This window comes from Butyrivibrio sp. XPD2002, from assembly GCF_000423945.1.
Taxonomy (GTDB): Bacteria; Bacillota; Clostridia; order Lachnospirales; family Lachnospiraceae; genus Butyrivibrio.
In genome coordinates, this window is record NZ_AUIY01000028.1 from 1 (window position 1) to 53,620 (window position 53,620).

Below are 53,620 nucleotides of genomic sequence, written 5' to 3' on the forward strand. Positions count from 1 at the left end.
CATAAAAATCATTATGAATGAGTTGAGGCAAAAAACAACCCCACCCCTCATGATTGAGGGGCAGGGGAGTTGAGGTGCCGTAGGCACTTTTTTATTGCACAAATGTCTAAGTTGAAAAAACTTATCATCATAGTTTGTCAGAACCTGTTGAAAAGAAAATACTGATATGATAACCTTTGGACAGTTAGCAATAGCTAACATAGTTGTAACAGCAAAGGAGGAAAAATCAGTATGAGTAAAGTAGCAGTTGTATATTGGAGCGGTACAGGAAATACAGCAACCATGGCAAACGCAGTTGCTGATGGAGCAAAGGGAGCAGGTGCTGAGGTTACAGTTCTTAACCCGTCAGAGTTCAGTGCAGACAAGGTTTCAAGCTTTGACAGCATTGCCTTTGGATGTCCTGCAATGGGAGCTGAGGTTTTGGAGGAAACAGAGTTTGATCCCATGTTTTCAGCCGTAGAAGGCTCTCTTTCAGGAAAGAAGATTGGATTGTTCGGTTCATTCGGATGGGGAGACGGCCAGTGGATGAGAGACTGGGAGGATCGCTGTAAGGGTGACGGAGCAGTTCTTGCCACAGACAGTGTAATGGCCAATAATGCTCCGGATGATTCAGCTCTTGAGGAATGCAGATCTCTGGGAATGGCACTTGCATAAAGGTATAGACAGTATTAGAGGAAAAATATAATAACATGAATAATGTGTAGCGAGCTGGTCATGGTGACCAGCTCGTTTCGGCATATATACGAAAATGTTGATAAAGACCCTATAGGAAGGGAAAACTTGACTACGCCGTACGGCTTATTATAGAATGAAATGAGAAAAATAAAGCCGAACGGCGTATTTTTGTATTTGAATGTTTATATTTGTTCGTACGGCTTATTTTGGGCGGAGGCGTATATGATAATAAACAATGCGGCTGATTTTGGTAAAGCATTGAAAAATCGTAGAAAAGAACTTGGCTATACCCAGCGATATATTTCTGAATTTACCGGATTCAGTATCAGTTTTATTTCGGATTTGGAAAATGGCAAGAGCACGGCTGAACTGGGAAAAGCTATTTATCTTGCCAATATGCTGGGACTTGATATTGCTGCTAATGCGAGGGGAAATAAATGAGACATTATAATGTATATCTTGAAATAGACGGGAGTCAGGTAAAAGTAGGAGAAATAGAAGGTAATTCTTCTGAAGATGCCAGCTTTTCATATTCAAAAGAATATGTAGCGAGGACAGATTCAAGGGCTATTTCTGTATCATTACCAATACAGGAGGAGCCTTTTTCTCCTGAACGTACCAAAATCTTTTTTGACGGACTTCTGCCAGAAGGATTTATGAGAAAGAGCATAGCTACTAATATGCACTTTGATGAGAATGATTATCTGTCGATTCTTTATAACCTTGGGAAGGAATGCCTTGGCGCAATAAGAATAGATGAGTCTGATGAGGAGCAGGAATCCGGGTATGAAGCTATAACTTCTATGCAAGTAGAGGAGCTGGCAGCTGAAGGAACAACCAAATCCACGGAGATAGTAATAAAAACGCACTTATCGCTGACAGGGGCTTCAGGAAAAGTTGGACTATATTATGATGAAAAAGAGGGAAGATGGTATCTGCCCTGCGGACTTGCACCAAGTACACATATAGTTAAGCAAAGTCATATTAGGCTTGATGGGATAGTTACAAACGAGCAATTGTCTATGTTAACAGCTCATAAATGCGGAATAGATATTCCGGAGAGCTTTATTATTAATGTCGGCCAGGGTACTGATTCACAGGTTCTTTTTGCTACAAAAAGATATGACAGGATTATTGATGAAACATCACAGTTGATTGGAAATTTGAAGCGTCCTTTCAGGGTGCATCAGGAAGATTTTGCTCAGGCCATGGGAGTGGCAGCCTTTGAAAAATATGAAACAGACGGTCAGAACTACGCTGAGAAAATGTTTGAAATAATCCGAAATTATGCAAGAAGGCCGTTGGAAGATCAATTGCGTCTTTGGGATAGAATAGTGTTTAACTTTGTGCTTGGCAATACGGATGCACATATTAAAAACTATTCGCTTCTGTATGACCCACATATGGAAGGAATATCACTTGCTCCGGCGTACGATATGATAAGCACGGTGATTTATGAGAGTGCGACGAAAGATATGTCTTTTAACATCGGTGGAATAAGAAATCTAGATAGCATTGATGAAGATAGCTTTAAGTCACTTGCTGCAAAAGTTGGAATTGGTGAGAAAATCGCTATGAGTAATTATCATAAGGTTCTCGACCGATTTGAAAATGCGGTGAAGGAATCCGCTGAAGAATTGAAGGAGATGGGCTTTGTCAATGCAGGAGACATTGCAGAAAGAATTCTTCTGGCACGAAAAAAAGCACTGTAAGTTATCACAGAATTACACCTGTATTTCTCGTATATTATCAAAACTAATGTCTGTTGTGACAACAGTAAGATACCGGGCGTCCTTCTTTATATTGGAGATCAGCCCGGTCTTCTTTATGTAAGCACCATAATCGTAATAGGTTATGGTGACCATGTCACCAACCTTTAGAAGAGATAGCTGATAGTCGAGGAAGTCCAAGGCTTCTTCAGACAAAATGATCTTTTCTACTTCTATACGTTCCTTTTCCCTTAATGCGGACTCAAAGCCCTTAAGTGCTGCAAAGGGCATGAACTGGCTTGCTCTGTCTGCTCTTGGCATATATTCCTCCTATATTATTGAACCTGCTTTATGGCCGCCGATCTGTGCGTTTCGTTCTATTGCATTTCCTGCATCAAGAAGATCCATGCCCTTAAGAATGGCGTTTTTACCATAGCGGGCTTTAATCTCATTTACTGACTGTGTGATCTTGCGGTCTTTTTCCATTATCTCCGGGTCAACAAAAAAGCTGTACTGCTCAAAACATTCATCAAGAACAGAATTGGCGCTAATACCGACCCTGCGGATAGGGACATTTCGCAAGGTGCTCCTTAAATAAAGCTTCGTATAGGCATCCATAAGAATCCTGTAGGAGTTGGTCGTGACCTGGAGATTCGTACTTGCGCCCGTGGATGGGAAGGTTTCTGCACTGTAACCCACATAAAGTGAGAGATTGCTGCTAACAACATGGGCTGCGACCATATCAAGGGACAACTCATCTGCCATTTCCTTCACGATGATAAGTGCTTCATCAAAATTGTAATCACGCATCAGTACCTGTCCGCAGGAGAGGGATTTTGAGCGTGAGCGGTAGTTCTTGATTTCCTGCATGGTGCAGGGCTCCCGTCCCCAGGCGTGGTCAATCAGGTATTCGGCAAGGACGCCGAAATTTTTATATAGCAGTTTTTCAGGAAAAATCGCAATATCTCCCTGGGTATACATGCCAAGGGAGTTGAGCCTTCTCTGGGTGCCGGGACCAATTCGCCAAAAATCTGTCAGGGGTCTGTGTGTCCACAGTTTTTGCTTAAAAGATTCCTCATCAAGCTCAGCTATAAAGTCGGGAGAGTGTTTAGCCAGGATATCAAGGGCTACCTTCGCCAGATAAAGGTTAGTGCCAATGCCGCAGGTAGCCCGCAGTCCCAGTTTATCCCTTATGTCGCCCATGATCCTAAGTGCAAGGTCGTGGGCTGATAAGGAGTACATACCAAGATAGTTCGTTACATCGAGAAAAGACTCATCAATTGAATAAACATGAATATCTTCCTTAGCGACGTAGCTTAGGTATATACCGTAAATATCGGCAGATATGTCTACATAGCGCTTCATTCTGGGCGGAGCGACTATGTAATCAAGGTGCTTGGGTATCTCATATATTCTGCAGCGGTTCTTGATTCCAAGGGCTTTCATAGCGGGTGTTATTGCAAGGCATATAGTGCCTTTGCTGCGTTCCTTGTCAGCAACAGCGAGAAGGGCTGTCATGGGGTCTAGTCCTCTGTCCACGCATTCCACACTGGCATAGAAGCTCTTTAGATCGATTATCATAAACTGGTTAATCATAAGGCAGCTCCTAGAGTAATGATTAGAACCGACGTTCCGAACATACATTTGGGCAGAGATTATAATACACCAAGAGAACATATGTTTCAATAGAACATATTATTAAATTTTTGTGAGAGCATATATGAGGAGTATTGATTTTTAATTTAAAAAGGTGTACTATACAATTATGAATTGCGCACAATCAAATAGAGATAAATATATAAGTCAAGGAGGAATCAGCAATGATCTATGATTACGAGGTAACTACCGGAACCGGAGAAGAGCTTAGCCTTTCAGATTATAAAGGAAAAGTGATTCTTGTTGTTAATACTGCTACTGGATGTGGTTTCACACCTCAGTATAAGCCCATCGAAGATTTATATCAGAGCTATCATGACAAGGGATTGGAGATACTTGATATTCCCTGCAACCAGTTTGGCGGACAGGTACCCGGAACAGATGAAGAGATCCATGAGTTCTGCACTTTGCACTACAATACTACATTCCCTCAGATGAAGAAGGCTGACGTTAACGGAGAGAATGAGCTTCCGCTTTATACATATCTTAAGTCTCAGAAGGGATTTGAAGGCTTCCAGGATCATCAGTACAGAGAGGTTCTTGAAAAGATGTTTGCAGAAGCAGATCCTGAATGGGATAAAAAGCCTGACATCAAGTGGAACTTTACAAAGTTTGTGATCGACAGAGAAGGAAATGTTGTTGCAAGATTCGAGCCTACAGCTGATGTGGCTGACGTTGAGGCTTGCATCAAGGCATTGCTTTAATTGATGCAGAGAATGGAGGAATACAATGGCTACACTCGTAACATTTTTTAGTGCAGGAGGCAAAACTGCCAATGTTGCAAAGGAGTTTGCAAGTAGAATAGGTGCTGATGTTTTTGAAATTGTTCCTCAGGAACCATACACATCAGCTGACATTAAGTGGACAAATCCGGTTGCAAGATGCAACAGGGAGCAGATAGCAGGGAAAGAAGTACCGGTAAACGGGAAAATAGAGGATTTCGATAAATATGACACCGTATATATCGGATTCCCTATATGGTATGGTCAGGCTCCAAGAGTCATTCATACATTTGGTAAAGGCTATGACTGGTCTGGCAAGGCAGTACATGCTTTTGCTACATCAGGAGGAAGCGGAATAGGAAAAACTGCTGAGAAGCTTAAGCCTTCATTAGCAGGAGTAGCTTCTTTGGATGCAAAGCTTGTTCATAGTGCAGACGAATTGTAAATTGTAATAGTAAGTGCCGGATTCCTGTTATGGGAATCCGGTATTTTCATGGAGGATGCATCCCCACTCCCGATATGCTATAATCCCTAATCGAGAGGACATTTTACGAAAAGTTTTAAGGGGAAATCAAAATGAGGAAAAGTTTCAAAGAACTACTCGTCATCACAGCCATGCTGTGTCTTTTTTTGCTACCGGGATTAACTGGTATCAAAGCTCATGCTGCTACAGGTGTTCTGTATAATGGCCGAACATTCAATAAGACAATTAAATCTTTTGTGGATGCTAATAGCACGCATAATACCAGAGACTATACCATTAAGAAGATAATTTTTGCCAAGGCACCTTCAAAACCTGCTAAGAGCCTTATTCCGGAAAATATAGGCGATGGTGTAACTGTATATTATGACTCGGCTGAACAGACAGTTTATGTCTGCAGTAACTCAAAAATAAAGTTCAACAGTGATTGTGATTCTATGTTCATTGATTTCTATAATGTTGAGGAAATCAATTTTGGTAGTAATGTGATTGATACCAGTGAAATGAAAGATGCAAGTTATATGTTCAGATGCTGTAGCAGTCTGGTAAATCTGGATCTTAGTCAGTTCAGAACTCCTAATCTTGTAAACATGTGCCAGATGTTCCATTGCTGCTTCAAATTAAAGAAAATCAACGTCAGCACCTTTGACACCTCTAATGTTACTGATATGCAGAGTGTTTTCATGAGTGATTCTGCTCTGGAATCGCTTGATCTTAGAAATTGGAATACCTCCAAGGTCAATAGAATGTTCCAGATGTTTGAGGGATTAAGAGGTCTTAAAACTCTTGATCTTTCAAATTTCGATACAAGAAATGTAACAGATATGTATCGCATGTTTAATGGCTGCCGTAATCTTAAGACTCTCAATATCAGCAGCTTCAGGACTCCCAAGTTAATAAATGTCCAGGAGATGTTCACTGGCTGTAGAAGCCTGGAATATCTTAATCTTAGTGGTTTCGATTTATCAAAAGTGGCTGATGCTGACGCTGGAGCATTCCTTGGAAGCTGCATCAGTCTTAAGTATGTTGACGCACCTTGCAAGATTTCGAAGAATTTTGACTACGCAGCTAATTCACCTTATGTGAAAAACTGTGGCATAGGTAAGGTTGCCATAGATGATAACAAAGATGGTAAGGCAGACTCATCCGCTACTTACAGCTATTTCATCAAAGCAAATAAGAGCCACAGATACATGTTCCTTGATGCCATAGAAAGGGAAAAAGAGAAAAAGGATCCCGTGGATCCGATAAAGCCGCCTGTACCGGTTCCTTCAGATCCTACTACTCCTGAAAAGAAGGATGGTGATGTCACACCAGTTTCATCAGAGGAATCTGCCGCTAATCAATCAGGATATGATCTTCCCGCAAATGTCATTATAGATGGGGTTACTTATCATATTGATATTAACGGTCAGGCAACAGTAACTAATATCGCATCTGTAAGAAAAGCTAAAATTAACACTGTTACATATAAAAACGTTGAGTTCCCTGTTACAAGCATTTCGGCAAATGCCGCTAAGGGTAACAGGAAGCTTTCAACTCTTACAGTTGGAAATAACGTTACCAAAATCGGGAAAAAGGCATTTTATAAGTGCAAGAAGCTTAAGAAGGTCACCATAAAGGCTAATAAGAAGCTTAAGGTTGAAAAGAACGCGTTTAAGAAGATTAATAAGGACGGAACGATCAAGGTTAAGTCCCTTAAGGGAAATGCTAAAAAGAAGGTTGTGAAGTCAATTAAGAAGCAGACAGATGCTGTAGTTAAGTAATTTAATCCGTTATTTCTTTACTATGTGACCTCCTTACCGGATAAGAATCCGGTAAGGAGGTTTTTTATACACTTTTATCTTACCATATCCTTTAATGAATCTTAGTGACTAATATAAGCTTCTTACAGCTTTTGCAGAAGTCTATTTTGTAATCTAGGCAATCAGAGCCCTTTTTCTGTATAATTAGAAAATAAGATTAAATAACAATGGGTATTGATATTGAGCCGGACATGATGGATATCTATACGACAAATGCTGATGTGAACTATGATTCTGTTACCGGAACCTTTGCTATTCCGGATAGATATAATATGGCAGGAGATTACCACAAATGGTATCCATACAGGCTGGAATTATCTGCAGTCGTACATATTCAGCATTGAAGCCAGCGGAAATCCTGCAACGATAGGAGCTTATCATGGTACATTGAATCGCGCTAATGGCTTTTTCCATGAGAGTTACGGGTATGAAGGCTCGATCACTGCAACGATAATGGCGACAGCGTCAATCCTCTGGCTGGTTTGCAGGCTGAATAAAAATGGTTGGAAATATAAAAACTAAACGGAAAGGGTCAAAATGGAATTTAAAAAGATTGCATTAATCGGAGCAGGAGCGGTCGGAAGCTATATATTGTGGGGACTTTCACATAAGGACGAGTTAGATCTTTCTGTTGTCGCATCGGGAAAGCGAAAAGAAAGAATTGAGACAGAAGGCTTATGTATTAACGACAAGCTTTATAAGCCTGTGGTGAAGACACCGCAAGAAGCTTTCGGAGCAGATCTTGTTATTGTGGCAGTAAAATATAATGCCCTGCCAACGGCTGTTCTGGATATAAAGGAAATCGTAGATGAGCATACCGTAGTAATAAGTCTTATGAACGGTGTTGATAGCGAAGATGTGATAGCTTCTGAAATTGGCGAGGAACATATAGTTCCGGCACTTATAAAAGTCGCTTCAGAAAGAAAACAGAACAGGATATATTTTGATCCGGAATCCACGATTGGAGTGGTCTATGGAGAAAAAGATGGAAAGAGCTCGGAAAGAACACTAGCGCTAGAGCAGCTTTTTGAAGGAACCGGGCTCCATTACAGAGAGACAGATGTTATATTATCGGAAATATGGAGCAAGTTCAGATTAAACGTGGGTAATAACCTACTTCAGGCAATGCTGAGTGTGGGCGTAGGTGCGTATGGCGATAGTGAACACATCGCTGCGATCAGAGAAGGCCTTGTAAAAGAGCTTGATGAGATTGCAAAAGCGAAGGGTATAGACATATCTTTGGCAGATCCATCATCGACCAGAGGAAGCAAAGTCTTTAAGCGTGCAAGATACTCAACTCTTCAGGATCTTGATGCGAAAAGGCACACAGAGATTGATATGTTTTCAGGTGCGTTAATTCGAATGGGCAAGCAATATGGCATCTCTACACCGTATAATGAATTCACATTTCATATGATAAAGGCTTTAGAAGAAAAGAATGACGGAAAATTTGATTACAGTTGATATAAATATCAAATGAGCTGATATGTAATTTCAAACTAAAACTATAAGCTCTGGATTCTTACAATGAATCCAGGGCTTTTTTTGCGAATATAGGGATATTAGGTACATTGTTGTTGAAGGTCCGTATTATTCCCACATAAAAAAGACAAAAATGGAATAATATAAAGATTAATGAGGGAATCCGGGTTCTTGTCACGTAGAACCCGGATTTTTTGTGTTTGAAGAAAAGTTTTTATTCTTATGAGGGAGTCAAGAGAGCTGTTTCTCTCTTAATGATTTAAGGATACAGGCAAAATCGTAAAAGAAAGTGACTGGTCTGTGTAAAATCTGTGAATCATTTTGATGACAGCGATTATCTGAATATCTAAAAAGTCTATTAAATATGAGCATTGGTTCATCTTCTTGAAAATAGGAGATGTAAAATATAGTTGGTGTTTAATACACGATTGAAAATGAGGAGCGATATGAAGGGACAAGATAATGGGAAGTATTACCAGGTATCTACTTTACAGGCTCTGGCATTAGGATTTTCGAAGTCTGTTATTACAGTAGAAGAACTACTACAGCATGGAGATATGGGGCTTGGAACATTTGAAGATGTGGATGGCGAAATGATTGTCTTGGACGGAAGGTGTTACCGGGCTAAGAATAATGGAGATGTGGTTTTTGCAGAGGATGATCGGGGTGTTCCATTTGCTTCTGTATGTTGTTTTCATGCGCAGAGAATTGAGACTCTTGGGGAAATGAGCTCAATAGAACAGCTCAAATCATGGTTGACCCTTAAGATAGAAGAAGATTTTGGGCTTAATTCCATGTATGCCGTTCGGATTGATGGTGAGTTTTCCATGGTGGACGCAAGGTCGGAATCAGGGACAAAGGCACATCATGTGACACTTAAGGATGCTCTGAGCGTTACGCAGAAAGCTTTTAGGTTTGAGAATATCAAGGGTTCGCTTGTGTGCGTGTACTATCCTGACTATATGGATGGAATAAATGCTGCAGGATGGCATTTGCATTTCCTTTCAGACGATAAAAAACATGGCGGACATGTATTTGATATCGCCCTAAAACAAGGAAATGCGTCTATATGCAGGATTACAAGCGTAGAGGTTCGAATACCGGACACACCTGCATTTGATACCTATGCACTTAAGGGCGTATCAAAGGATGAGATAAAAAGTGTGGAACAGGGGACTTCCAGAACACAAGAATGAATCTGGGCGAGGCTCCAATTTCATTTTTTTAAGTAGATAGTGTAATACATAGCACCAACACAGACAGCGCCACCAATTATATTCCCGATTGTTACCGGAATAAGATTTGTTACAAAGAATCCAAACAGACTAAGTCCATCCGCAGGAAGTCCGTAAACAGCTGATGTCAGCATTCCTGCAGGAATGAAGTACATGTTGGCGATGCAGTGCTCAAAGCCGCAAATGATGAATAGCATTACAGGAAGCCACAGAGCAAGGACTTTTCCGGCAATTTCGTCAGCTGAGAAAGAACACCATACAGCCAGACAAACAAGTACGTTACAGAGAATACCTCTAAGCAGACCGTCACTGAAAGATATATTTGCCTTGGTAACAGCAGTTGAAATAACTGACTCTGCAAGAGCATTATTGGCAAATGAGTAAATATGGGAAGTGGAAGCTATAAGTGCGATAAGGAATCCGCCGACCATATTTCCAAAATAGACAAGCACCCAGTTCTTAAGCATTCCAGAAAGCTTAGCTTTTCCGGACAGAACAGGAATAAAGATGAGGCAATTACCTGTAAAGAGCTCAGCGCCTCCAACAAGAACCATAAAAAGACCTATTGGGAAAACAACACTGCTGATCATGCGTGCACTAGATGGGTCAGCTGCCGTGCAGCTTGCTATCTGACTTCCGAGACCGCCAAGAGCTATATAGACGCCAGCAAGGATTCCCAAAAGGAACGTCTTGAGAGCAGGGAGTTCTGTCTTACCCTTTCCTACAGATTCGTATGTTGCTGCTATTTCAGCGGGTGATTTCATGTTATTGACCTTCTTTCATACTAGAGAATAATTGCCACAATAATAGAATACAGTAAAATAAGTAGTTCTTGTGGCAGCAAATGCGATTTTATAAAAAAAATTTATTATTTGCAAGGGATTCCCCATTTTGATATAGCCATTTTTTAAAATTAGTACCTATTCCAAGCCAATGGAAGCAATTAAGTTTATACATTTTTAACAAAAGAAATAAACGTAAAAGTGGTAAAATTATAATACCGATGAAATGTATAAGGAGAATAATTTATGGCTGTCGTATTTACACTATTGTCGATGCTGATGACCTGTGCCTGCGATCTTTTTGAAAAGAAATCCGTATCCTCCAAGACAGAAGAAGTAATAAAGACCTTGGTCTGGTATGGAATCTTTAATGCACTTTTGCTGGTTGCAGTGCTATTATTCGGTCTGGATGAAACCTCGCTGCTTCCGCATCAGCTTATTCTCAAAAAACCTATTATAATAATTTCTCCGATACTGAATTACGTTTGTTTGTTTTTTGCCCTGGTAGCTTACAAGTATGTGGGAGTTTCTGTCAGAAATTCTTTCGTAAATATCGATGGTATTTTTTTTGTTATCCTTTTGGTGATGTATCACCTGATAACCGGAAACGCCGATTTTGCTACCAGATTGTTCAAGCCATTAACGATCATCGGTCTTATACTTGTTTTCAGCGCAGGCATGATCTATCCCCACTTAAAAGGACCTGTGGAAGAAGGCAGGAATAAGGATTCGGAATCAGAAGAAAAGTCAAGGGGAATACTTATTTTAGGCATCATTATAGCTGTCATTGCAGCGTTTTTTGATGGTTCCGAATCTATGGTAACAAGTGTTCTTATTGGAGATGAAATAGTAGATTCCCTTGATTATATCGCTGTAGCTTCCCTGTTACAGGTTATCTTTACTTTCTTTTTATGGATATATCTTTGGATTAAAAACAAAAAGCCGCATAATCCTTTCCGGAAATCGGAAAAAAACCGTTTCCTCGGAGAGTTTTGCTTACTTGCAAGCGATCTTTTCTACGTTTTCGCGTTGTCGAGAGATGCCCTTTTAGGAATTATTTTATGGAATGCATTTCCGGTCCTTGATATTGTGGGAGCACGTATCTTTATGAAGGAAAAGCTGAGCTGCATACAGTATCTGGTTTTGGGAATGCTGATTGTAGGAGCTGTGTTTGTCGGGTTGTCTTAAGAGGAAAATAATATGGAGAAGCGTCTAAGACATATTGGTAAACGTATCATACAGACCGTGGTCATAGCAGCATTGGCAGTTCTGGTAGATTATCTTGCCGTAGTATGGTCAAATGATGAGTCTATCTGGCTGGGTGAAGCCGTGGAAGTTGTCGGATCAATAATGTGTAGCCCGGCAGTGGGAGGCTTCGCAACAGTTATTTGCGTCCTGGTAACAGATTTTATAGAATACCATAGCTTTGAATATAGCTTTATGTGTATTTTTGAAGGAGCATCTATGGCTCTGATCGGTGTAATTTACCGTGCTCTGGTAAAGGACGAGGATAATTTCGGAATTCGCGAGATTGTAATTTTTAATTTCGTCCAGGTACTGGTAAACACTATTGTCTTATACCTTGCAACACCACCTACTGCTATAATGGTTTTCGGATTTATCATCGGGGACTGGTCAAAGGAACTTCTTGTGGAAGAGATGGGGATACTGGGAGATAATACTTTTTCTGCCATCATTTCCATAGCACTTATCGGAACGTTTCTGCTGGCAATATGCATTTCCTTCAGGAAGAAACTTAAGGAATATGGGAATGCTTCCGATGTAGTAAAGTCCGTCTTTAAATCTACCTTTATCAATAAAGAATATAGAACACGTGCCTTTGAATATACATTTGGTATATTTTTTGCGATTGCACTTACCATGACGGACGGAGTGGTTTCTGGACACGTTTTGGGAGAAAAAGCGCTGGCCGCAACTTCAATCATGGTTCCCCTTATATCCTTAAGCACCTTCATTTCCAATATCATCACCTCCGGATGTTCCAACCTCTGTGCTATAGCCAAGGGAGATGGTGATTATGAAAGAGGAAGGAAGCTCTTTTCTCTCGGTCTTATGACAACGATTTTTCTGGGAGTTATTCAGATTCCTGTCTACTTTTTCACTGAGAATCTGTATTTTGCATACTTTACATCTTCGCCGGAGATTGAAGCTTTTGCCAGAGAGTATTATCACTTTTATATTTTTGTTCCTCCATTAATGGGCCTGGCCACATTTTTTGACGAGATAGCTGCATCTGACGGGGATGATGGGCTTTCCTATGCCGGATATCTTGTCTCCTTTGCCGTTAATGTGGGAATGTCTATTGCTTTATCAAATATAATTGGGATGTCAGGTCTTTCGATTGCTACTGTGTTAAGCTACGTGGCTTATATCATTGTGGTTTCGGTTCATTTCTTTAAGAAAAGCAATACCTACAAGTTCTGTTTCCACTTTTCGTTCCGCGATCTTTTTGTATTTGCAGAGCGTTCACTTAAAAGTAATGTCAAAGGACTTTGTATGGCCTTGGCATCAGCATCATTTACCAAAGCAATCTTATTATTCTGGGGAAGCAGCTACCTCATTGTAAATACAGTGCTTTGTGCCATGTTGGAGATATACGAAATAATCAATGGTCCTTCTGAGGCGGCAGAGTATCTTTTTGCCACATATGCGGGTGAAAAAAATAGTGATGGTCTGAAGACACTTTTTAAAGAAGCGCTGACGGTCACCCTGATAGGTGGCATGGTACTTTCTCTTTTCTTACTGGTGGCACCAAATACAGTGCTTCTACTCTATGGAGTGGAGGAATCTCCGCTTAGAGCTGAACTTATCAAATGTATCCGATTCTCTGCCGTGGGAGTTATCGCTGCGGCTGTTGGAGGCTTCTTAAGCGATTACTACGGAAATATCGGAAATCCGATGTGGTCTTGTTTAATGATGGTTTTCCGAACAGCCTTATTTCCGATTTTGTTTTGTGTCACCTTTAGTCTTAATGGCGGAATCATTTTCATGGGCAAAGGAATGTTGCTTTCCCAGGTTGTTGCTGTAGCTATTTTCTATGGATTTGTTTTTATTGTTAAGGGCGGTGACAGCATACCTTATTTACTGGATGATCCGGATTTTGAAAAGGTAAAAATGAATTCCTTTGATTATACCCCTGCGGAATATGAACGGATATTGGGCTGGATCAACGATAACCTTAAAGAGCAGGGAATAGAAGAAACAAAGATAGCGGAAGTTAAGGAATTAGCCAGTTCATTGTTTAAGATAACAGAGGAAAAGAGCGGTAAAAAGAAAGTGCTTGGTGAATGTGTACTCAGGTTCCTGGGAGATCCGGAGGTCATAATCAAGGACAACGGGGAGCTGTTTAAGCCTGATATTACTGATGATCGTCATATATATAATGTGCTTATGTCATGTAACAGCAATAAAATCTGTGTATAGTTTTTCATTGCTTCTCGATTGACTTTATATGCTAAAAATGCTTTAATGATTTAAACTGATAAAGAGGAAAAGGATTAAGACAATGAGTGAAGAGAAAAAAATCCCGTATAAAATTTATTTAAGCGAAGACGAGATTCCCAAGCAGTGGTATAACGTAAGAGCTGATATGAAGAATAAACCGGCTCCGCTGCTTAATCCCGCAACCTTAGAGCCCATGGGCTTTGAGGATCTGAGACCTGTTTTTTGTGACGAGCTCATTAAGCAGGAACTCGATGATACAACTCCATATATTGATATTCCGCAGGAGGTTCAGGATTTTTACAGAATGTACAGACCTGCACCGCTGGTAAGAGCATATTGTCTTGAAAAGGCTCTTGGAACACCTGCAAAGATTTATTACAAGTTTGAAGGTAACAATACAAGCGGAAGCCATAAGCTCAATTCCGCTATTGTTCAGGCATATTATGCAAAGAAGCAGGGCCTTAAGGGTGTTACAACCGAGACCGGAGCAGGTCAGTGGGGAACAGCTCTTTCTATGGCATCTGCATATCTTGGAATCGACTGCAAGGTCTATATGGTTAAGGTTTCTTACGAGCAGAAGCCCTTCAGACGTGAGGTTATGCGCACATACGGCGCAAGCGTAACTCCTTCTCCTTCCATGGAAACCGAGATAGGAAAAAAGATAAATGCAGAGCATCCCGGAACAACAGGTTCACTCGGATGCGCAATTTCAGAGGCTGTTGAGGTAGCTACAAAGACAGAGGGCTACAGATATGTTCTTGGAAGCGTGCTTAACCAGGTTCTTCTCCATCAGACTGTTATCGGTCTTGAGGCAAAGGCAGCGCTTGATAAGTATGGAGTAACACCTGATATCATTATCGGCTGCGCAGGTGGTGGATCAAACCTTGGCGGACTTATTTCTCCTTTCATGGGGGAGAAGCTCCGCGGTGAAAAGGATTACAGGATCATAGCTGTAGAGCCTGCAAGCTGTCCCAGCTTCACAAGAGGAAGGTTTGCATACGACTTCTGCGATACCGGAATGGTTTGTCCTCTTGCAAAGATGTACACTCTCGGCAGCAACTTCATTCCTTCAGCTAACCATGCCGGAGGACTTAGATATCACGGCATGAGCCCGATTCTGTCACAGCTTTATCATGATGGATACATGGAGGCAGTTACAGCAGAGCAGACTGCAGTATTCGATGCTGCTCAGAAATTCGCAAGAGTAGAGGGTATCCTTCCTGCACCTGAGAGCTCACACGCTATCAAGGTCGCTATTGATGAGGCACTTAAGTGTAAGGAGACAGGAGAGGAGAAGACAATTCTCTTTGGCCTTACAGGAACCGGATACTTCGATATGGTTGCATATCAGAAGTTCAATGATGGCGACATGACTGATTTCATCCCTACAGATGAGGAGCTTGAAAAGAGCTTCGCTACACTTCCGAAGGTTGAATAAACAGAGTCTTAGTAAAAAATGCGAGAATTTTATAAAAATGTCTCATTATGATAGAATACGGAGGAATTTCTAAATTGAATTCCTCCGTTTTTTTGATAATATATAGGTAAAAGTTGTGCACAATATAAAAGTACACAACAACGGAATGATATTTAATGCTGAGAAGCATAGAAAAGAGGGCAATGGCATGGAGACGATTTTAGGATTACTGATCCCTTTTGCTGGAACTGCACTTGGTTCAGCTGGCGTTTTCTTTATGAAAAAGGAACTTAGTGGCAAGGTTCAGCGCGCACTCACCGGATTTGCCAGTGGGGTAATGGTGGCAGCGTCGATATGGAGTCTTATTGTTCCTGCGCTGGATCAGTCGGAGCATATGGGAAAGCTTTCATTTCTTCCTGCGGTAATAGGATTCTGGCTGGGTATTTTGTTCCTTTTGTTTCTTGATAGTGTAATCCCTCACCTTCACATGAATGCGGAAAAGGCAGAGGGACCAAAATCAAAGCTAAAAAAGACAACAATGATGGTTTTGGCAGTAACTCTTCATAATATTCCTGAAGGAATGGCAGTTGGAGCAGTATTTGCCGGACTCCGCTCAGGATCTGATGCAGTTACGGCTGGTGGAGCACTTGCACTGTCACTTGGTATTGCCATTCAGAATTTCCCCGAAGGAGCTATCATTTCAATGCCCCTTCACGCGCGGGGAGAGAGTAAGTTCAAAGCTTTTATGGGAGGCGCGTTGTCAGGCGCTGTTGAGCCTCTTGGAGCGCTTCTTACAATTCTTGCAGCGGGATTGGTTGTTCCGGTATTGCCATATCTGCTTTCATTTGCAGCAGGAGCCATGATGTACGTGGTTGTAGAGGAGCTTATTCCTGAAATGTCAGAGGGAGAGCACTCAAATATCGGAGTATTGATGTTTGCTGTAGGATTTACACTAATGATGGCTCTTGATGTGGCTTTAGGATGAGTATGTTAAAAAGGTGGAGACATTGTCTTCATCTTTTTTTGCATTCGGAAGACGTGTAGCTAAACGCGGAGTCAACGCTGACGGAAGATATATAATCCACTAACCCCGTCCCCCAGGACCATATTGACAGTTCTTTACACTAATGATAGTTTGTTAGCATGAGCTAACTTGGTATCAAAAAGGAGGAACTGGCAATGTTTAAAAAGGTCGCCCCATATATGGGGGAGTACAAAAAGTACACTGCTCTCGCGGCAATTATGATGTGCATAGGTATTGTAGCAAATATCTTGCCGTATTTTATCAACAAAACTGATTGCTACAGAGATTGCCATAATTGGACTGGTTGTGCTTCTGAGCCTTAGAAGTGTAGTGCCAATAATGGCAGCACTTCTGATGATCATAGCACTTGATTGTATGACGATAGCTGAGGCAATCCCTATGCAGATAGCGATGAGTGTTCTTATCCAGACCAATGTAAAAAAGGAACTGCTGGGAAGAGTTACAACTACAGTGGGAATGTTATCTATGATATCTGTAGCAATAGGTGAGATGCTGTTCGGAGTGCTTAACGATACGTTCATAGTGTACGTATCCATATTTGTTGGAGCAATCGGAGTTGGAATAGGTTCAATAATGTACTCAATTGTTGACAAATATCATATATATGCGAAACGGGAGGAAAAAGGATGGATATTACGACGATAATAATGGCACTGATATTTGCAGGGTCACTTATTCTTTTGGTTGGCATGATGAAAAACAAGCTTCTTCATGGAGGAGGCTGTTGTGGCGGTCATGAGGCACCCCAGCGAAAGGTGAAGGTGGCGGATAAAAATATCAGGCATTATAACTATCATTATGAGGTTGCTATTGAGGGCATGGTTTGCGGTAACTGCGCCACAAGGGTCGAGAATGCCCTAAATAAAAATGATGGAATTTATGCCAAAGTCGATCTGGGAAACAAAAAGGCTGTAATACATGCAAAACAGGAGATTAGTAAAGCTGATGTGGCCAGATATTTGAAGGAATTACCTTATACGATGATGGATTTTAGATAGTGACGAATAATATGATAAATCTTATCATTTGATAATTAAATGATTTATTGAAACGTAAACAACGATATGATAAGCTTCTCTATGTTAGCAATAGCTAACTTGAGTAAATCATTAAATCGCCCCGGGCAGATTACGGGCTGCTCCGGGGCATACCTCTTATGGGGACATTTATTAAAATGCCAGATGGCGGAAAGGTGAAGTAATGAATTATCTTGAAATTGTAAAAGTAATTGGAAGAGAAATCCTGGATTCAAGAGGTAATCCCACAGTTGAAGCAGAGGTTTATCTTGCTGATGGAACCGTAGCGAGAGGAACGGCACCTTCTGGAGCATCAACCGGTGAGTTTGAAGCACTTGAACTTAGAGATGGTGATAAGTCCAGATACCTTGGAAAGGGTGTTTCAAAAGCGGTCGAGAATATAAACGGACCTATTGCAGATGCTATCGTTGGAATGGATGCCTCTGATATATATGCCATTGATGCGGCTATGATAAAGGCTGATGGCACAAAGGATAAATCAAAGCTTGGAGCAAATGCTATCCTTGCTGTGTCTATTGCAGCAGCACGTGCAGCTTCTGTTTCACTTGATATTCCACTTTACAGATTCCTTGGTGGTATCCAGGCAACAGACCTGCCGGTTCCTATGATGAACATCCTTAATGGCGGTGCTCATGCAACAAACACAGTAGACACGCAGGAGTTTATGATCATGCCTGTGGGCGCTCCTTCCTTCAAGGAAGCTCTTAGATGGTGTGCTGAAGTTTTCCATGCACTTGCTAAAATTCTCAAGAGCAAGGGACTTGCAACATCTGTCGGTGATGAGGGCGGCTTTGCTCCTAATCTTGCTAGTGACGAGGAGACAATCGAGACCATTCTTGCGGCAGTTAAGGATGCAGGCTACGAGCCCGGTAAGGACTTCATGATCGCAATGGATGCTGCATCATCAGAGTGGAAGAGTGAAAAAGGAAAGGGCTTCTATAAGCAGCCTAAGTCAGGAAAGAGTTCACATCTGATGAGCTTATCGCTCACTGGGAGTCTCTTGTAGATAAGTATCCTATCATTTCCATCGAGGATGGTCTTGATGAAGAGGATTGGGATGGTTGGAAGAGAATGACTGAGAAAATTGGTCACAAGGTTCAGCTTGTAGGTGATGATCTTTTCGTAACAAATACTGAGCGTCTTGCAAAGGGAATTGAAAACGGCGCAGCTAATTCGATTCTTATAAAGCTCAACCAGATCGGCTCTGTTTCTGAGACACTTGAAGCTATAAAGCTGGCTAACAAGAATGGTTATACAGCAATTTCATCTCACAGATCAGGTGAAACAGCAGATACAACAATCGCTGATCTTGCTGTGGCGCTTAACACAAGACAGATCAAGACAGGAGCACCTTCACGTTCAGAGCGTGTTGCCAAGTATAATCAGCTGCTTCGTATAGAGGAAGAGCTTGGAGATGCAGCAGTATATCCCGGGATGAAAGCGTTTAATGTAAAGAAATGACCCTAAGGGACGGGGTTAGTGGTCCATTTATTGAAAATTAAGAAGATTTTGTGAACTTCATTCTGTTTTAGGTTCATTTTAGTTTTCTAATCCATAATCTCCATTAAAGCAAAGCATTGCAGATGCGATTTTCAAAGGGAATATTAAGGAGATTTAAAATGAAAAGAAATGAACTTAGAAAAGTATTATCAATAGCAGCTATCACAGTGATGTGTGTAACCTTTACTGCATGTGGCACAAATACAGGAACAGTAAGCGGAGAATCTACGATTATTACTGAAGATGCTGCGCCTGAGGACAGCACAGTTCCTTCAGATGCGACAAGTGGAGAGGTACCTGCTGATAAACCTGAAGGTGAAATGCCGGAAGGAGAGACACCTCCGGAAAAACCTGATGGACAGGCTCCTGACGGACAGGCCCCAAATGGAGAGGCTCCTGACGGGCAGGGACCTGGTGGAGCGCCTGACGGCGAAGCGCCCGGCAATCCTCCTGAGGGAGGCGGCGGATTTGGCGGTGGAAGCAGTAGCGCAGATATAGAGTATAAAGCCGCTGATGAGATAGTAGCTGCCGATTCGCAGGATGGAAAAACCTATGACAGCAGTGTTGCAGATGAGAGCGCACTTATGATAAGCACTTCAGAAGAGGTATCTATCTCAAATGCTACGGTTACAAAGACAGGCGACTCAGATGGTGGAGACAGCTGCAATTTTTATGGCCTTAATGCTGTAGTTCTTGTGAAAGATGGCTCTACAACTACTATTACTGATAGCACGATTACTTCCGATGCTGACGGAGCAAACGGGGTTTTTTCCTACGGTGGTAACGGTGGAAAAAACGGAGCAGATGGTGATGGGACAAAGGTAATCATCTCTGATACAACTATTACCACCACAGGCGATGGGTCTGGCGGAATCATGACAACAGGTGGTGGTATCACAGAGGCATCAAATCTTACCATTGAGACTAGCGGAAGATCTTCAGCTGCCATAAGAACTGACCGTGGTGGCGGTACAGTTACAGTCGACGGTGGCAGCTATACAACAAATGGACTTGGATCACCTGCGATTTATTCAACCGCAGATATTACAGTTTCTAACGCAACACTCACTTCAAATTTGTCAGAAGGTGTATGTATTGAAGGAATTAATTCCATTACATTAAATGACTGCGACATGACGGCAAACAATACAGATACCAACGGTAACGCCACCTTTTATGACACTATCATGATCTATCAGTCTATGTCCGGAGATGCGGACAGTGGAACTTCCACATTTACAATGAATGGTGGAACGCTTACAAGCAAAAATGGTCATGTTTTTCATGTGACAAACACACAGGCTGTGATCAATCTCGATAATGTAAAGATTGTTAATGAGGATTCAGCGAACGTTCTTCTTTCAGTTTGTGCTGACGGATGGAAGGGAGACAGTAACGTTGCTACAGTAAATGCAAGCAATCAGACACTTGATGGAACAATTCTCGTAGGAAGTGATTCTGAGCTTACTTTAAACCTTACTGATGGTTCAGATTTCACCGGTGCGATTGATGGTAATATTACAAATGCCAAGGGTGAGAGCGTTTCTAAAGAAGTAGGAGCAGTTTCAGTATCTATAGATAAAAGCAGTACATGGACACTTACTGCAGACACATATATCACATCTTTTGATGGGGATATGTCCAATGTAAACACAAATGGATACACACTTTATGTAAATGGCGAAGCTATGAACTAAACAGAAATGACCCAGGGGGACGGGGTTAGTGGATTATTTTTTGGACCACTAACCCCGTCCCCTAGGTTCATTGAGAATTTTTTTCATTAAACTCAAAACATCATTTAATATAAGAAAAATGTGCTATCATTCAGTTAGCACACGCTAACATTGTGAGAGGAGAAAGTTATGAGTTTAAGTGAAGTAAGGGAAAACAGAGATGCCATAATAATGGCTATTGATGGCGACACAAGATTCATGAGTCGTATAACATCGATAGGACTGACACCAGGCTGCAGGGTAAGTGTCATCAAAAACGACAGGAACAGGCCATTGCTTGTGTATTCAAGAGATACCATGATCGCACTTAACCGTAAGGAGTGCATTGGTATTACAGTTGAGGAGGTGACAGCATGAGTGCAGCAGCGACTATAGCCCTTCTCGGACAGCCCAATTCGGGCAAGTCAACTTTGTTTAATGCTCTTACAGGCCTTCGCCAGCATGTTGGCAACTGGCCGGGTAAGACGGTTGAGAAAAAAGAAGGCTCTTTTACCTATGGCGGAAAAGAGTATAACGTGGCAGATTTACCGGGATCATACAGCTTATCAGCAAACTCTGATGAAGAGGTCATCACGAGAGACTTCATCACGTCAGGAAAAGCAGATGTGGTTTGTATCCTTGCAGACAGTTCACAGCTTCAGAGAAGTCTTTTCATGCTGGCTGATTATGCCGGAATAAATGCACCATGTTTTCTATTGCTCAATATGGCGGATGTCGCTGCAGATCAGGGGAAAAAGATTGATGCAGCAGCTATAGAGGAGAAGCTGGGAATTCCGGTAATACCCTTTTCAGCAACAGATGTGAAGTCCTATGATGAGTTTTACAAGACTCTGGAAAAGGCTATCAGGAAGGATTCAAGACTTGATGTTTCGGGGCTTAAAGAGCAGTACGAGAGTATTAAGGGATATCAGGAAATCTGCAACCTGATTCCGGAAGGTATTATTCCGGGCTATTCTTCAATGTGGCTTGCTTCAAAGGTTTTGGAGAACGACAGAGTAGTAGTGGGAAAGCTGGGTAATGCACTCGATGCAGAAACGTTCGACAGAATAAAGGAAATAAGAAAATCGTCTCAGGGGGCTGTGGCAGTCGGAGGCTGCAAGTTTGCCTGGATTGATGACATGATCGATGGAGCCATCCAGTCTAAATCAGTAAAAGTGACTCTTGGTAAGCTTGACCGCATTTATACAAGTAAGGTTTGGGGAAAGCCTGCCGTTGTTCTTACGGTTCTGTTGGGCCTTATAGCATCTTTTGTTCCGGCTATTCCGCCTATGATCGTTGGCGAGCTTGTTCTAATGCTTAAAGAGCCTGTTACTGCAGGATTATCATCTATTGGATGTCCTGAATTCATAATTCTTATCGCTACAGATGTAATTATCCAGTCATTTTCATATATTTTCAAAATGTTGGGATTTGTTTTTGGAGTAACCCTGGTATTTGGTCTTCTTGAAGAGGTTGGCATTATGGCCCGCATCTCCTATGTGTTTGATAATACTATGGGAAAACTGGGACTTCAGGGTAAATCTGTTATGCCTTTCCTTGTAAGCTTTGGCTGCACTATGGGTGGTGCGGCAGGAGCAAGAGTCATCGATAACTGGGGACAGAAGGTTCTTACGATTGCTCTCGCATGGGCAGTTCCCTGCGGCGCAGCCTGGGCTACTATCCCTATGCTTTCATCTATTTTCTTTGGACCCGGAGCTGTGCTTGTGGTCGCTGTAATTCTCCTCACCATGCTTTTACACATGTATATTACGGCAAAAATATTTGGGGCAAAGCTTGTTCAGAAGGAAGATCGCTACGGAATGATCATGGAGCTTCCTCCGTACCACAAGCCGAAGTGGGGAGCTCTTTTCAGATATGTATTCGGAAGAACAAAAGAGACATTTATCAGAGTTACGAAAGTAGTACTACTTGTCTGTGGTGTATTCTGGCTTCTTAGCTATTCACCCTCAGGAACTGGTGGAATCCTTTACACAATCGGTGTAGCAATAGAGCCTGTTACAAAATTCTTTGGTATGCCCTGGCAATTATTCCTCTCATACTTGGCATCGGCTGTAGGAAAAGAGGGGGCTATTGGTGTTATCAGCGCTCTTTACACCGGTGGCTCATACAGTGCTGCATTTACCAATGCTATGAGTGGTGCCGGATCTACAGCAAATGGTGTAACCCTAAGCTCAATTCTTCTTGCAAACGTATCAAAGCCCGAGGCGCTCGCATTTATCTTTGCAATGACCTTCAACATGCCCTGTGTTGTTGCGCTTGCTGCTACATATCAGGAGACACACTCTGCGAAATGGACAGGAAGAATCGTGCTTTATTACACAGCAGTATCTCTTTTACTCGCATTTGTTGCATATCATGTGGGAATGCTTATTTGGTGATGAAAAATGGAACAATTATTGGAATTACTTAAGGATGGTCATGCCAGAACCACAAAACTTCTGGCATTGGAACTACATACCAGTGTAGAGGATGTCACCAGGCAGATGGAATATCTCGAGAAAATGGGAATCATAAAAAAGGTGGTCTTTTCCTCTAAAGGTTGTTCGGGATGCAGTGGCTGTTCCTCAGGAAAAAACGAAGGGGAACACACCTGCAAAGGTTGTCTCCCACAGGATGGTTTCCAGAATATGGGCCAAATGTGGGAAGTTGTGAAATGACCCAGGGGGACGGGGTTAGTGGTTCATTTTTTGGCCCTATAACCCCGTCCCTGTGGTCCAAAATTGGGGAGAAAGGGGAAAAAATGAATAAAAATAAAAGTGTCATACCACAACTATTCGATTACGCAGGTAATCACAAGTATTTTACTATCAGTTCATGGATTCTTGCCGCTATAAGCGCCCTGGTGGCGCTGGTGCCGTTTTATTACATCTGGCGCATCATCAGGGAGGTGGTAGCGGTAAGTCCTGTTTTTTCAAAGGCGACTCATATAGTGTCTTACGGATGGAGTGCTGTAGGAATGAGCCTTCTTGCAATGTTTCTCTATATTTCAGCTCTGCTGTGCTCTCATCTGGCAGCCTTCAGAGTTCAGACAAATATGAGAAAAGCCATGATGGAGCATGTTATGAAGCTTCCTATGGGTTACATTGAATCCGAAGGAAGCGGCAAGATCAGAAAAATTGTGGCTGAATCCAGCGCAGCAACGGAGACGTTTTTGGCGCACAGCCTTCCGGATAAGGCAGTAAGTTATGCTACACCGGTTGGTCTTATCGCAATGCTTCTTATCTTTGACTGGAGAATTGGCCTTATTTGCCTTGTTCCTGCGGTTTTAGCCTTCCTTATGATGGGAGGAATGATGGGGGAAAAGATGCAGAATGACATGAAGGAGTATCAGAATGCTCTTGATGAGATGTCTGCAGAAGCTGTTGAGTATGTCAGGGGAATTCCCGTGGTAAAGACCTTTGGTCAGTCAGTTTTCTCTTTTAAAAGATTCAAGGAAGCAATAGATAAATACGAAAAGTGGACTATCACCTACACTATTGGCATGAGAATGCCCATGATAGGCTTTACTACTGCAGCAAATGCTGTGTTTGCTGCCCTTGTGGCCTGCAGCTTTATCTTTGCAAGAAACGGGGTTACAGATACATTCCTTTACAACATTCTCTTTTACATTATCATCACACCGATTCTCACGGTTACTCTGATGAAGGTTGCCTATGCCGGTGAGAGCCAGATGATTGTAAGGGATGCTCTTAACAGAATGTACGCACTTCTTGATGTGGAGCCTCTTAAGGAAGCTTCAAATCCACAAAATCCTAAGGACAGCAGCATAAAAATTGAAAATATCGTATTTACCTATGATGAGAAGAAGACTAATGCCATCGACGGCATAAGTCTTGATATTAAGCCCGGTGAACATGTTGCATTAGTGGGGCCATCCGGCGGCGGTAAGACTACGCTTGCATCTCTTGTTGCAAGATTCTGGGATGTAAAGCAGGGCAGCATTAAAATCGGCGGCGTTGATGTAAGGGATATCGCCTCAGCGGATCTTATGAAAAATGTTTCCTATGTTTTCCAGGACAGCAAGCTCCTCAAGATGTCTATCCTTGATAATGTCAGGATGGGAAAGCCTGATGTTACGGAGGCAGAAGTAGTAAAGGCCCTTAAGGACGCCATGTGCTGGGATATTATTGAAAAGCTGCCGCATGGTATTAACACCATGATCGGTAGTAAGGGAACCTATGTCTCGGGCGGCGAAGCTCAGCGAATTTCTATTGCGAGAGCCTTCCTTAAAAATGCACCTATCCTTATTCTGGACGAGGCTACAGCCTTTGCTGATCCTGATAATGAGAACATGGTTCAGAAGGCCTTCGCAAATCTTGCCAAGGACAAGACAGTCATCATGATAGCCCATCGTCTGTCGACGGTTGTGGATGCAGATAAGATATGCGTTCTTTCCGACGGAAAAATCGTAGAGAGCGGTAAGCATGATGCTCTGCTTGCGAAGGGCGGTATCTATGATCACATGTGGAATGAGTATAAGAAGTCCGTTAACTGGAAAATGGGGAGGGAGCAGGATAATGATAAAAAAGTTACAGCATAAATACGCGCTCTCTGAGCAGGGAGCAAAGGATATGGTAAAGGCTTTTGGAGCCTGTACCTTAGCAAATCTGGCACAGATGATGCCTGTTGGAATTCTTTTTATGATGACGGGAGACCTGTTTAACAGGGAGATTCCAGGCGATCATGTGAAAATATACATAATAGGTTCTGTGATCAGCCTGATACTGATAGCATTTACCGAATATCTGCAGTATAATGCCACATTCTTTTCAACCTACGTTGAAAGCGGCGTAAGAAGGCGTTCTTTGGCGGAAAAGCTAAGAAAAATACCGCTGTCATTTTTTGGAAAAAAGGACCTGGCGGACCTTACAAACACTATAATGGCAGACTGTGCAATGCTTGAGACATCTTCTTCTCACTGGCTTCCGGAGCTGGTGGGTGCCTTTATTTCAACTACTATTGTAGTGATCAGCCTGTTCTTTTTCGATGCCAGGATGGCAATAGCCGCAGTGTGGGTGCTTCCTGTAGCCTTCATTATTGTTTTTTCATCAAGACATGTGATGCATAAAGTGAACCGCAAGGGAAGCAAATACAAGGTTGCCTGCCTTGACGGTATTCAGGAAGCGCTGGAAACGGTGCGGGATTTAAAGGCTTATAACGCTCAGGATACATATATGGTGGGACTTAATAAGAAGATTAAGGCTGTCGAGTCCCACACCATTTTCACGGAGTTCATAAATGCAGCATTTGTAAGCAGCTCCCAGATGATCCTGAAGCTTGGAATAGGCACAGTGGCTATCGTTGGTTCATCGCTTCTTATGAAAAACGAGATAAATGTGTTTACTTTCTTTATGTACCTTCTGGTGGTTTCAAGAATGTATGAGCCGCTGCAGATATCTCTGATGAATTTTTCAGCTCTGATCTCAACCGACACCCAGTGCGAGAGAATGGATGAGATTCTGTCTCACTATGAGCAGACCGGAAGTGAAGAGCTTACAAATAAGAACTATGATATCGAGTTTAAGAATGTGCGGTTTTCTTATGAGGATGGGGAAACAGTATTAAAGGATGTGAGCTTTGTGGCTAAGCAGGGCGAGGTTACAGCCCTTATCGGACCCTCCGGCGGTGGAAAGACAACGGTTTCAAGGCTTGCAGCGAGATTCTGGGATATTGAGAAGGGCCTTATCACCGTTGGTGGCATGGATATTTCCAAGATTGACCCTGAAAAGCTCCTTTCCATGTATTCAATAGTTTTCCAGGATGTGACGCTTTTTAATAACACGGTTCTTGAAAATATCCGAATCGGTAAAAAGGAAGCTACGGATGAAGAGGTAAAAGCGGCAGCTAAGCTCGCTCACTGCGATGAATTCATAGAAAAGCTCCCTGAGGGCTACAATACCCTTATAGGCGAGAATGGTTCCGAGCTTTCAGGCGGAGAGCGCCAGAGAATCTCCATAGCCAGAGCCTTCCTTAAGGATGCGCCTATAATTCTGATGGATGAAGCCACAGCATCTCTTGACGTGGATAACGAGTCGCTGATCCAGGAGGCAATAAGCGACCTTATTAAGGACAAGACAGTTCTTATAATCGCTCATCGTATGCGTACCGTAGACGGAGCTGACAAGATAGTTGTCCTTAAGAATGGAAAAGTGGCTGAATCGGATTCTCCCGCAAAGCTGAAGGAAGCTGACGGATTATACAGCCACATGCTTGCAGTTCAGATGAAAACTGAAAACTGGAAGCTGGCCTGATATACCTACAGGAACAAAGATTACAGGTTACGATATCCACGGCAGCTGGGCTGATGATTTTGCAAAGTTTATTCCGGAAAACGTGGACAAGCTCCTTGCATATTTCCAGGAGAAGATAGAGAAAAACGGCGAATTTACCGTTGAAACAAGAAGTCAATTTTGGCATTGCTACAAGAAGTAACTGGAGATTATAATGTTGCCTACAAGATAAAAAAGCAGAAAACTTTAATAAAAGCAGGAGGATGATATGGAAGAGTTTTATATTGACAGCGATGGTACACGCCTTCATGCGAAGCTTGATCGTGTAGGTACAGAGAAGGGGCCGCTTTGCATTCTGATCCACGGTTTTACCGGACATATGGAAGAGGACCACATAATAGCAGCCAAGGATGCGATAAATGCTGAGGGTGTATCCGTTCTCAGAGTTGAGATGTATGGTCATGGCGGAAGTGATGGCGAATTTAAGAATCACACTCTCTATAAATGGGTTACCAATGCCCTTTCAGTTGTGAAATATGCAAAGCAGCTGGATTTCGTGACAGATCTCTATATCTGCGGACATTCTCAGGGCGGACTTCTTACAATGCTGATTGGCGGTATGTGTGCTGATGATTTCAAGGCGATAATTCCGCTTTCACCCGCATGGATGATTCCTGAGGCAGCAAGAGAAGGCACTATTCTTGGGGCTGATTTTGATCCAAAGCACATTCCGGAGAAGGTTGGCGCTGATGAATGGGAGATCTCAGGCGATTATATCAGAGTTGCCCAGACCATTCATGTTGAGGACGAGATTGCAAGATTTGATGGACCTGTCCTGATCATCCATGGAGATGATGATGAGGCAGTTCCCTACGAATATGGTGTAAAGGCTTCAAAGCTGTATAAAAACGCAAAGCTTGTGACCATCCATGGAGATGATCACTGCTATACAAGACACCTGGACGAAATGTCCAAGGCATTAAGAGAGGGCTTTAGAGACCTTCTTGCCTGACTTTGCGATGCTCCATGCGAATCAGGAATGGGAATGCTTTTTCATAAGTATATGGATTCCCAGGAGCGATAACAGAGATAATATGAAAAATGAACCAAGTACCGCGATGGCACTTCGCATTCCGTACAGATCAGACATATAGCCTGTGAGCGCGGTAAATACTACGCCTCCGATACCGGTTGCGGTGGTTATCACACCTGTTGAGGTAGCGGTTCTTTTTCCGGAAAAATTGAGCATTATAGTTAAAACGCAGGGATAAATAGCTCCGCTCGCCATGCCTAATGGGATACAAACCAGCATGGCTGCGGTGCTATTTTGCATGGAGGAGAAAAGAACAGTAAATGCCGGAATCGCGAGCAGTGATACCAGCAATATTTGTTTGGAATGCTTTGAAAAGTGTCCAACCAGCATTCTGGAAGGAATCATTACCGCCCAGAACAGAGACAGTGCAAATTTCCCGTTTTCGGACTTTAAAGTATCAGTAAACATAGTATCTACAAAGAAAGTGAATCCATTTTCAAATCCCACGTAAATACACATAATAACGCACAGGCACAGAATGGCTGTGATCACGAATTTTCCTGATGAAACAGAGTCAATGTCGTCCATAGGAAGCTCTTCGCGGCATTCGCTGCCTGATTTGACGATCCCGATGAGGGCTACGGCGGAACCAATTGATAAAAGCGCGAATAATATACGCCAGCTAAGGCCCATCATGAGATAGAAATTGACAACCAGAGGCGCAACCAGCGCTCCTGCTGCATACATGGAGGTCATAAAGCCTATTTTATTTTTATTCGTTACAGGGTATGCGTCAGCGAGAGCTGCAATTGAAATAAACTGAAGCGCACTGGTGGTTAGCCCCAGGAAGAATATACCGCCAATAAAATAAGTGTTTCTAACGGTGGTCAGAACAAATAAAGCTGCTACGAGCTGAATAGCCAGGAGAATAATGATGCATTTTGCCTTGTTATTATGATCTGCCCAGCTTCCAAGAACAAGGGGAGCAAGCATAGTAGCAAATAGCTCAACGGATGCAAAAAGACCCATAGAGGTCAAAGACAGATCGTAGGTCTCACCTATATTCCACAGGCTTGCCTGATATCCGCCGGCTTCGAATCCGTTTATGAAGACAACAAGAAACAGGATTATCCAAAGAAAATCCCTTTTTTTCAAATCAGCCATATGAAATTACCCCCTCGTCACAGTTACATTATATCGTAAAAAATAGCGTAAAAAAACACAAAAAAATAGGACTATTTTATTATAATGAAGCTATAATAATAGTTAGTAGTAGAAGGGTTTTTGTTTGGGGGAAAAACATGGAACTATACTACAATATGATCGTAAATATTGGTCTTCTTGTGCTTATTGCCAATATTCTGGTCAGAATTCCTGTTGTTACGCAGATCATCTGCGAGGAAAATAAGCACATTTTCATGGCTAAGATTGTGCTGGGAGGAATATTTGGGGGATTCTGTATTTTTTCAACCTGCACAGGAGCACAGGTTCAGGGTGCTATTCCTAACACCCGTGTTTTGGGCGCCCTGGCGGGAGGTCTGCTTTGCGGACCGACAGTCGGGATTCTGGCGGGTCTGATTGGCGCAATCCACCGTATTTTTTTTGATATTCATGGTGTTACGACCTTTGCATGCGCACTTTCCACACTTATGGAGGGCGTGATCGGTGCGTTCATATATCAGTTCTTTCATAAGAGGAATATAGATTTTGAGTGGTATTTCCTTGTTGCAATAACGGCTGTTGCAGAGTGCCTGCACATGGCCAATCTTCTGGTGTTTGTAAGGCCCTTTAGCCTTGCTGTGTCTATCGTTCAGATAATTGCTCTTCCAATGATCATTTTTAATTCCATAGGAATGGTTCTGTTTTTCTCGGTATTTGATGATATATATACCAGGCAGAATCTTATTGCTGCAGATAAAATGCGTCTGGCGCTGAGTATTGCCGATGCCTGCGTGGTCAATATCAGAAAAAGTCGCATAACAGACGGTGATTACAGGGAGATGGAGAAGACTATCAGCGGTTTTTCAAGGTGCAGGGATGTTTTCTTTCTTCCTCTTAGCCGCAAAGATGAGCTGTTTAGCAGCGATTATGAGTTTACGGAGAGCTTTGTAAACAGCATGGAAAGGCGCTGCACCACTGAGCTTATATATAAGAAGGAAAAGGGAATCCTCGGCTTTAAGCAGTCGCTGGTTGCATCTGGCTCCAAGGTTACCATGGGGAATGAGACCTGGGGATATCTGGTGCTGGTTTTCGACAGAAGATATTCATCGCCTGAAGCTGTGGAGTGTCTGGTTTCAGCTCTGGCCAAGTTCTTTTCCACCAACTATGAGGCCTATCAGGTTGAATATCAGAAGAAGATTAGGGAGAGAGCTGAATTCAGGGTTCTTCAGTCACAGATAAATCCGCACTTTTTGTTTAACAGCTTAAATACCATATCCTGCTTTTGCAGGGAAAAGCCCGATTATGCGAGGGAGCTGCTTCTGGCTCTTAGCGTTTACTTCAGGCATAACCTGAACTCCAGTGATGATTATATGATCGATATAGCAGCGGAATTTGAGCAGGTAGATGCCTACCTGATGCTTGAAAAGGCCAGATTCGAGGATAAACTCCAGATTGTGAAGGATATCGAAGCAGATATTCACAGGCAGGTTCCAACCCTTATTCTGCAGCCTATTGTGGAGAATGCGATAAAGCACGGAGCCATGAGAAGAGAGGTTGGCGAGGTTAAAATCAAAGCCGGTATGGAAGGGGAGGATCTTTTAATAAAAATATCCGATAACGGCTATGGAATCCCGGATCAGGTGCTCCGGGCGTTCAATGATAAGACAACGAAGGGGAGATATGGTCTTCTTAATGTAGATGGAAGGCTACGTAGTATTTATGGGGAAAAGTATGGGCTTGTGATTGATTCCTCAGGGGAAGGAACCACCGTCACAATGCGCATACCGCCAAAAGCTTTGTTGGAGGGATAAGAGGGAATGAAGAGGATTTTGATAGCGGATGATGAGAGACCTGCCAGAAGTGAGCTGCGATTTTTGCTGGAAAAGATCTTAAAAGACCTTAACCATCCGGATGCTGAGGTGATGGAAGCCGGCAGTGGTGCTGCGGTTTTGGATCTGATAGATAAATATACATTTGATGTGTGCTTTTTCGATATAGAGATGGGAGACATCAAGGGTACAAAGCTGGCAGAGACAATGAGGCAAAAGAATCTGGATACAGCCATAATTTTTGTGACTGCTTATGAAAACTATGCGCTTAATGCCTTTGATGTTGACGCTGTGGATTATGTGATGAAGCCTTTTGATGAGAACAGAATCAGGAAATCCATCGAAAAGCTTATGAAGAGAAGGGCATCCACGAGACAGATGCCGGGACCCTTTGCGCTTCCCGCAGGAGACCACATGGAAGTAGTTGTGGCGGATAGCATAAGCTATATTGAGGCCATTCACAAGGGCTCCAAGGTACACTGCCACAAGAATATCTATTACAGCAATGAGCCTCTTATTGAGTGGGAAAAGAAGCTTAAGCCCGCGGGAGACCAGTTTTCCAGGATACATAAAAGCTTTATAGTGAATTTTGACGCCTGTGAGGCCCTTGTTCCTGACTATAACAATGGCTATGCCTGCAAGCTCAAGGAATGTGATAATGCCGTTATTCCCATTAGCAGAAATATGATTCATGACGTCAAAGCGCATTTTTGTGTCTGAAATATAGAGTGTATTGCATTTCAGTACCGATTTTTAGCATTTGAATCCCGAATTATTGTTACCGAATTTTCGTGAGCCTATACTTCAATATAGGGAAGGATTTCACTTTCACTACATTGATAGGAGGGGATTCATATGATCAGCTTTTTGGTATGTTTGAGTGTATTAGTGGCAGGGTATTTCATCTACGGTAGCATCATCGAGAAAGTATATGGGCCGGATGACAGAAAAACTCCGGCAGTAAGGATCAATGATGGTGTAGACTTTGTGGTAATGCCCAGATGGAAGCTCTTTTTGATACAGCTTCTTAATATTGCAGGACTTGGCCCGATCTATGGCGCTTTGGCAGGAGCTCAGTGGGGAACCTCGGTCTTTCTCTGGATCACCCTCGGAACTATCCTTGCAGGTGGTGTTCACGATTTTTCAGTAGGATTTATGAGCATGCGTCATGATGGCGCCAGCGTATCTGAGCTTACAGGCATGTATCTTGGAAACGTTATGAAAACTATCATGAGAGTTTTCAGCGTAGTGCTTCTTGTAATGGTTGGTACTGTTTTCGCAGTAGGTCCTGCAGGACTTATTTCTCTTCTGATTGGTAATCAGGGCGGCTCAGGACTTTTAACAAATACAACCTTCTGGCTTGCTCTGATCCTTGCATATTACTTCATAGCAACCTTTGTTCCGATCGATAAGATTATTGGTAAGCTTTATCCTGTATTCGGTGTCTGCCTTATAGTTATGGCAGTAGGCGTTGGAATCGGTATTTTCACACATGGATATACAATTCCTGAGATTGAGCTTTCAAACCTTCATCCCAGCAATACACCTATATGGCCTATGATGTTCGTATCAGTTGCCTGTGGTGCTATTTCAGGATTCCATGCAACACAGTCACCTCTTATGGCTCGCTGCTGCAAGACAGAGAAGGAAAGCCATATGGTATTCTACGGAGCAATGGTATGTGAAGGAATAATCGCTCTTATATGGGCTGCAGCAGGTAGCGCAGTTTATGCTAAGACAGGCGGACTTACAACAGCTCTTACAGATATGCTTGCAAACGGACAGGCAGCATGTGTATATGATATCTGCACAAAGACAATGGGTGGCTTCGGTATCGTTCTTGCAATGCTCGGCGTTATTGCATGTCCTATAACTTCCGGTGATACAGCCTTCAGATCAGCAAGACTGGTTGTTGCTGACTGGTTTAAGGTAGATCAGAAGCCTTATATGAAGAGACTTGAACTCTGCGTACCGCTTCTTCTTGCCGGCGCATTCATCAGTCAGTTAAACTACGGCGTAGTTTGGAGATACTTTAGCTGGTCAAATCAGACTCTTGCTATGATAGCTCTTTGGACCGCTTCAATGTATTTGTTTGTAAATGGCCGCAACTATTGGTTTACAGCTATCCCGGCAACCTTTATGTCAGCTGTTTCAGTAACATATTTCTTCTGTGCACCTGAGTGCCTGCATCTGTCGGTATCAATTGCTTATCCGATAGGAATAATTGCAGCAGCTGCATTCCTTGGACTGTTCATCTTCCAGACCAGAAGAACAGCACCTCAGACAAAGGAAGAGGAGCACAAGAAAACAGCGTAATTGGCATAGAGCTGTTATAATAAGAATGATGAAAAACGGAAGGGCTGCATCGAAGGATGCGGCTCTTCTTTTTCAATAGCAAGTGTAATATTTAAAATTTTTGCTGTATTTTGTTGACTCTACACTTGGTTCAGGGTGTATTTTCCTCTCATAACAGGAGGAAAACAGTATGATGCTTAACAAAAGAAAACAGAGGGAACAGATAAAAAAACAGTACGGGAATAATCCTATAAACGATCCATATCATCATATGAGAAGGGACAGGAGAAAACTCATAGCCAAATATCATGAGGATAAGGGCGGGAGTGATGTTGATGAGATCACCTGGGATGATCTTGAGATGGATGAAGTATTTTACAGGATTAATCACACGAGGTCCTACATTGGCGAGCAGGTACTATATCATAAGCTTCATTGTTTAAATGAAGATAATGCAGATGGCTTTTGCGACGCTGTGGATTACTACGATAAAAACGACGAAGCCAGAACGGATGCGGAATTTGAGCTGCTTAGGGTAGGAAAAAGAAACACTAGTTATTATATGCCGCAGCTTATTAGGATTTTGTCAGAGTTTGAGCTGCCTTTCGCATGGTGCTACAGAATACTCCAGGCTGCGCTTGTAATAGCGGTAATATTAAGTGTGGCTTTAAGAAGTGCGGAATGTGCAGTGTTATTGCTTGGTATCGCGTGCACTAATCTTTTTCTATATATGAGAACCAAATCTAAGGCAGAGTACATGATGGACTGTCTATACGGTATATGCAGTCTTATAGATGTTTCAGAGGAGCTGCTGAAAAAGGGATGTGTTCCGGAGCATTTAGTATATGAAGGCATCAGTGAAGATCTAAAAAGGCTCCATCGATTAAAGAAGCTTGCAGGTGGTCTGGTGACCAAGAAAAATTATGCTGTTACAGATCCCCAGGGGATGCTTGCTGATTATCTGATGGGTATCACGCTGTACGATCTGGTATCTTTTCATAAGATAACGCAGATAGTTAAGGGGAATGAAAAGGCTGTAATGAAGCTCTACAAGTTTGTGGGAGAAGTGGATATGTCCATTTCTGTGGCTTCCTTTAGAAAAAGTCTTCCGGATTACTGTATTCCAGAGTTTTCTAAGGATAACAGGATAAATGTATGCGATATTTATCATCCTTTGATCGAGAATGCTGTTCTTAATTCAGTTAATCTCGGGAATTCGACCATGATCATGGGAGCCAATGCGTCGGGAAAGAGTACCTTCATGAAGGCTCTTGCGGTCAATGCGATTCTGGCACAGTCAATATATACGTGCTGCGCTAAAAGGCTGGAAATACCGCGAAGCGTCGTGATGACTTCAATGGCTGTCAGGGACGATGTTCTCACCGGGGAGAGCTATTATGTGCGAGAGGTCAGGTATCTTAAGAGAATGCTGGATGAATCAAAGAAGGGCGGCAGGGTCCTCTATTTCATCGATGAGATCCTGAAGGGAACTAATTACAGGGAGAGACTTGCGGCATCCAAGGCGGTTCTGTCATATCTTAGCGGCAAAAATGGCATGGTTATTGTATCCACACATGACGGAGAGCTCGCAAAATACCTTAAGCACGAGTATTCGGGTTATCATTTTGAGAGCAGGCTTACGGATGATGGTATTAAGTTTGATTACAGGATAAAATCCGGTTTTGGGGAAGGATCCAATGCCATAGATCTTCTTTTGTGTTATGATTTTCCGAGAGAAGTAGTGGAGGATGCCAAAAAACTGGTAAAAAGCAACATAGCGTGAGGATAAAAGGGTATGAAAATAAGTGAAGCGGCTGTTGCTGCAGGCCTCGATGTCAGCAGCGTCAGATTTTATGAGAGAAAAGGGCTTATAAATCCCGATAGGGGCGAAGATAGTAATTATAGGGAATATACGTCCGAAGATATAGACCGTCTTAAAAAGATAGTACTTTTTAGGAAGATAGATATGTCCATAGAGGATATCAAAAAGGTTCTTCTGGAGAATCAGGACATCACAGAGGTACTGGAAAGCCAGATGGAAAAGCTTCAGCAGGATAAGCTTCAGATAGATAGTTCTATCCAGCTTTGCCAGAAAATGATGGATGAGGGCTATACTGATTCCGATACTGAAAGGTACATTTCGTATGTCTATGAGGCCGAAAGTCAGGGCCAGAAGTTTCCTGATATTATGCCTGTGCTGGACCAGATAAGTCAAAACTCCGGCATGGAAAAAGTGATAGGATATCCGATTTTCCTTAAGTTAATGGCAAATACGCTTAGTAGGAGATTGCTGTCAGTTGGAATTTTTCTTGTGATGGTGATTTTTCCGCTGACTGAGCTGGTCATCAGCATATTTAAGTTTCTGTCGGGTAATGGCAGGCTGATAGTGATAGTTCTCTGGTGTGTATATTCATTTTTGCTGATCTCTATTTTCGGCAAGATGTTGGGAATAACGTCAAAAGCTTGATAAATTAGCGTTTGTGTCGTATTATGGATAAGGCTTGAAGGGGGAATACTAGAAAAAGGAGACATTTTGGGATGAAAAAAGTTTTAACAAACGCTTGCCGCATGCTTATGGCATCAGCGGTAGCAATCGTCATGCTTACAGGCATGAAATCAGCTGCTCACGCAGCAAACGATACGGTCGTTATCGATTTTTCCAAGCAGAAGACACAGAGTTATATGAGGGGACAGCAGATTACCTCTCCGGATTGGGATCACATTGAGGATTTCAATCTCAACGAAGAGGAGAAGAATGTAGTATTTCTGTCAACAATGGTTCAGCTGTATGATCTTTTCCCTGTTGATTATACCTGTCAGAACTGCAATAACAACAAGGGTCGCATCATTGTAAATAAGGATGCCAAGCAGTTTATCGACTTCGAAACAAGCTGCAAGGGCATAAAGTGTGACGCAGGCGATTCCAAGGGTACTTTCGAGATGACAGTTACAAGTAAGTTCCTTGAGGGCAAGTCAAAGAGCTGGATTGATGCTCAGATGCCGTTTTTCGCTGCTAAGAAGCTTTATGGTGTAGAAGCTAAGGATTCCAAGGGTACAAACTACTTTAAGCTTAAGATTGTTTTCAATAACCCTGAATCTCAGCACGTAAAGCAGGATGAAAACGGTAAGGTTCAGACAGAAAATAAGGACCAGAACAAGGATCAGAAGCAAGAAAATAAGCAGAATGTGGAAGCTGACTTCGTGATCGACGGCTATGCTTACAAGATTACAGGCAATAAGGAGGTTACCTTCACTGGTCTTACAGATGCATCCATCAAGAAGGTAGTTATTCCTGATACAGTAAATTACAAGGGTAACGTTTATAAGGTTACAGCCATCGCAGATAAGGCACTTTACCACAACAAGAAGGTAAAGAAGGTTTATATCGGTGAGAACGTAACAAAAATCGGCGATTCAGCCTTTGCAAAGTGCAAGAAGCTTAAGAAGGTTAAGATTTACACAACATCTCTTGAGAAGATTGGAAAGAAGGCTTTTTATAAGAATTCCAAGACACTGACTGTAAAGGTTCCCAAGGCTCAGATTAAGGCTTACAAGAAGCTCCTTAAGAAGGCCGGTATGAAATCAGTTGATGTTGAGAAGAAGTAATCAGCTACATTTTTAAATGTCATGGTTGTGAATATATGGCACTATTCGGGAAAAAAGTACCGGATAGTGCTTTTTTGTTGCACAAGACCGGCAAGCGAATGGATGCTTGCATACAAATTCATTTGCCGGTTGTAAGAACATGGAGCACGAAGTGCGGAATGTTCGTGTGCGAAATCGAGTAGGAGTCAGCCTACTCGATATGCAAATAAGCAGGTTTTATTTCGTCCAATTTAATAAGTTGCTCGAATATACTTGAAAAAATGGTTAGCTAGTGCTAACATAGTCTCGGAGTTAAATTTTGATAATATTTCTCAAAATTGCGAGGTATGAAATGCAGCTTGAATTACAGAACATTAAAAAGTCATACGGGGAGGGAGGAAGCAGGATAGAAGTCCTGAAGGATATAAGTCTTGGCATAGAGAAGGGTGAGTTTGTAGTACTTCTTGGGCCGTCCGGTTCAGGTAAATCCACGCTTCTAAACATAATAGGTGGAATTGACAACGCTGATTCCGGAAAGATCATAATCCGTGAGAAAAGCATGTCAGATATGGATGAAAAGGCGCTTACAGCCTACAGAAGGGAGCATCTGGGTTACATTTTTCAGATGTATAACCTGATTCCAAATCTCACTGTACGGGAAAATATCGAGGTGGGTGCTTATTTATCAAAGAATCCGCTTAACATTGATGAGATTATAGAGGTTCTGGGCCTTAAAGAGCACCAGAACAAGCTGCCCAGCCAGTTATCGGGCGGACAGCAGCAAAGATGCGCTATCGGAAGAGCAATCGTAAAAAATCCGGATATCCTTCTGTGTGACGAGCCTACAGGTGCACTGGACTACAACACTTCCAAGGAAATACTTGCACTTATAGAAGAGGTCAACCAGAAGTACGGAAACACCGTTATTATGGTCACTCATAATGACGCAATAAAGAATATGGCCGATTTTGTGGTCAAGCTAAGAGATGGCGTGATCAGGAAAAGCTATAGAAATGAAGAAAAACAAAAGGCTGCAGAGCTTGACTGGTAAAGGGGCTGGATATGAAAAATCCGTTAAAGAAAAGGCTCCTCAGGGAGCTCGTTGGGGATATAAGTAAATATATAGTAATCTTCATACTGCTTGTGCTTTCAATAGGCTTTGTCTCAGGCTTTTTAGTTGCCGGAGAGAGCATGATAATAGCGTATGATGAGAGCTTTGAAAAATATTCGATAGAAGATGGTAATTTCAGGACAGAAGACAAGCTGACTGAATCACAAAAAAATCGCATAGAAAACAAGGGCGTAACAATATACGAGAACTTCTATGTGGAAAAGGGCTTAGATAACAATACAAAGCTTAGGATTTACGCAAACAGAGAGGAAATAGACAGGGTCTGTGTAATGGAAGGAAGACTCCCTGAGGAGCTTCTGGAGATAGGCATAGACAGAATGTATGCAGATAACAATGGCCTCAGGATAGGAGATACGCTGATATCTGATGGCAAAAGCTATACAATTGTGGGACTTGTGGCATTATCTGACTACAGCGCACTTTTTTACAGCAACAACGATATGATGTTTGATTCATCAGCCTTCGGAGTTGCAGTGGTTTCAAAGAGCCAGTTTGAGGAGTATGGAGACTCAGAGATTCATTACAACTACTCCTGGATTTATGATAATAAGCCCGCAGATGATATAGAGGAAAAAGAGATTTCCGATGAGCTGATGGAATATATTGCGGATAAGGCATCCCTTGAGAACTTTATTCCAGGCTATTTGAATCAATCCATCACCTTCACAGGAGAGGACCTTGGAAAAGATAAGGCAATGATGCAGGTGCTTTTATACATCATTATCGCCATTGTGGCCTTTGTCTTTGGAATAACAATAAATAACACGATCCATAAGGAGGCTTGTGTAATCGGTACCCTCCGTGCTTCCGGATACACCATACATGAGCTGATAAGGCACTATATGGCAATGCCTCTTATAGTAACGATCATAGCGGCAATTATAGGCAATATCCTTGGATATACGGTTTTCAAGAATACCTGCGTGGCCATGTACTATGGAAGCTACTCCCTGCCAACCTATGTGACGGTGTGGAGCGCAGATGCTTTTTTGAAAACTACCATAATCCCCATGCTCATAATGCTGGTGATAACGTATTTCATTCTGAGGAAAAAGCTCTCGCTCAGTCCTCTTAAGCTGATAAAGCGTGATCTGTCGGGAAAAAGGCAGAAAACAGCGATTCCTTTGAGCAAGGGAATCAGATTTTTCGATCGTTTCAGGATCAGGATACTGATTCAGAACAAAAGCAGCTACATTATCCTTTTTGTAGGACTTTTATTTGCAAACATGCTTCTGTTCTTTGGAATGATGTTGCCGCCTCTTCTCGTTCATTATCAGGGAATCGTGACAGACACAATGCTTGCAAAGCACACCTACCTGCTTCAGATTCCGGCAGGCACCATAGATTCGGACAATGAGCTGTCCGCAGCATTTTCTTATACATTTTTGAAGAGCAAGATTAACACCAATAACACAACTGCTGAGAAATTCACGGCAGTCAGCCTGAAGACCATAGGAGAGCATGGTGCCAGAATCGAGGATGTGACTTTATATGGCATCAGGGATAACAGCAGGTTCATCAATGCGGATTTTGATGATAAAACAGTGCTTGTTTCCTCAGCCTATGCGGATAAATATGGTCTGAAAAAGGGAGATGTGGTGACATTAAAGGAGCCCTATGAAGACAAATATTACGGCTTTAAGGTCACCGGAACCTATGATTATGACGGTGGAATAGCAATTTTCATGAGTAAAAAGCACCTGAATGAGATCATGGGATTTGATGAGGAGTTTTTCTCCGGATTTTTCTCGGATACGGAGATAACTGATATAGATGAAAAGTACATAGGAACCGTTGTGGATGAGGAATCACTTACGAGAGTATCAAGGCAGCTCATGATTTCTATGGGAAGCATGATGTATATGGTGGATGGATTCTCTGTAATTCTCTTCATTGTACTCATATATCTGCTGTCGAAGCTGATTATCGAGAGGAATGTGCAGTCCATATCCATGGCCAAGATACTGGGATATTCCAGGATGGAAATAGCAAAGCTTTACATAGTTCCGACAGCGATTGTGGTTGTAGCATCTCTCCTTATTTCATACCCGATATTGGCCAATGTGATGGTGGCAATTTTCAGGGCTATGCTGAAGCAGATGATGAGCGGATGGATGGTCATTTGGCTTGATCCGTCGGTTTACGTGAAGATGTTTTTGATGGGAGTAATAACATATGTAATCGTTGCAGTGCTGGAATATCGCAAGATTGGGCGTATACCCATGAGTGAAGCATTAAAAAATGTAGAATAAGAGGAATGGATATGAGCAATGATCAGATTATTGAAGCTTTAAAGGACAAGGGGTTACGAATTACAAAACAGAGACAGCTTGTGGCAAATGTGATAGCAGAAAACGATGGGGCGTCCTGCAAGGACATCTGCTGCATAGTAAGAAGCAAGGATAAATCTATAGGAACAGCAACTGTATACCGCATGATAAAGGCTCTTGAGGACATAGGGGTTGTTGAGAGAATAGATATGATCAAGCTTCAACAGGACTAAAAAATTCAGAAAAAATCCGCTTCGCGGCTGCGAAGCGGATTTAATTGCATACGCGCCTTAGGCGCGAGCGACTCTTTGTTCTTGAATTTACAACAGGTCAGATAAATATCCATCTGCCAAAATGGCAAGGTTTCTTGTGGCGCGGGACATCGCAGTATACAGGCAGTGTTTTCCGAGCTCATCATCAGGATAGGATTCACTATCCGCATCAGCCAGAATTACATTATCAAACTCAAGGCCCTTGGCAAGAGCAAGCTCTAAGAGGAATGCTCCATTCTTAGGAAGAGCGTCGTGCCCTGAAATTATCTGCGGGGCACTGTCTCCAAGTAAAGAGGATGTTTTCTCCAGGGTAAGAGGATTTCTGCATATTATGGCAGTAAGACCATCCTTTTCCTCGAATTCCTTTATCATGCCCTTTAATTCCTTCAGATAATCCTTCTCGGACTTGCATTCTTTTGTGATAACCTTTTCACCGGGTCGCTTTACGGAGGATACCATCATCTTCTTTTCCTTGGGCAAAATGGATGCGAACATGTCAGTTATTTCCGGTGAACTACGATAGCTGGTCATGAGCGGAAGAGTGGCAAATCTCTTTTTATCAGCCTTAGCCATTTCCTCGATCTGGGCGAAGGTTATGGTGCCTTCACGTATAGCCTGGAATTCATCGCCCAGAAGCATGAACTTGGCATTGGGGAAAAACCTGGTAAATATCATCATCTGCGCCATGGTGTAATCCTGCACCTCATCTACCATAACGTAGCGCATGTTGCGGTCACATATTCCTGTTAGCTCCATCTTGGTGTAGAGCCATTCAGCAGGAGTGATGCGCTTTTTGCCAAGGATTCTTTGCGCAACATGAAGGGGATTTACGAAGCCCGCATGTCTGATATAGCGGAGAGCCCCTCCAAAGTCGTTCTCAAGGCGGTTATCCTCAGCAGAATCGGATTTTGCAGTACTTCCGGAGGCGTTTTCCTCGTCGCGGTCCATGTTGTGGAGCACATTTTTAGCTCTTTGCTCAAGCTCATCAGATACTGTCTGAATAAGGCGGACTCCCATGGGGAATTTCTTAAATCTGTTAACAAGGGAAAGGACCTCTTTTCTTGAGATTACAAGGTTGCCCTTCTGCTTGATATCATTGAAATCTCCTATTTCAGGAGTGAGTGTCGGCAAAATATCATGGATTTTCTGCAGGCTTTCTGCTTCAGTGTAGTCATACTCATTATCTGTAAAGGGCACATTGACCATCTCAAGGAACTCTCCCCAGGTCAGTGTCAGAGGGTTGGTCTCACCCATATCAGGCAGAACGTTATCGATATACTCACGGAAAACGGGATTCAGGGTCATAAGACACACCTGATCCGGACGCAGAGTATTTCGTTTCTGATAGAAAAGGTAAGCAATACGCTGCAGTAAAACCGAGGTCTTTCCACTTCCTGCTATACCGTTTACAAGAAGAACCGGTACGTCAGGATAACGGATGACGATATTCTGCTCCTTCTGGATAGTGGCAGTAATTGCCTGCATTTTGTCAGAGTGTGTCTGGGACAGAGACTGCAAAAGCAGCGGATCCTCAATGGCAATCTGCGTATCAAAGTAGGAGATCAGCTTGTTCTTCTGCAGGTCGAACTGACGACGAAGCTGCAAATCCACAGGAATTTCCCTGTCTTCAACAGTGTAGTGGGTGTGACCGGTCTCCTGATTGTAGTAAACCTCTGCGATAGGAGATCTCCAGTCAACAACCATCTGATCGTAGCCGTTTTCAGAGATGGCAGCGCGGCCGATATAATAGCTCTCGGGCTCCTCGGAAGGGTCAAACTGAAGCTGAATCTTGGCAAAATAGGGCGCTTCCAAGAGCTTATTTACGCTGTTTAAGCGATTGCCAAGGGAGCTGCTCTCGACATTGTAGGTATCGATGTAGCGGTTCCACACCTCGATCTCAGCCAGTGTTTCCATGGTGGTCTCAATATCCGCGTAATCGAAACGGATATTGTCCCTGATGTCGTTTTTGTCATCAAGGGCCTTTTCATCAAGGGCTGTGATCTGGTCTTCAAGCTTATTCTTCATCTCCAGGAGCTTGTCATAGGTCTTTGTCAAATGTTCCTGTTCTTTATCAAATATCTCTTTTTCCATATATTTTTCCTTTAAAAAAGTGGTTAGCAAGGTTTTATATCTCTATGTATCTTTTAAGTATAACATGCTATTACAATCATCTCCAAATTTGGAGCAAACCGTTAAATATGTTATGATTTAATGGAAATAGAGGGGAGACTATTTTACGGAGGTTATTGGGTATGAAAAATAGGAATGTGGCAGTATGCTTGCGTATGGCTGCAGGCTTGTTTAGTGTACTTCTTTTCGCCCAGAGCGTTGGCTGTGCTTCTGGAAATGCCACTCAGCAGGAGACAAATGAAGAAGCAGCGCAGGCTGGAGATAAGGAATACGTCTATGATTTCGATGCCCTGGTAAATGACGATTGGAAAAACAGCGTCATGGATGAGGTAAATGAGAAAAAATACGACAATTTTTCACCTGTTGCAAAAGAAAATCTGGTTATCGAGGATCGTATTAAGGATATCTTCCAAAATACTGATATTTCCTCACTTTCTGAGGAGAAGCGATTAGAGAATTTTTGCAGATAAATATAAGAGTAGATAAAGACAGCCAGGGAACATATTTCCCTGGCTGATTTATATTACTTTGAAGTTACTTTTGCGGTAACGCCTGCTTTTTTAAGAAGCTTTTTATAAGATTTTTTGCAGGATTTCGGTACCTTTACCTTGAGCTTGGCTGAGTTTTTACCAAAGGCCTTCTTTCCGATTTTTGTAAGGTTCTCGGAGTTAATGGTGATTTTTTTAAGCTTTTTGCACTTGTAAAATGCCTTGTCACCAATTGTTGTAACGTTAGCACCTACTGTAACGGACTTAAGGCTTTTGTTTGACTTAAAGGCATTTGCTGCAATGTCGGTTACCTTCAGCTCTCTGTTTCCGTCAACTACGATGGTATCGGGAATAGTTACATCCTTTGTCTGGTTATCAACACTTACAAAGGCTACATTTCCCTTTGTATCAAGGACTTTGTACTGGCAGTTTGTACCCTTGATGATATTACCGGGCTGATATGATGCTTTTACTGTTGTCTGAGAGTCCTTTTTATCTGCTACAGCAGGAACCTCAGAAGGCTCTGTAGCCTCAGGCTGATCAGCTTTGTCTGATTTTTCATCAGTATCAGGAACCTGTTCGGGTTCAGGAGCTTTTGTGTTGCTTGGAACGTCCTTAAAATCTGAATCAGAACTACCGGTAAACTTAAGAACTATTGTATATACAGAATTTCCAAGCTTTGCTGAACCTTCGAAGTCACGCTCAATTCTTTTCATGTCATTTGTGGCCATTTTATCCGCATAGGCATCAGAGTAGAAGTAGCGCTCCTTATAGCAACGCTTGAACAATGCTTTAGACACCTCGAGCTTTTTTATACCTGAGCAGTTTTTGGCAGGAATATAAGTTAAAATAGCGTGATTTTGGGGATTTGTTTTACTATATATGGCCTGATATGGATTTTTAGAGAAGGTCCAAAGGCCGGTGGATTCGTTCTGTTTCATATTTACATCATATAGAAGTACGTTGTAGACGCCTCTACAGGCTCTAGATGAATCAGGGGTTTTGTCGGTATACGGCGCATATCTGTCGAAGCTATAGGTCTTACCGTTTGAAAAGTCCAGTGAATATTGCCTGCTGGCAGCCTTGGAATGAATGGATGAACATCCGAATAAGATAATCATGCAAACTACAGACGCGACAACTAGTAACAGCTTTTCCTTGATGATCTTCATAATATTATCCTCTTTAGTCTGAATCGATTTTTGTCCCACAAAAAACGATTATACATAAAGTAATATACGAATACAAGAAAAAGTCTGAAATTAAAAATAATTAATAAAATATTCAGAAATTTACTGAAATCAAAACATATTCGGATCTGGTGCCGGTTTTAAAGAATATTTCCCAGTCAGCAATTCCGGAGGTTACGATAAAATCTGTGTTATTTATTCTCTTATAACCATAGGTGCTATCGTTAAATCCAAGCCAGACTCCCATATAGGTAATAGGAATCAGCTGACCGCCATGGGTATGTCCGGAGAGCACAAGATCAGCAGGGGAAGCAGCTTCGTTATCATAATCCGTGGGTTCATGGTCCAACACAACTATATATTTTGTGGTATCGACGTCTGATAGAAGGTCCGAGATATCTGCTCTGTCAGAGGCTACATGGGCATCCTTTCGTCCCACAATGCACAAATCCCCAATATATTCATAGGAATCTTCCATAATATGTATGTTATTTGCGGATAATTCCGCTTCCAGCTCTTCCTTTGTAACGCCAAGGTTCCCCCAGTTAGTTACGTCGTGGTTGCCATAGGCGTACCATACGCCATATTTTGCCTTAACATTTCCAAGTGCTTTACAGGCTACTGCCAGATCCTCCTTTTTAGTGGAAGCGTCAACGAAATCACCGGAGATCACCAGAAGGTCCGGGTTTTTACTGTCAATTTCTTCTATATGTTTGGCAAAGCCTTCGCCATCAAAGGTTGTACTCAGATGAGAATCTGCGATAAGTGCAATTTTAACAGGTGCGATATCTTTATCCGTACTCAGAGAATAATCGGTCTCCCATACGTGAACACACAGATAATAAGCGGTTCCAAGATAAATAACAGATGTGATTATTGCAAGCCATCCCTGATAATAAAAACGGAAATTCTTTGTTTTTCCGAGTGAGATAATCTTAAAGATAAGACCGGATAGAAGGAAAAATAACAGAACATGAAGAAGAACAGTAAGCGCATTTATAAATGACAGCGTTACTGTGATAATTATAAAGCCGCAGGCTATTGTGCATAATACCAGAAGGTTACGGAGCCACTTTTTCTCAATACGCTGAAATAGCCCAAAGCGGCCTATGGCAGATATAAGATAAATTACACCTGCTATGCATAGAATTATTGCCAATGCGAAAGAAATTAACCAAATCATAGAGATACCACTGAGCACTTGCCCTCGAAAATACTGTTGATGTAGTCCTTATTAAGGCCCTCACCTATTATAATGACCACGTTTCTGCTACTTACAATGTCGCTTAGGATGACGCCTTTTTCTGTGGCGTTTATCTGAACCTGACTGCTTTCGCCGGTTTTGACAAAGCCCTTTATTCTTATAATATGTCCTGCCTTTTCATCTGCAAAAAGATCTGTAGCCAGCTTCTTAAGCTCATCCTCGTTCATTTCCACATCAAAATAGAAGAGAGGATTAAACTGCTTATCCTCGATAGGGGTCTTAACATAGGATGCATGCCTGTAGCCGCAGCTTTTTAGACCTTCAAAATCCTCATCCGTATATTCTGTAAGATTCTTTGCGACGAAGTCCTTTTCTATATCAAAGGCTTTCCCGCCAAATTCTGCCATTATTTTATTGGCTTCATTCATAACATCGACCGGATTTATGGAATCGGATAACTTGGTGACAATGAGCTTTCCGGCGCTTGCAATCTCTGACATGAAAACATAACGCTCGATACCTTCAAGACCAAAAACAGCTTCAGCGTCCACCAGTGAAATCACACTTCCAATCTCATACCAGCGATCAAGCGGCTCATCATAGAGCACATCAAAGAATTCATCCACGTCGTAGATTCCGGAGGGCTCTATCAGAACTCGGTCATAGCCGCTCATTCCCATGGAGATAAGCTTTGTCTTAAAGCGTCTTCTATGGGCTTCCTTGCCGTCACCGCCCACGATCATCTCCAGATTGCAGTTATCGCCCAAAAGCTCCTGAAGCATGACCATGTCGATATTTACTGCGCCGTAATCATTCTCGATAATGCAGATTCGCTCACCCTTGGAAACCAGGTATTTAGCGTATTCACGTATAAACGTTGTTTTACCGGATCCTAAGAAACCCGTTATCAAATCTATTTTAACCATATAACCTCTAAAATCCTTCTAATTGATTAGTTTATTTTACCATACATGAATAAGTATGCTATGCTTAACGAAGCGTTTTGAGAAATTTTATGAATATTGAAATATATGAAATGTAAGAGAGGATATGGACATGAATATTAGTGAGATCATTGAGGTTGCAAAGGAAGCCGGAGAAATAATGCTTTCAGCAGTACGTCCGAAGATAATGGAAAAATCCGGACATGCCAATTTCTGCACTGAGACTGATGAAAAAATACAGAAGTTTTTGATTGAAAAACTACAGAAGGTGCTGCCTGAGGCTACATTTTTAGGAGAAGAGGACGGACAGGACGTTTTTACTGAAAAGATGCGAAGCGGATACTGCTTCGTACTTGATCCGATAGACGGAACCTCCAATTTCATCTATGAGTACAGACCTTCAGTTATTTCTATAGGTCTGCTCAAGGATGGTAAGCCTCACATGGCCGTAATCTACAATCCCTATGACGATATGATGTTCTCTGCAACAGCGGGACAGGGAGCTTATATGAACGGTGAAAAGATAATGTCTTCAGATTCGCCGCTTTCAGATTCTCTCGCGGTTTTTGGAACAGCGCCATATTACACGGAGCTTAGAGATAAGACCTTTGACATTGCTAAAAAGCTTCTTCCAAGATGCGTTGACCTTCGCAGATCAGGAACAGCTGCATGGGATATGTGCTGCGTGGCACTTGGAAGATGCGGACTTTACTTCGAACTCAGAGTGCAGCTCTGGGATTATGCCGCTGCAGCTCTCATCGCAGAGGAGGCAGGCTGCAAGCTGACAGATATAGAGGGCAATCCCTTATCATACAGCGGCCCGACCTCTGCGCTTTGCGTGTCACGAGGTGTTGACGTAAATGCGTTAAAAGATATTCTGTAAATTCACATATAGACTCTCAGGATAATGCCCAAAAGTGCCAGGTGTAACGGATAGTACCAATAAAAGAATTTACCAAGCCAGCGTAATTTGCCGCGCTGTCCATTGTAGAGATACAGAAGCGGAACAGCCAGCCAGCATGCCATATGCAGCATACCGTAGGTCTTATTGTTGAAAATAAAGAAAGCAACTGCGTACATTGTGGTTATGGACATGAGCCACAGCATCTGTCTGTGGAAATTACCACGGCTTCTTCCCATCATAAGGATAGCCATGGGTGCAGCGCAGCTCCAGTCTGCCGTTATAGTAACCACGCAGGCCAGGACTGTGATCAGCACCTTAAGAGGGACATTGATCCGCTCGGTATCCCATACCTTCAACAGGATAAGTCCCCACATAAGCGGCCACGCGATGCTCGTGGTATTAAATAACGTATTTTCAAAAGGATTGAAGTTGGCCGGATTATAAAAGCCAAACAGAAAAGCGAAATGGCTCACCACGGCAAGGATAGCCATGCGGCCAAGGTATTTTCCGAAGTCATGAGTATAATGATAGCCCTCTGCTACAAAGAAGAGCATGATAGGAGCAGTTAAGCGTCCTATAGTGTGTAAAAATAAAAGCAAAGGCTGTTCAGCCTCAGCATAGTCAACTACTCCGATCCATGCAGAGTGGTCTATGGTCATGGCTATGATAGCTATGACCTTAAGGGCATTACCTGTAAGCCCAAATTTTGTCTTGATTGATGATGTTTCTGGCATTGATGAACCTCCCACAACTATTTTTACTGCATAAATGCAGTTCTCCCCATCATATTTATTATAACACGTTTTAGAGGTCGTGCGTTTCCCGGTTAATATTTCTTTAATAATCATATCGGTAGCAATAGATTATTCCTAAGAGTATAATTGTATTCAGGATTATTATCGATTAATATTGGCAAACACAATTGGAGAAAACATCTGCTAAAAAGGTTTTTTTCTTTTATGTAGGGGATAAAACATTATGATGGAATGGCTAGAGTTTTCCGATATTGTTGGAATATCAATTGTTATATATGTTGTTGTTCTGGCATTAAATAATATTCATCTTAAACATAGTGCAAAAAAGGGAATTATCGTTTCCGGAATTGCTCTTGCTGTGCTGTATACTTTTGATATGCTCTGGTATGTTATTTACTACAAGTGTCCCCAGTCTGAAAAAACAGACTATATCCTGAATTTAGTGACATGTATTGTTTATCTTATGATACCACTTGCACTTAGTACATTTTTTGCAATCTATGCGCATGGCATAAGGAAAATACGACACTATGTGGGCGTTACAACTATAATCTTGCTTGCGGTCATGGATATCATCAATATTTTTTATCCCATACTGTTTTATCATGAAAACTCAAACATGTATTTCAAGCCATTGAGCCTCATAATGCATATTCTATGCTTTGTGGCCTTCCTTATTTTGCTTGCAGATATGATTTTGGCAAAGTCCTTTGATTATGAGGATACTTTTCTCGCAACGTTTGTCGGTGTGACCATGTTTATTGGACTCCTTGCCTCCTGGATTAATTATGATCTAAAGACCCTTTGGCTGGGGTTTGGTATTTCTTATCTGCTGATGTATCTTGCAGTTTCAGAGATCTATAATAAAAAGGATTTTTTGTCAGGACTGCCAAACAGAAATGCGTATGAGAAAACCATCGCACATATGAAGAATAATTATGCCACGATTGTGATGATAGATATGAATGATCTTAAGCGCTACAACGATACGATGGGCCATGCAGCAGGTGACAGGTATATCTTTGCGACATCCAAAACCCTTGCAGATGCCTATGCTGCAAGCGGTAAGCTCTTCAGAATCGGAGGCGATGAGTTTTGCCTTATTTCTTCAAATACAAAAGAGGAATTAAGCAGGATAGCAGAGGCTCTGCTAAAGAACGGAAAGTGTAACCCTAAATACGGCGATTTCCCCATCAACTTTGCCTATGGAATAGGTGTAAGGGAAGAAGGGGATACAGCTAGTTATGTGCTGAAAAAGGCCGATGAAGCAATGTATGAAAATAAACGGAAAAAGGAAAGAGTATGAAATTAGGAAAGATAACTGACTACAAGTATGAAGGAAATAAGCTTACCCTTGATTATGAAAAGGGCAAGGCAAACATTTATTTTATTACCGATGAAATCGTAAGATTTGAGATTCCCTATGCAACTGACAGCTATGAGTCAATTGCGGTAGAGGGAGACAAGTCGCTTCCCTGCGAGTTTAAAGTGGAGAAGACAGCAGATGAGCTGAGCATTTCCGGAAAAAAAGTGAATATAAAGGTAATGAAGGACTTTGCGATTGAAGTAACAGATAAAAAGGGTAAAGGCCTTATGACTGACTATACAGGCGACAGAACAATCCGTGAGACAATAAGTGTAAAGTCCATGCAGCAGCTTGAGGCTGAGGGGCATGAGGCCTTTGGATCTATCCATGGAGAGTACAAGGTACAGAATCTAAAGGCTATCGACAAGGATGATCTCTTCTATGGTCTTGGTGATAAAACAGGCTATCTCAATAAGAGAGAGTACTATTTTGAAAACTGGAACTCCGATATTCCGCTGGCTCACACAGAGGCTGTTCCTGCCTTATATAAATCCATACCCTTCTTTATATGTAAGAAGAAGGACGGAGTTTATGGCCTTTTTTATGACAATACTTACCACGGATATTTTGATTTTGGACAGGAAAACAGTAGTTATTTTGTATATGGAGCAGACGACGGAAACCTGAACTATTACTACATTCACGGCGAGTCTATGGCTGAAATTATCAAAGGGTATACCTACCTTACAGGCAGAACGCCCATGCCACAGCTTTGGACACTGGGATATCATCAGTGCCGCTGGGGATATGAATCTGCAAAGGACATCAGAGATGTTGCATACACTATGAGAGAAAACAGAATCCCCTGCGAATCTGTGCAGTATGACATCGATTATATGGACAATTTCAAAGTCTTCACATGGGATGAGAACTTCTATGAAAAGAAAGGAAAGCTCATGGAAGAGCTTTCTAAAGTGGGCTTTAAGCCTGTAGTTATCATCGATCCCGGCACCAAAAAGGAAGAGGGCTATTTTATGTATGACGAAGGTGTCGAGAACGACTATTTTGCTAAAGCAGCGGACGGATCCTTATATATCAATAAGGTATGGCCTGGAGATTCCGCTTTTCCTGATTTTGGAAGGGAAGATGTAAGAAAATGGTGGGCTAAGAGCCATAAGAACCTCACGGATATGGGTGTTATGGGCGTTTGGAATGACATGAACGAGCCTGCAAGCTTTGAGGGACCGCTTCCCGGTGATGTTGTATTCCATATTGGAGATAGGACCACTGATCACAGGGAGGTTCACAATGTTTATGCTCATTTCATGGATATGGCAACCTTTAGCGGCATGAAGGAGCTGACAGGCAAAAGACCTCTTGTAATTACAAGAGCCTGCTATGCAGGTACTCAGAAATATGCTGCTGTTTGGACCGGCGACAACCAGAGTCTTTGGGCACATCTGCAGATGCTTATACCACAGCTGTGCAGCCTTGGGATGAGTGGCTTTGCCCTTCTCGGTACGGATATCGGCGGCTTTGGCGGAACCTGTAATTCTGAGCTGCTTTGCAGATGGATTCAGGCGGCTGTTTTCTCACCCTTCTTCAGAAACCATGCTGCCAAGGGTACAAGAAATCAGGAGCCTTGGAAATTCAATAAGGAAACAACTAATATATATAGAAAGTATGTTGAGCTTCGTTACAAGTTCTTACCATATATTTATGATCTTTTCCATGAATGTCAGGAGACAGGACTGCCAATAATGCGTCCTCTTGTTCTGCATTATGAGGATGACGAGAACACCTATAATCTCAATGATGAGTTCCTTGTGGGCGAAAACATCCTTGTTTCACCTGTAGTTATGCAGGGAGCAACCAAGAAAATGGTATATCTTCCCAAGGGAACCTGGTATGACTACTGGACAGGCGAGAAATTGCAGGGAGAGACATACTTCATTAAGGATGCACCTCTCGGAGTATGTCCTATCTACATCAAGGAGGGCAGCATTATTCCTACCTATGAAAGTGTTCAGTATGTCGGTGAAAAGCCATACGATAAGCTTATCCTCCTCACTACACCCGGTGCAGGAAGGTATGTACACTATCAGGACAATGGCGAAGACTATAAATATGAAAACGGTGAATATAACCTCTATGAGTTTACAAAGTCCGAAAATGGCGAGCTTTCAACAAATATGCTTCATGAGGGCTATGCGAAATATAATTCAATAGAAGTATCCGAACTGAAATAAAGGGGCCTGATTTGAACTATACTTTCAATTTCCTGAGCTCCTTCATGAAATAATTACCCACGCAATAAGTAATTATTCATGAAAATTGTCCTTTGGATTTATAAGTTTTGTCGGATTCATGAAAGATATAATATCTTGCGATATTGTTAATGACATCCTCATGCTCGCGTGATATAAATGTTCTCACAGAAAACGACGAGCCAAAGAACGGAGGGCGAGATGGCGGATACAAATGATATGACTATGCTTTCTCAGGAAGAGATAGATAAACTCATTAAGAAGATGGAAGAGGAAAAGAACTCCTAAATTAGATGACGGCACTTAGGTGTCGTCATTTTTTTACAAAAATTTAAGGATTTGCTATCATCACTAATATGAAAAACGAGAAAACATCTATCTGGGCGTGGTTCCCCATTACATTTTTAACTGCATTATTCTGCTGTGTTCTGTGGGGCAGCGCAACGCCGGCTATTAAAATTGCATACGAAATCTTCCATATAAGTTCAGATGATACGGCTTCAAGGATAATGCTCGCAGGGGCACGCTTTTTCTTTGCAGGGATAATGACGGTTGGCTTTGGATCAATCCTCGCAAAAAAGCTACTTTTACCTAAGCGCAATTCATTAAGAAGTATTGCTGTACTATCCCTGTTTCAGACAATAGGACAGTATTTCTTCTTCTTTATGGCACTTGCGCATATAACAGGTGTCCGCGGATCCATCATAAATGCATCCGGGAACTTCTTCGCCATACTGCTTGCGGCTTATCTGTTCCATTTTGAAAGATTTACATTAAGAAAGTTCATTGGCTGCGTCACTGGATTTGCAGGTATTTTCCTGATACTTGGAGGCGTAAAAGCCATAAGCGGAGCAGAGGCGATTACTCTCTCCGGAGAGGGTGCAATGCTACTTGCTGCGATTTTCTATGCCCTTTCATCCTGCTGTATCAAGATATACTCACGAAAAGAGAACCCTGTTGTTCTCAGCGGCTATCAGTTTATGCTGGGAGGAGCTGTTCTTTTCATCATAGGATTTTTCATGGGTGGACACCTTGTATTTGGAAGCTTTTCATGTGTACTTAACCTGATATACATGGGATTTATCTCTGCAGGAGCATACACACTGTGGGGGATACTGCTAAAACACAACCCCGTGAGCAGGGTTTCGATCCTTGGATTTATGAATCCTGTCATGGGAGTGATGCTCTCAGCATTATTCCTTCATGAGAATCAGGAAGCATTCTCATATACAGGCGTTATTGCGCTTGTACTTGTTGTAATAGGAATCATCGTCGTTAATTCTGAAAAACCAGATTGACTTCTTTTATAAGAAGAATTTTGGGTGTAAAGCATTAAATTTAAAAATTTTTGGAGAAAAATTCAAAGATTTATATTTTTTATTGTACTGGCTGAAAGCCGCATAAACAGTGAGTTTTTGGAGACTTGTCCCGGCTGAAAAACGACATTTTTGACTCCAAAATCCTGTAATTAATAAATTCTTAATAAATTTATGTGTTGACTTTGGTATTTCAACATGATAATCTAACTGAGCTGCGAGCGACGAGCTACAGCAAAGCACTTTGACAATAAAATAGTAATGCAACCCTGAAAATTCCAAAAAAGAAATTTCAGAGAACAAAACAACCTAACTAAAGGTAAAACGGACAGAACAAAAGCCAAGCTTAAGTTCTGGTCAGACGAACGATCAAGTCACTTCGGTGATGAGATACATTTAAACGTGAGAGTTCGATCCTGGCTCAGGATGAACGCTGGCGGCGTGCCTAACACATGCAAGTCGAACGGAGATTTAACGCTGATGAGGCTTCGGCGGAATCTTGTTAAATCTTAGTGGCGGACGGGTGAGTAACGCGTGGGCAACCTGCCTCGTACTGGGGGAT

46 protein-coding genes, 1 rRNA gene and 1 pseudogene are annotated in these 53,620 nt (G+C 42.2%); 39 read left to right on the forward strand and 9 right to left on the reverse strand.

All coding sequences use genetic code 11. The features are described 5' to 3' along the window. Positions 1-231: 231 nt before the first annotated feature. From G587_RS0113635 to G587_RS0113645, 3 genes are all read left to right on the forward strand, one after another. Positions 232-654 (forward strand): flavodoxin, encoded by a 423-nt coding sequence (locus G587_RS0113635; protein ID WP_026492712.1) that lies wholly within the window; start codon positions 232-234, stop codon positions 652-654. 243 nt (positions 655-897) lie between these two features. Next, a complete protein-coding gene (locus G587_RS0113640; protein ID WP_026492713.1) occupies positions 898-1,116 on the forward strand; it encodes a helix-turn-helix domain-containing protein in 219 nt (72 codons plus the stop codon). Next, entirely contained in the window at positions 1,113-2,387 is a 1,275-nt protein-coding gene (locus G587_RS0113645; RefSeq protein WP_026492714.1) for a HipA domain-containing protein, read from the forward strand. The genes G587_RS0113640 and G587_RS0113645 overlap by 4 nt, the downstream gene beginning before the upstream one ends. A 12-nt stretch (positions 2,388-2,399) precedes the next feature. Here the strand turns inward: G587_RS0113645 and G587_RS0113650 are convergent, their stop codons facing one another. Next, positions 2,400-2,705, reverse strand: a complete 306-nt coding sequence (locus tag G587_RS0113650; protein ID WP_026492715.1) for a YolD-like family protein — start codon at positions 2,703-2,705, stop codon at positions 2,400-2,402. Between the two features lie 9 nt (positions 2,706-2,714). Continuing rightward, positions 2,715-3,980 carry a Y-family DNA polymerase gene (locus G587_RS0113655; RefSeq protein ID WP_026492716.1) on the reverse strand — a complete coding sequence of 422 codons (1,266 nt, stop codon included), beginning with the start codon at positions 3,978-3,980 and terminating at the stop codon, positions 2,715-2,717. 224 nt (positions 3,981-4,204) lie between these two features. Between G587_RS0113655 and G587_RS0113660 the strand changes: the two genes are divergently transcribed. The 6 genes from G587_RS0113660 to budA all read left to right on the forward strand — a co-directional run bounded on the left by G587_RS0113660 (position 4,205) and on the right by budA (position 9,726). Then, a complete protein-coding gene (locus G587_RS0113660) occupies positions 4,205-4,744 on the forward strand; it encodes a glutathione peroxidase (protein WP_026492717.1) in 540 nt (179 codons plus the stop codon). A gap of 25 nt (positions 4,745-4,769) precedes the next feature. Further along, positions 4,770-5,207, forward strand: coding sequence for a flavodoxin (locus tag G587_RS0113665; protein ID WP_026492718.1), 438 nt, complete (start codon positions 4,770-4,772; stop codon positions 5,205-5,207). Between the two features lie 131 nt (positions 5,208-5,338). Then, positions 5,339-7,009, forward strand: coding sequence for a BspA family leucine-rich repeat surface protein (locus G587_RS24585; protein WP_081679460.1), 1,671 nt, complete (start codon positions 5,339-5,341; stop codon positions 7,007-7,009). A gap of 206 nt (positions 7,010-7,215) precedes the next feature. Continuing rightward, positions 7,216-7,392, forward strand: a complete 177-nt coding sequence (locus tag G587_RS25535; RefSeq protein WP_155829557.1) for a hypothetical protein — start codon at positions 7,216-7,218, stop codon at positions 7,390-7,392. Positions 7,393-7,585: 193 nt separating this feature from the next. Next, on the forward strand, positions 7,586-8,512 hold the full coding sequence (locus tag G587_RS0113680; RefSeq protein ID WP_026492720.1) for a ketopantoate reductase family protein: 927 nt from the start codon (positions 7,586-7,588) through the stop codon (positions 8,510-8,512). 464 nt (positions 8,513-8,976) lie between these two features. Next, positions 8,977-9,726: an acetolactate decarboxylase gene (budA, locus tag G587_RS0113685; protein ID WP_026492721.1), complete on the forward strand. Its 750-nt coding sequence runs from the start codon at positions 8,977-8,979 to the stop codon at positions 9,724-9,726. Between the two features lie 20 nt (positions 9,727-9,746). Here the strand turns inward: budA and G587_RS0113690 are convergent, their stop codons facing one another. Further along, positions 9,747-10,529, reverse strand: coding sequence for a formate/nitrite transporter family protein (locus G587_RS0113690; RefSeq protein ID WP_026492722.1), 783 nt, complete (start codon positions 10,527-10,529; stop codon positions 9,747-9,749). 264 nt (positions 10,530-10,793) lie between these two features. Here G587_RS0113690 and G587_RS0113695 point away from each other — a divergent pair, with 264 nt between their 5' ends. The 14 genes and pseudogenes from G587_RS0113695 (at position 10,794) to G587_RS0113765 (ending at position 27,989) form a co-directional block, all read left to right on the forward strand. Beyond that, the gene (locus tag G587_RS0113695; protein ID WP_155829559.1) at positions 10,794-11,735 is read left to right on the forward strand and encodes a hypothetical protein; all 942 of its coding nucleotides are present in this window, start codon (positions 10,794-10,796) and stop codon (positions 11,733-11,735) included. Between the two features lie 12 nt (positions 11,736-11,747). Further along, complete coding sequence (locus G587_RS0113700; RefSeq protein ID WP_026492724.1) at positions 11,748-13,991, forward strand: MATE family efflux transporter; 2,244 nt, start codon at positions 11,748-11,750, stop codon at positions 13,989-13,991. Between the two features lie 82 nt (positions 13,992-14,073). Further along, on the forward strand, positions 14,074-15,450 hold the full coding sequence (locus tag G587_RS0113705) for a TrpB-like pyridoxal phosphate-dependent enzyme (RefSeq protein WP_026492725.1): 1,377 nt from the start codon (positions 14,074-14,076) through the stop codon (positions 15,448-15,450). A 187-nt stretch (positions 15,451-15,637) separates the two neighbouring features. Next, positions 15,638-16,414, forward strand: coding sequence for a ZIP family metal transporter (locus G587_RS0113710; protein ID WP_026492726.1), 777 nt, complete (start codon positions 15,638-15,640; stop codon positions 16,412-16,414). 378 nt (positions 16,415-16,792) lie between these two features. Continuing rightward, positions 16,793-17,119 (forward strand): hypothetical protein, encoded by a 327-nt coding sequence (locus G587_RS0113720; protein ID WP_026492727.1) that lies wholly within the window; start codon positions 16,793-16,795, stop codon positions 17,117-17,119. After that, positions 17,101-17,472: a heavy-metal-associated domain-containing protein gene (locus G587_RS0113725; RefSeq protein WP_026492728.1), complete on the forward strand. Its 372-nt coding sequence runs from the start codon at positions 17,101-17,103 to the stop codon at positions 17,470-17,472. Before G587_RS0113720 ends, G587_RS0113725 begins: the two co-directional genes overlap by 19 nt. A gap of 202 nt (positions 17,473-17,674) precedes the next feature. Beyond that, positions 17,675-18,972: pseudogene (gene eno, locus G587_RS22835) on the forward strand (phosphopyruvate hydratase). Positions 18,973-19,130: 158 nt separating this feature from the next. Further along, positions 19,131-20,708 (forward strand): hypothetical protein, encoded by a 1,578-nt coding sequence (locus G587_RS0113735; protein WP_026492729.1) that lies wholly within the window; start codon positions 19,131-19,133, stop codon positions 20,706-20,708. A gap of 168 nt (positions 20,709-20,876) precedes the next feature. Continuing rightward, positions 20,877-21,104, forward strand: a complete 228-nt coding sequence (locus tag G587_RS0113740) for a FeoA family protein (RefSeq protein ID WP_026492730.1) — start codon at positions 20,877-20,879, stop codon at positions 21,102-21,104. Continuing rightward, complete coding sequence (gene feoB / locus G587_RS0113745; RefSeq protein WP_026492731.1) at positions 21,101-23,125, forward strand: ferrous iron transport protein B; 2,025 nt, start codon at positions 21,101-21,103, stop codon at positions 23,123-23,125. The genes G587_RS0113740 and feoB overlap by 4 nt, the downstream gene beginning before the upstream one ends. A 6-nt stretch (positions 23,126-23,131) precedes the next feature. Beyond that, positions 23,132-23,404 (forward strand): Lrp/AsnC family transcriptional regulator, encoded by a 273-nt coding sequence (locus tag G587_RS22840; protein ID WP_035786773.1) that lies wholly within the window; start codon positions 23,132-23,134, stop codon positions 23,402-23,404. 83 nt (positions 23,405-23,487) lie between these two features. After that, a complete protein-coding gene (locus G587_RS0113755; protein ID WP_035786775.1) occupies positions 23,488-25,287 on the forward strand; it encodes an ABC transporter ATP-binding protein in 1,800 nt (599 codons plus the stop codon). Then, entirely contained in the window at positions 25,265-26,998 is a 1,734-nt protein-coding gene (locus tag G587_RS0113760; RefSeq protein ID WP_026492733.1) for an ABC transporter ATP-binding protein, read from the forward strand. Before G587_RS0113755 ends, G587_RS0113760 begins: the two co-directional genes overlap by 23 nt. Before the next feature lie 247 nt (positions 26,999-27,245). Then, positions 27,246-27,989 (forward strand): alpha/beta hydrolase family protein, encoded by a 744-nt coding sequence (locus G587_RS0113765; protein WP_026492734.1) that lies wholly within the window; start codon positions 27,246-27,248, stop codon positions 27,987-27,989. Positions 27,990-28,010: 21 nt separating this feature from the next. Here G587_RS0113765 and G587_RS0113770 read toward each other — a convergent pair whose 3' ends face one another. Further along, positions 28,011-29,174 carry an MFS transporter gene (locus G587_RS0113770; RefSeq protein WP_026492735.1) on the reverse strand — a complete coding sequence of 388 codons (1,164 nt, stop codon included), beginning with the start codon at positions 29,172-29,174 and terminating at the stop codon, positions 28,011-28,013. A 137-nt stretch (positions 29,175-29,311) separates the two neighbouring features. Here G587_RS0113770 and G587_RS0113775 point away from each other — a divergent pair, with 137 nt between their 5' ends. From G587_RS0113775 to G587_RS0113815, 9 genes are all read left to right on the forward strand, one after another. Continuing rightward, positions 29,312-30,982, forward strand: a complete 1,671-nt coding sequence (locus G587_RS0113775) for a LytS/YhcK type 5TM receptor domain-containing protein (RefSeq protein WP_026492736.1) — start codon at positions 29,312-29,314, stop codon at positions 30,980-30,982. 6 nt (positions 30,983-30,988) lie between these two features. Beyond that, a complete protein-coding gene (locus tag G587_RS0113780) occupies positions 30,989-31,720 on the forward strand; it encodes a LytR/AlgR family response regulator transcription factor (protein ID WP_026492737.1) in 732 nt (243 codons plus the stop codon). 135 nt (positions 31,721-31,855) lie between these two features. Then, a complete protein-coding gene (locus G587_RS0113785; protein ID WP_026492738.1) occupies positions 31,856-33,316 on the forward strand; it encodes a carbon starvation CstA family protein in 1,461 nt (486 codons plus the stop codon). Between the two features lie 169 nt (positions 33,317-33,485). Further along, complete coding sequence (locus G587_RS0113790; RefSeq protein ID WP_026492739.1) at positions 33,486-35,078, forward strand: MutS-related protein; 1,593 nt, start codon at positions 33,486-33,488, stop codon at positions 35,076-35,078. 12 nt (positions 35,079-35,090) lie between these two features. After that, entirely contained in the window at positions 35,091-35,762 is a 672-nt protein-coding gene (locus G587_RS0113795) for a MerR family transcriptional regulator (protein ID WP_026492740.1), read from the forward strand. 71 nt (positions 35,763-35,833) lie between these two features. Continuing rightward, a complete protein-coding gene (locus G587_RS22845; protein ID WP_035786777.1) occupies positions 35,834-36,901 on the forward strand; it encodes a leucine-rich repeat protein in 1,068 nt (355 codons plus the stop codon). Between the two features lie 331 nt (positions 36,902-37,232). Then, positions 37,233-37,931, forward strand: coding sequence for an ABC transporter ATP-binding protein (locus G587_RS0113805; protein WP_026492741.1), 699 nt, complete (start codon positions 37,233-37,235; stop codon positions 37,929-37,931). Between the two features lie 11 nt (positions 37,932-37,942). Continuing rightward, on the forward strand, positions 37,943-40,264 hold the full coding sequence (locus G587_RS0113810; protein ID WP_026492742.1) for an ABC transporter permease: 2,322 nt from the start codon (positions 37,943-37,945) through the stop codon (positions 40,262-40,264). 11 nt (positions 40,265-40,275) lie between these two features. Next, positions 40,276-40,515: a Fur family transcriptional regulator gene (locus tag G587_RS0113815; protein ID WP_026492743.1), complete on the forward strand. Its 240-nt coding sequence runs from the start codon at positions 40,276-40,278 to the stop codon at positions 40,513-40,515. An 87-nt stretch (positions 40,516-40,602) separates the two neighbouring features. Here the strand turns inward: G587_RS0113815 and G587_RS0113820 are convergent, their stop codons facing one another. Then, on the reverse strand, positions 40,603-42,645 hold the full coding sequence (locus tag G587_RS0113820; RefSeq protein WP_026492744.1) for a HelD family protein: 2,043 nt from the start codon (positions 42,643-42,645) through the stop codon (positions 40,603-40,605). Positions 42,646-42,806: 161 nt separating this feature from the next. On the opposite strand from G587_RS0113820, the gene G587_RS0113825 reads away from it, so the two are divergent. After that, a complete protein-coding gene (locus G587_RS0113825; RefSeq protein WP_026492745.1) occupies positions 42,807-43,154 on the forward strand; it encodes a hypothetical protein in 348 nt (115 codons plus the stop codon). A 53-nt stretch (positions 43,155-43,207) separates the two neighbouring features. Here G587_RS0113825 and G587_RS0113830 read toward each other — a convergent pair whose 3' ends face one another. From G587_RS0113830 to G587_RS0113840, 3 genes are all read right to left on the reverse strand, one after another. After that, positions 43,208-44,344, reverse strand: coding sequence for a leucine-rich repeat protein (locus tag G587_RS0113830; protein WP_026492746.1), 1,137 nt, complete (start codon positions 44,342-44,344; stop codon positions 43,208-43,210). 112 nt (positions 44,345-44,456) lie between these two features. Further along, on the reverse strand, positions 44,457-45,545 hold the full coding sequence (locus tag G587_RS0113835) for a metallophosphoesterase (protein WP_026492747.1): 1,089 nt from the start codon (positions 45,543-45,545) through the stop codon (positions 44,457-44,459). Beyond that, positions 45,542-46,492: a GTP-binding protein gene (locus G587_RS0113840; protein WP_026492748.1), complete on the reverse strand. Its 951-nt coding sequence runs from the start codon at positions 46,490-46,492 to the stop codon at positions 45,542-45,544. The genes G587_RS0113835 and G587_RS0113840 overlap by 4 nt, the downstream gene beginning before the upstream one ends. Positions 46,493-46,622: 130 nt before the next feature. Between G587_RS0113840 and G587_RS0113845 the strand changes: the two genes are divergently transcribed. Next, the gene (locus tag G587_RS0113845; protein WP_026492749.1) at positions 46,623-47,393 is read left to right on the forward strand and encodes an inositol monophosphatase family protein; all 771 of its coding nucleotides are present in this window, start codon (positions 46,623-46,625) and stop codon (positions 47,391-47,393) included. A 2-nt stretch (positions 47,394-47,395) separates the two neighbouring features. On the opposite strand, the gene G587_RS0113850 is transcribed toward G587_RS0113845, so the two are convergent. After that, a complete protein-coding gene (locus G587_RS0113850; protein ID WP_026492750.1) occupies positions 47,396-48,148 on the reverse strand; it encodes a TraX family protein in 753 nt (250 codons plus the stop codon). A gap of 244 nt (positions 48,149-48,392) precedes the next feature. Between G587_RS0113850 and G587_RS0113855 the strand changes: the two genes are divergently transcribed. From G587_RS0113855 to G587_RS0113875, 5 genes are all read left to right on the forward strand, one after another. Then, positions 48,393-49,475 carry a GGDEF domain-containing protein gene (locus G587_RS0113855; protein WP_026492751.1) on the forward strand — a complete coding sequence of 361 codons (1,083 nt, stop codon included), beginning with the start codon at positions 48,393-48,395 and terminating at the stop codon, positions 49,473-49,475. Continuing rightward, a complete protein-coding gene (locus G587_RS0113860; protein WP_026492752.1) occupies positions 49,472-51,724 on the forward strand; it encodes a glycoside hydrolase family 31 protein in 2,253 nt (750 codons plus the stop codon). Before G587_RS0113855 ends, G587_RS0113860 begins: the two co-directional genes overlap by 4 nt. A 177-nt stretch (positions 51,725-51,901) precedes the next feature. Continuing rightward, positions 51,902-52,030: a hypothetical protein gene (locus tag G587_RS26505; protein WP_255346148.1), complete on the forward strand. Its 129-nt coding sequence runs from the start codon at positions 51,902-51,904 to the stop codon at positions 52,028-52,030. Positions 52,031-52,098: 68 nt separating this feature from the next. Beyond that, positions 52,099-53,040 (forward strand): DMT family transporter, encoded by a 942-nt coding sequence (locus tag G587_RS0113870; RefSeq protein WP_051201045.1) that lies wholly within the window; start codon positions 52,099-52,101, stop codon positions 53,038-53,040. A gap of 416 nt (positions 53,041-53,456) precedes the next feature. Further along, a 16S ribosomal RNA gene (locus tag G587_RS0113875) occupies positions 53,457-53,620 on the forward strand; the annotation flags it as partial.

Bases quoted from the DNA above. Each gene is read 5' to 3' on its own strand.
- G587_RS0113635 (WP_026492712.1), top strand. From the start codon at position 232: ATGAGTAAAGTAGCAGTTGTATATTGGAGCGGTACAGGAAATACAGCA.
- G587_RS0113640 (WP_026492713.1), top strand. From the start codon at position 898: ATGATAATAAACAATGCGGCTGATTTTGGTAAAGCATTGAAAAATCGT.
- G587_RS0113645 (WP_026492714.1), top strand. From the start codon at position 1,113: ATGAGACATTATAATGTATATCTTGAAATAGACGGGAGTCAGGTAAAA.
- G587_RS0113650 (WP_026492715.1), bottom strand. From the start codon at position 2,705: ATGCCAAGAGCAGACAGAGCAAGCCAGTTCATGCCCTTTGCAGCACTT.
- G587_RS0113655 (WP_026492716.1), bottom strand. From the start codon at position 3,980: ATGATTAACCAGTTTATGATAATCGATCTAAAGAGCTTCTATGCCAGT.
- G587_RS0113660 (WP_026492717.1), top strand. From the start codon at position 4,205: ATGATCTATGATTACGAGGTAACTACCGGAACCGGAGAAGAGCTTAGC.
- G587_RS0113665 (WP_026492718.1), top strand. From the start codon at position 4,770: ATGGCTACACTCGTAACATTTTTTAGTGCAGGAGGCAAAACTGCCAAT.
- G587_RS24585 (WP_081679460.1), top strand. From the start codon at position 5,339: ATGAGGAAAAGTTTCAAAGAACTACTCGTCATCACAGCCATGCTGTGT.
- G587_RS25535 (WP_155829557.1), top strand. From the start codon at position 7,216: ATGGGTATTGATATTGAGCCGGACATGATGGATATCTATACGACAAAT.
- G587_RS0113680 (WP_026492720.1), top strand. From the start codon at position 7,586: ATGGAATTTAAAAAGATTGCATTAATCGGAGCAGGAGCGGTCGGAAGC.
- budA (WP_026492721.1), top strand. From the start codon at position 8,977: ATGAAGGGACAAGATAATGGGAAGTATTACCAGGTATCTACTTTACAG.
- G587_RS0113690 (WP_026492722.1), bottom strand. From the start codon at position 10,529: ATGAAATCACCCGCTGAAATAGCAGCAACATACGAATCTGTAGGAAAG.
- G587_RS0113695 (WP_155829559.1), top strand. From the start codon at position 10,794: ATGGCTGTCGTATTTACACTATTGTCGATGCTGATGACCTGTGCCTGC.
- G587_RS0113700 (WP_026492724.1), top strand. From the start codon at position 11,748: ATGGAGAAGCGTCTAAGACATATTGGTAAACGTATCATACAGACCGTG.
- G587_RS0113705 (WP_026492725.1), top strand. From the start codon at position 14,074: ATGAGTGAAGAGAAAAAAATCCCGTATAAAATTTATTTAAGCGAAGAC.
- G587_RS0113710 (WP_026492726.1), top strand. From the start codon at position 15,638: ATGGAGACGATTTTAGGATTACTGATCCCTTTTGCTGGAACTGCACTT.
- G587_RS0113720 (WP_026492727.1), top strand. From the start codon at position 16,793: ATGGCAGCACTTCTGATGATCATAGCACTTGATTGTATGACGATAGCT.
- G587_RS0113725 (WP_026492728.1), top strand. From the start codon at position 17,101: ATGGATATTACGACGATAATAATGGCACTGATATTTGCAGGGTCACTT.
- G587_RS0113735 (WP_026492729.1), top strand. From the start codon at position 19,131: ATGAAAAGAAATGAACTTAGAAAAGTATTATCAATAGCAGCTATCACA.
- G587_RS0113740 (WP_026492730.1), top strand. From the start codon at position 20,877: ATGAGTTTAAGTGAAGTAAGGGAAAACAGAGATGCCATAATAATGGCT.
- feoB (WP_026492731.1), top strand. From the start codon at position 21,101: ATGAGTGCAGCAGCGACTATAGCCCTTCTCGGACAGCCCAATTCGGGC.
- G587_RS22840 (WP_035786773.1), top strand. From the start codon at position 23,132: ATGGAACAATTATTGGAATTACTTAAGGATGGTCATGCCAGAACCACA.
- G587_RS0113755 (WP_035786775.1), top strand. From the start codon at position 23,488: ATGAATAAAAATAAAAGTGTCATACCACAACTATTCGATTACGCAGGT.
- G587_RS0113760 (WP_026492733.1), top strand. From the start codon at position 25,265: ATGATAAAAAAGTTACAGCATAAATACGCGCTCTCTGAGCAGGGAGCA.
- G587_RS0113765 (WP_026492734.1), top strand. From the start codon at position 27,246: ATGGAAGAGTTTTATATTGACAGCGATGGTACACGCCTTCATGCGAAG.
- G587_RS0113770 (WP_026492735.1), bottom strand. From the start codon at position 29,174: ATGGCTGATTTGAAAAAAAGGGATTTTCTTTGGATAATCCTGTTTCTT.
- G587_RS0113775 (WP_026492736.1), top strand. From the start codon at position 29,312: ATGGAACTATACTACAATATGATCGTAAATATTGGTCTTCTTGTGCTT.
- G587_RS0113780 (WP_026492737.1), top strand. From the start codon at position 30,989: ATGAAGAGGATTTTGATAGCGGATGATGAGAGACCTGCCAGAAGTGAG.
- G587_RS0113785 (WP_026492738.1), top strand. From the start codon at position 31,856: ATGATCAGCTTTTTGGTATGTTTGAGTGTATTAGTGGCAGGGTATTTC.
- G587_RS0113790 (WP_026492739.1), top strand. From the start codon at position 33,486: ATGATGCTTAACAAAAGAAAACAGAGGGAACAGATAAAAAAACAGTAC.
- G587_RS0113795 (WP_026492740.1), top strand. From the start codon at position 35,091: ATGAAAATAAGTGAAGCGGCTGTTGCTGCAGGCCTCGATGTCAGCAGC.
- G587_RS22845 (WP_035786777.1), top strand. From the start codon at position 35,834: ATGAAAAAAGTTTTAACAAACGCTTGCCGCATGCTTATGGCATCAGCG.
- G587_RS0113805 (WP_026492741.1), top strand. From the start codon at position 37,233: ATGCAGCTTGAATTACAGAACATTAAAAAGTCATACGGGGAGGGAGGA.
- G587_RS0113810 (WP_026492742.1), top strand. From the start codon at position 37,943: ATGAAAAATCCGTTAAAGAAAAGGCTCCTCAGGGAGCTCGTTGGGGAT.
- G587_RS0113815 (WP_026492743.1), top strand. From the start codon at position 40,276: ATGAGCAATGATCAGATTATTGAAGCTTTAAAGGACAAGGGGTTACGA.
- G587_RS0113820 (WP_026492744.1), bottom strand. From the start codon at position 42,645: ATGGAAAAAGAGATATTTGATAAAGAACAGGAACATTTGACAAAGACC.
- G587_RS0113825 (WP_026492745.1), top strand. From the start codon at position 42,807: ATGAAAAATAGGAATGTGGCAGTATGCTTGCGTATGGCTGCAGGCTTG.
- G587_RS0113830 (WP_026492746.1), bottom strand. From the start codon at position 44,344: ATGAAGATCATCAAGGAAAAGCTGTTACTAGTTGTCGCGTCTGTAGTT.
- G587_RS0113835 (WP_026492747.1), bottom strand. From the start codon at position 45,545: ATGATTTGGTTAATTTCTTTCGCATTGGCAATAATTCTATGCATAGCA.
- G587_RS0113840 (WP_026492748.1), bottom strand. From the start codon at position 46,492: ATGGTTAAAATAGATTTGATAACGGGTTTCTTAGGATCCGGTAAAACA.
- G587_RS0113845 (WP_026492749.1), top strand. From the start codon at position 46,623: ATGAATATTAGTGAGATCATTGAGGTTGCAAAGGAAGCCGGAGAAATA.
- G587_RS0113850 (WP_026492750.1), bottom strand. From the start codon at position 48,148: ATGCCAGAAACATCATCAATCAAGACAAAATTTGGGCTTACAGGTAAT.
- G587_RS0113855 (WP_026492751.1), top strand. From the start codon at position 48,393: ATGATGGAATGGCTAGAGTTTTCCGATATTGTTGGAATATCAATTGTT.
- G587_RS0113860 (WP_026492752.1), top strand. From the start codon at position 49,472: ATGAAATTAGGAAAGATAACTGACTACAAGTATGAAGGAAATAAGCTT.
- G587_RS26505 (WP_255346148.1), top strand. From the start codon at position 51,902: ATGTTCTCACAGAAAACGACGAGCCAAAGAACGGAGGGCGAGATGGCG.
- G587_RS0113870 (WP_051201045.1), top strand. From the start codon at position 52,099: ATGAAAAACGAGAAAACATCTATCTGGGCGTGGTTCCCCATTACATTT.